This is a genomic window from Lysobacter koreensis, assembly GCF_042677045.1.
Taxonomy (GTDB): domain Bacteria; phylum Pseudomonadota; class Gammaproteobacteria; order Xanthomonadales; family Xanthomonadaceae; genus Lysobacter_K; species Lysobacter_K koreensis.
Genome location: NZ_JBHTIH010000008.1, coordinates 1 through 55,152 on the forward strand (window position 1 = coordinate 1; position 55,152 = coordinate 55,152).

A 55,152-nucleotide genomic window follows, 5' to 3' on the forward strand; every position below is an offset into this window, starting at 1 on the left:
TATAACCATCGGCGCCTACACTCGGCGCTGGGTTACCAGTCGCCCGTCGAATTCGAGCGCCAATGCGCCTAACCAGCGGGTGTCCACTTTATCGAAGGAAGTCCCCGTCCCTTTCCTTTTCTTGTTCCGCCGGCTGGGCTGGCTAAAGCTTTGGCAAGTTGTTCCCATGAGTGCGGCCATGGGTGGCGCCATCTCCGTGGCCCTCGGCTTCGGGCACATCAGCGCCATCAACACGCTTCAACTCGTTGGCTACGGTGCGCTCACGGGCTTAGTGTTCTGGCTTGTCGCGTTCGCCGGCCCGTGGCCTGACAATTCGTTCAAACCGAATCCGTTTCGCGGCTCGGCTTAGTTCAAATTCAGGCGTGAGGCAGCCCACAAACGTGCCCGCATCTCATAGGGATAGCTTCACATGGCGACGGTGATTGCCGCAGCGGCTTACTTCTTTTTGGCCTCCTTTTTGTTTACGGAGATCGTGTCGGTCCCGCAACGCCTGGCAATACCCAGAGTGAACACGGGCGGGATCTTTGGTCGGCGCGCTTCGGTGACGATGGGCGGGCTGTCCGCCCTGCTCTTGTCGGTACTTGGCCTCGCCCTTTGGTTTGCCCTCTGCGTGATACCCGTTACGCTCTTTGCGGCACGTCTAAACGCAGTGGCGCCACCTCTGCTTTGGTTCTTCGTTCCGCTTGTCCTCGGCATGTTGCTGAGAAAACTCACTGGGCGGCGCCGGGCCGCTGCCTAACAGTTCATTCCAGCCGAAGCCGCTTCGCGGTTCGGCCTGATCCAGGCGCTAGGCCGCCAATCACCCTTCGAACGGTGGGCCGGGCCTCTCCACCACATCGCTCGGAGCTGCTGACCTCAGTGACCGGAACCCGCCAGTTCCACGGTCGGAGTCATCTAGTTCCACGATCCGACCCTGCAAGCTCCACGGTTGGAGCTTTTGGCTCCAAGCTCGGACCCTTCGAGCTCCACGGTCGGACCTTTTAGCTCCACGCTTGGACCCTTTGAGCTCCACGGTTGGAGCTTTTGGCTCGACGCTTGGACCCCTTGAGCTCCACGGTCGGAGTTTCTAGCTCCACGCTCGGACCCTAGAGCTCCACGGTTGGAGCTTTTAGCTCCAAGCTTCGCCCCTTCGAGCTCCACGCTTGGACCTCGTTGGGTCGATTGTCCGAGCTTCCGGGCTCCTCGACGGCCGTGCCCGCCCCATGGCGGTTGCTCTTGATCCCTCCTCCCCAACCGCAGCCCATGTGGCCAAACCCGAAGGGCGACCGGCATGGATGCCGGTCGTTTTCCGACTGAGCCATGGATGGCGAATCGGAAAATCCGCGCAGGGCTGCGCGTGCGTCGGGAGTTCTGTCAGGGAAGGGCCTTTCTTTGGTTACTTTCTTTGGCCCTCGCAAAGAAAGTAACTCGCCTTCAGGCGAAAGCTCTTGCAGTTGTTCCTGCTGTCTTTTTGTTTTCGACAGAAGCAAACGCAACTGCCAAGACAGGATCAAGAGCTTTCGCACGCTGCGCGCGCGAGTCACTTTGTCCTTGTCAAAAGTAACCAGAACCGCCTGCGCCGGACGCTCGCCGGAGACGATGAAGCCGCTCCCCATCGCCGCAGTGCGGCGATGACCTGCGCTCCTCGAGCAAAGGGTACGGCGCCCAAACTCGCTGTGCTCAGACAAGGGCGCCTTTTCCCCCTTTGCCCTCCGGTGCGGACTTCGGCACATCCATGTGTCTCACCCGCTTCGCGGGCGCCTGCGGCGGTCCAAATCGTTCCAGACGATTTGTCGGCGAGCTCTACGGCGCCAGTCAAGGCGAAGAGCCTCAGAGCCACGGCAACGGCAACGGCAACGTCACTGGATCCCCGCTTTCTCGGGGATGACGAGCAAGGGCAAAGGCGATGCGAGCAAAGGCAACGACCAACAAGGCAATGGCGACGACCTGAACCCCCTCACGTCCATGTGCCGGGCCGGCGCGCAAACCCCGCCCGTTATACTTGCGCATCGCTTCCCCAAGGCCCCGCCCCGCATGACCTCCCCCGTCTCCGAGCTGATCGAACTGCTCTCGCTCGAACGCCTCGAGGACAACCTGTTCCGCGGCCAGAGCCGCGACATCGGCACCAAGTACGTGTTCGGCGGTCAGGTGCTGGGCCAGGCGCTGTCGGCGGCGCAGGCGACTATGGAAACCCCGCGCAGCGCGCACTCGCTGCATGCGTACTTCCTCAAGGCCGGCGACATCGCCGCGCCGATCGTCTACCAGGTCGACCGCACCCGCGACGGCGGCAGCTTCTCGGTGCGACGCGTGACCGCGATCCAGCACGGCCAGCCGATCTTCTTCCTGGCCGCGTCGTTCCAGAAGGACGAGGCCGGCGGCGAGCACCAACTGTCGATGCCGGAAGTGCCCAAGCCCGAGGACATCGAACCCGGGCACGCGGTGCCGCCGGAGGTGATGGCGACCCTGCCGATCAAGGTCCAGCGCTGGCTGTCGCGGCAGGGGCCGTTCGAATTCCGCCACGTCTACCCGCGCGACGAGCTCAACCCGCCCAAGCGCCCGCCCTACCAGCAGGTCTGGTTCCGCCTGAGCGAGAAGGTCGGCGACGCGCCGGAGCTGCACCGCGCGCTGCTCGCCTACGCGTCGGACTTCCACCTGCTCGGCACCGCGACGTTCCCGCACGGGATCAGCTACTACCAGCCGAACGTGCAGATGGCCTCGCTCGATCACGCGCTGTGGTTCCACCGCCCGTTCCGCGCCGACGACTGGCTGCTGTACTCGATCGACAGCCCCAGCGCGCAGGACGCGCGTGGCCTGGCGCGCGGGCAGATCTTCGACCGCCACGGCCGGCTGGTCGCCAGCACCGCGCAGGAAGGCCTGATTCGCGTGGTGGAAGCCAACGACGCTCCGCCTGCACGCGTGGTCGACGATGACGCCGCGCACGTGCCGGCGAAGGGCTGACCGCATGCGCCAGGTCTTCAGCAGTCCCCGCCTCGAGAACGTCGAAGCCGTCGCGCAGCTGATGCGCGAAGCCGGCATCGAGGTGCGCATCAGCAACGGCCGCTCGTACAAGGGCAACCGCCGCGGCGCCTTCAGCTATACCGACGCCGAGGCGCCGAAGCCGGCGGTGTGGGTGGTGCAGTCCGAGGACCAGGTCAAGGCGCGCGAGATCCTGCGTGCGGCCGGGTTGATCGACTCCACCCGCCCCAGCGACAGCTTCACCACGCCGACGTTCCGCTTCGAGCCGCAGACCCAGGTCAGGACCTCGGCGCAGAAGCGCATGTTCCGCATCAAGATGACGCTGATCGGCGGCATCGTGCTGGTCGCGGGCATGGCGCTGGTGCGCGGCATCAACACCAAGCCGGCGCCGGCGCTGGCGCTGCCGCCGTTCGACGGCACGATCGGCGCGACCTTGCCGCCGATCGCACGCGCGGTGTTCGCGAAGGAAATCGCCGCGATCAAGATGCCGATGCTGTGCCTGGCGGTGGACGGCAAGGACGCGTCGACCGAGCTGATCGGCCAGCTGTCGACGCCGGCCAAGCCCATCGTGCCGGCCTCGCACTGCGTGCGGGTGGCCGACGAGGAGCGCGGCAGCTACCACCAGCACACGGGCCGCGAGGCGGCGTTCGTCGAGGTCCACGCGTTCCGGCCGTCGGCGCCCGACGTCGGGCAGATCGAGTTCAGCGCCTACCACCACCGCATGTGGGCCAGCTACAAGACCCTCGAGGTGCGCCGCATCCAAGACACCTGGCAGGTGGTGCGGGTGATCAAGCACGTGGCGACCTGAGCGCGAGCGACGCTCCAGCAGGCCGCCGGTCACATTTGCCGCGGTTCGCCGTCCCGTAAGGCAATTGCCAACAGACGCCGTGCGGGACCGCCCATGAACGCCGAGACCATCGAAGGCCTGATCCACCACGAGCTGCCGGCCGCGGCCGACGGCGACCGGCATGCGTACTCGCGGATCGTCGCGGCGTGCCAGAACGCGGTGACCGGGCTGGCGCTGGCGATCGTGCGCGACGTGCCGGCCAGCGAGGACATCGCCCAGGAGGCGTTCCTCAATGCCTGGAACAACCTGCGGCGGCTGCAGAACCCGACCAGCTTCCTGCCGTGGCTGCGCGAGATAACCCGCAACCTCGCCCGCGACCACCTGCGCAACGCGCGCCGGTTCGCGCGCGAGGTCGCCGATGCCGACGAGGTGATCGCCGCGGTCGCCGACCCGGGGCCGGGGCCGGCCGAGCACTTGATCGAGCACGAACGCCAGCACGCGGCCGCGGAACTGATCTCGGCGTTGCCCGACGACAGCCGCGAGGTGCTGCTGCTGTACTACCGCGAGGGCCAGAGTTCGCAGCAGGTCGCCGCCCTGCTCGGACTGAGCGACGCGGCCGTGCGCAAGCGGCTGTCGCGGGCGCGCGCGACGGTGCGATCGGAACTGCTCGCGCGCTTCAGCGCGTTCGCCTGCGACAGCGCGCCGTCGGCGGCGTTCACCGCGATGGTGGCGACCGCGCTCGGGGTGGCCAGCCCGACCGCCACGGCGGCGATCGCGGTCAGCGCGCTCGGCGCCGGCGCGGTGGGCTCGGGGGTCGGCAAGCTGGGTGCGGGCGGCGTCGGTGCGGGTGTCTCGGCCGGCGTCGCCGGCGGCGCGGCCGGCGGCGGCTTCAGCTACCTGGTCGATGCGGCGATGCGTTACGACGTGGTGCTGGTCGCGTCGCTCGCCGGCGTGCTCGCTTCGTACCTGGGCGGCCGCTACCTGCTGCGCTTCGCCGGCAACGAACGCGAGCGGGCCGCGATCAACCGCTTCGTCCGCAACATCACCGCGATCACCGCGGTGTTTTGTGTCGGAGCGGCGGCGCTGGTGGTACTCACCCGCGGCTGGATCCCGATCACCGCGTTCGCGATCGCCTCGCTGGCGGTCCTGAACTACCAGTACCTGGTGCCGCTGCCGCGGATCATGGCGCCGTGCTTCGCGCGCGCGGCGCGGCGCAGCGGCGCCTACCAACCGCCACGGATGTATCGCTACTGCTTCGGCTCGTCGGCCGTGTGGATCAGCTCGGTCTTCGCGCTGGCCGGGCTGCTGCATGCGCTGGCCGAGGCGGGACGGTTCTGAGCACGCAAAAAAAGACCCGTGCCGCGGAGACCCGACACGGGTTAGGTGAGTCTTTCTTGTTACTGGTTAGCTGACCGCACCGCGACGTGGAAAGTTCAACGGCGCGGCGAATGCCGCAGGTCGGCACGGGTCAGGAAGCCGTCGCGATCCTCGTCCATGAAGGCGAACGACTTCGCCAGCCGCGGCATCTTCTCGCCGACCTCGAGACGGCTCAGCTTGCCGTCGCGGTTGAGGTCGGCGGCGGTGAAGTGTTCCTCGAAGCGCTTGGCGCGTTCGGCGTCGCGCTGCAGGCGCAGGCGCTCGTGGTGGGCGTGCAGTTCGCTGCGCACCACGTAGCCGTCGCGGTTGCCGTCGATCTGCGCGAATTGCTCGCCGATCCGCGGCGATCCGGCCGCCTCGGCGCGGCTGATGCGGCCGTCGCCGTCGCCGTCGAGTTGGGCGCCGCCCGCCATGCCGCCGTGGTGGCCACGCTTGCCCTTCCATTGCGGCCGCTCGCTGCGGTCGAGCCGGCCGTCGCGGTTCTTGTCGAGCGCGTCGAACTTGCCGGCCAGGCGCGGGTGCGCGGCGGCTTCGGCGCGGTCGATCACGCCGTCGTTGTTGCTGTCGACCTTCATCATCGAGCGCTGCGGGCCGGCGCCGTGGTCGCCGCCGGGCGTGGCCTGCGGTGCGGCGACGGCGATACCGGCGATCGCGCAGGCAATCGTGCTGGCCAGCAGCGTCGCGAGCAGCACGCGGCGGGTCGGGATCCGGCTCGGGTGGGTCGTGTTCATGCGGAACTCCTGCGAAGGGCAACCGGATGGCGCCGATGCAGAGAAAACGCCCGCACCCACGCCCGGTTGACAGCCGCGTCCGCGTTGTTCAGTTGCACAGCCACCCAATTGCCGGCGCTATGCTGCAGCCATGGGCAACGACCACCAGGATCCGGACGACCTGCGCCTGTTCCACACCGGCGAGCACGCCTGCGGCTACTGGCCGGACCGGGTCGCGCGCGACCTAGTGCTCGACCCGCGCGACCCGCGCCTGGCGCGCTGGTATCCGATGGCGCTGGGCTGGGGTTTCCGCCGTTCCGGCGACATCGTCTACCGCCCGCATTGCGCCGGCTGCCGCGCCTGCATCGCGGTGCGGATCCCGGTCGACCGCTTCGTGCCCGACCGCAGCCAGCGCCGCTGCCTGGCGCGCAACGCCGACGTCGAACTGCGCGTGTGCTCGACCCAGCGGACCGACGAGCAACTCGTGCTGTACCGCCGCTACCTGGCCGCGCGCCACGCCGGCGGCGGCATGGACGGGCACGGCGCCAGCGAATTCGACCAGTTCCTGATCGGCAGCTGGAGCGAGGGCCGCTTCCTGGAGTTGCGCCAGACCGCCGCGCACGGCCCGGGCCGGCTGCTGGCGGTCGCGGTCACCGACGTCATCGAAACCGCGTTGTCGGCGGTGTACACGTTCTACGACCCGGATCCGGCGCTCGCCGCGCGCGGGCTGGGCACGCTGGCGATCCTGCAGCAGCTGCAATGGGCGCGGCGCGAACAGCGCAGCCACCTGTACCTCGGCTACTGGATCGCCGGGCATCGCAAGATGGACTACAAGCGCCGCTTCCGGCCGCTGGAAGGATTCGACGGCCGCAGCTGGCACGAACTCGATGCGGAAGACTTCGCATGAGGTTGGGATGGGTGGCGTCGCGCTGCCGCCACGCCCGCAGCGGCCGCCGATGGCGCATCGCACTGCTTGCCGCGACCGCCGCGATCACCGTACTGCTGGCCGGCTGCGTGCGCATCGCCGTGCACGGCGACCCGGAGGCCTGGGCGCGGCAGACGGCCCGCGACATGGAAGGAACGATCGGCATGCTGGTTCCGCTGCGCGTGGCGACCTACAACACCTCGCTGTACGACGACGCCCCCGGCGGGCTGGTGCGCCGGCTCGAAGCCGGCGACGGCAAGGCGCGCAAGATCGCCGCGGTGCTGCAGCGCGTGCGTCCGGATCTGGTGCTGCTCAACGAGTTCGACTACGACCCGCGGCACCGCGCCGCGGACCTGTTCCAGCGCGATTACCTCGAGGTTGCGCAGGCGGGCGGCGGCAAGGCCTTGCGCTATCCGTACCGCTACCTGGCGCCGGTCAACACCGGGGTGCCGAGCGGGCTCGACCTGGACCGCGATGGCAGCACGACCGGGCAAAATCGTGCGCGCGGCAACGACGCCTGGGGCTACGGCCTGCACCCGGGCCAGTACGGGATGCTGGTGCTGTCGCGGTATCCGATCGACGACGCCGCGTCGCGCACGTTCCAGTTGTTCAAGTGGAGCGCGCTGCCGGCGGCACGCCAGCCGCGCGACCCGGCCACCGGCGCGCCCTGGTACATGCCTGCGGTGTGGTCGCAGCTGCGGCTGTCGTCGAAATCGCATTGGGACGTGCCGGTGCGCACGCCGCTGGGCACGCTGCACCTGCTCGCCGCCCACCCGACGCCGCCGGTGTTCGACGGCCCCGAGGACCGCAACGGCGCGCGCAATTTCGATGAGATCAAGCTGTGGGCGCAGTACCTGTCGGCCGGTGACCAGCCGTGGCTGTGCGATGGCCAGGGCCGCTGCGGCGGACTGCCCGGCGATGCGCGGTTCGTGATCGCCGGCGACTACAACGCCGACCCCAGCGACGGCGCCGGCCTGCCCGGCGCGATCGCGCAGTTGCTGTCGCACCCGCGCGTCGATGCGCGCGTGGTGCCGCGCAGCGCCGGCGCGGTCGAGCGCGCCGCGGACCGCGCGTTGCCGCGCACCGGCGATGTCGGCAGCCACACCGGCGATTTCGGCGCGCAGGCCGGCACGTTGCGGCTCGACTACCTGCTGCCGTCGCGCGGCTTGGCGGTGCGCGACGCGGGCGTGTTCTGGCCGATCAGCGGCAGCGCCGACGCGGCATTGGTCGACGCGAGCGACCACCACCTGGTGTGGCTGGACCTGGGCGGCGCGGCGCGGTAGTCCGTGCCTGCAGTGCCGAGCCTGCGCGGCACGGCCGTGTCGTTCGCGCGAGACGCGTGCCGAGCGGGCTCGGCACTACAACCGCGGATCAGGGCTTGGGCGGAGTCGCCGAGGCTTCGGCGGGCACCGCCGCCGGCAGTGCTTCCGCCGGCGAAGTTGGCGCTGCCACCGGCGCCGACGCGACCGTCTCGGCCACGCGGATCCGCGGGCCGAACCCGAACGCGCCATCGGACTGCGCGGACACGATCATCCGCACCATCGAGCTGGGCACCATCAGCTCGCACACGATCGGGCGATCGTCCTGGGTGCGGCCGTCGAGGGTCATCTCGATCAGCGAACCGGCGGTGTCGATCTCGCGGCACATGACGTGCTCGCCGGCCGGCCCGCCCTGCAGGTAGGGCTTGATCGCTTCGCCCAGGGCCTCGAGCGCCTGCGGGAAGAAGAACACCGCGTACCCCTTGCTGTCTTCCATCGTTGCTCCACTATGGCCGTGCGTGGTCAGCGCAATTCGATATGCAGCTCGCTGGCGGCCTTGCGCGCGCGTTCGCGGGCCTGGTCGACCTGCTCGCCGAGGGCGAGCGTCACCGCGACCCGGCGCTGGCCGTCGACCCGCGGCTTGCCAAACAGGCGCAGCTGGGTGTCGGCCTGCGCCAGCGCCGCATCGACGCCATTGAACACCGGCACGCCGACGCCTTCGGCCAATACAGCACACGAGGCGGCCGCCACCTGCTCGCGGATCGCCGGAATGGGGAGGCCGAGGATCGCGCGCGCATGCAACGCAAACTGGCTCAGGTCTTGTGACACCAACGTGACCAGGCCGGTGTCGTGCGGGCGCGGCGAGACTTCGCTGAACCAGACCTCGTCGCCCTTCACGAACAGTTCGACGCCAAACACGCCCCAGCCGCCGAGGTCGTCGGTGATGCTGCGCGCGATGCCCTGCGCCTTCGCCAGCGCGCGGGTCGACATCGGCTGCGGCTGCCAGCTCTCGCGGTAGTCGCCGTCGCGCTGCAGGTGGCCGATCGGCGCGCAGAAAGTGGTGCCGCCGACGTGGCGCACGGTCAGCAGGGTGATTTCGTAATCGAAGTCGACGAAGCCCTCGACGATCGCGCGCCCGGCACCGGCGCGGCCGCCGCTTTGCGCGTAGTGCCAGGCCTTGTCGATGTCGTCTTCGCCGCGCAGCGTGCTCTGGCCCTTGCCCGACGACGACATCACCGGCTTGACCACGCACGGTAGGCCGATCGCGGCGACCGCGTCGCGGTACTCGTCCAGCGTGTCGACGAAGCGGTACGGGGAAGTCGGCAAGCCCAGCGTCTCGGCGGCGAGCCTGCGGATGCCTTCGCGGTCCATCGTCAGGCGCGCGGCGCGCGCGGTCGGGATCACCCGGGTCTGGGTGCCGCGCTCGGCGAACTCCTGCTCCAGCTCGACCAGGGTCTGGGTGTGGATCGCCTCGATCTCCGGCACGATCAGCTGCGGGCGTTCGGCCGCGACCAGCGCGCGCACCGCGTTGCCATCGAGCATGTCGAGCACGTGGCTGCGGTGCGCGACCTGCATCGCGGGCGCATCGGCATAGCGGTCGGCGGCGATCACCTCGACTCCGAAACGCTGCAGCTCGATCGCGACCTCCTTGCCCAGTTCGCCCGAACCGAGCAGCAGGACGCGGAAGGCGTGCGGGGACAACGGCGTGCCGAGGGTGATCATGCGCGGTCCGGACGAAGCGGTTGGGGGGTGGCTAGTCTAGCTTCCACCGTGCGCACCGCAGCGCGTATCGGGGTGCTTGTGCGACGCGCTCCGGGTGTGTTCGTTGGCGCTGGGCTTGGGCGGCACGCGAGGTGCATGCGATCCTTCGGACATGACCCGCGCCAGCCGTCCGACGCCATTGCCGACTGCGCTCGCCGTGCTGGCGACGCTGGCGCTTGCACTGGCGGGCTGCAGCGGCTCGACGGGCGACGAACCGGGCTCGCGCCTGAGCGGCGCGCTGGTCGACCCGCAGCTCAGCGAGATCAGCGGCCTGGCCGCGTCGCGCCGGCACCGCGACGTGTTGTGGCTGCACGACGACGGAGGCAATCCCGAACGGCTGTTCGCGGTCAGCACCGGCGGCGCGCGGCGCGCGACGTTCCGGCTGGCGGGCGTGCCCAAGACCGACTGGGAAGACATCGCCGCGTTCGAACTCGACGGCCGCCGCTACCTGCTGATTGCCGACACCGGCGACAACGGCGGCCTGCGCCGCACCCTGCAGCTGCACGTGGTCGAGGAACCGGCGACGTTGAAGAACGCGCGCCTGAAACCGGCCTGGTCGATCGCGTTTCGCTGGCCCGACGGCGCGCGCGATTGCGAGGCGGTTGCGGTGGATGCGGCGCGCGGCCAGGTGCTGCTGGTCTCGAAGAAACGCCAGCCGCCGGAACTGTTCGCGGTGCCATTGCGGCCGACCGACACCGGCCTGCAGACCGCCACTCTGCTCGGCCGCCTGGCCGGCGTGCCGCGGCCCGATGCCGCGGCCGTGCAGCGCTCGCCGCGGGGCGCGCGCCTAGAGGGCCAGGTCACCGCCGCCGACCTGTCGCCGGACGGCCGCACCCTGGCGGTGATGACCTACCGCTACCTGCTGCTGTACCGGCGCGCGCCGCGCCAGGACTGGGGCCGGGCCGTCGCCCAGCCGGCACGCGTTCAGCCGCTGCCCTGGCTGCCGCAGGCCGAGGCATTGGGCTGGGCCGCGGATGGCCGCAGCCTGTACGCGACCGGCGAGTTCGTCCCGGCGCCGCTGTACCGGATCGCGCCCTAGCCTGGAATCCACCGCCTATCCCGCCGATCCGAGCCTGCCCGGACGGCGCTTCGCCGCGCCTGGAAAGTGCACGCCGCGGGATGCGGGCGCCGTCGCTTCCTACCAAAGGCGCCCGGGCAGGCCCGGACCTGCAAATCGCTTGCTTACTTGATATCTTTTTGATATCAATATTGCACCCTAGCGACCGAGAATCCGCCGTGAAAGAGAACCCCCTGCGCTCCCTGCCCGGTATCCCGATGTTGCTCGCGCTACTGGTGGCACTGCTGGTCGCCGCGTTCGCGATGTTCGCCGCGCTCAAGGGCGGCGAGGCCGGGCTGCTCACCATCGCCCTGCTGCTGGGCGTGGCCGCGTTCTTCTGCCTGTTCGGCCTGTACATGGTCGAACCCAACCAGGCCGCGGTCATCAGCCTGTTCGGCAAGTACGTCGGCACTGTCAAGGACAACGGCCTGCGCTGGAACAACCCCTTCTTCAGCAAGAAGAAGGTCAGCCAGCGCGTGCGCAACTTCGAGAGCGGCAAGCTCAAGGTCAACGAACTCGACGGCAGCCCGATCGAGATCGCCGCGGTGATCGTCTGGCAGGTGGTCGATTCGGCCGAGGCGGTCTACAACGTCGACGACTACGAGAGCTTCGTCCACATCCAGACCGAGTCGGCGCTGCGCGCGATGGCCACCAGCTACCCGTACGACCAGCACGAGGACGGCCAGATCGCGTTGCGCAGCCACCCGGCGGAAATCTCCCAGCACCTCAAGGAGCAGCTCGACGAGCGCCTGTCCGACGCCGGCGTGAGCGTCATCGACGCGCGCATCAGCCACCTCGCATACGCGCCCGAGATCGCTCAGGCGATGTTGCAGCGGCAGCAGGCCAACGCGGTGATCGCCGCGCGCACCCGGATCGTTGCCGGTGCGGTCGGCATGGTCGAGATGGCGCTGGCCGAACTGCAGAAGCACGGCACCGTGCAGCTGGACGAGGAGCGCAAGGCGCAGATGGTCAGCAACCTGCTGATCGTGTTGTGCTCCGACCACCGCGGCGTGCAACCGGTGGTCAACACCGGCACGTTGTACTGAGGAGCATCCCGATGACCGCGATCATGATCATCGTCTTCGTTGTTGGCGTCGGCGCGATGGCGATGCACAAGCGCACCGCGCGCTGATCCGCACGGATGAGCGAGAAGAAGGCCTACCCGCTGCGCATCAACGCCGAGGTCCTCGCGGCGGCGCAGCGCTGGGCCGACGACGAGTTGCGCAGCCTCAACGCGCAGATCGAATACGTGCTGCGCGAGTCGCTGCGCAAGGCCGGGCGGCTGCCCAACCCGCCCCCCAAACCCCCGAAGGAAGACAAGCCATGAGCCAGCGCTGGGCCTACAAGGTGGTCGATATCCCTTACAAACTGTTCGGCGACAAACTCACCGTGCGTGCCCAGGCCGAGCTCGACAAACTCGGCGCGCAGGGCTGGGAGTTGGTGTCGGTGCTGCAGGGCCCGGCCGGCGAGCACCTGCGGCTGTTCCTGAAACGGGAAACCTGAGGCCGCGGCTACTGCCGCGGAGTTTGCGGCGATCGGAGGATGCGCATGAAACCCTTCACCACAATCAGCATTTTCTTCCTGGCCGTGCTGGCCGCGTTGCAGCTGACCCGGGTGCTGCTCGGTTGGGAGGTCGTGGTCAACGGCGTCAGCGTGCCGCTGTGGGCGAGCGCGATCGCCGCCCTGGTCGCCGGCGGATTGGCGGCGATGCTGTGGCGCGAAGCCGCGCGCTGATCCTTGCAAGTCCTATCAACCCATGGACAACTCCGCGATGCCGAAGAACCCAACGCTCCAACTGGGTACAACCATATGGCTGGCGGCAATGACCGGAGCCTTGGCGCTGTCTCTGACGGTTATCCCGCAGCTCCTGGAGAACACGCCACAGCCCATCCCTACCGGCATGGCGATTGCCGCGAGCATCGCGCAGACCGCGATTCTGCTGGCATTGGCCGCCTGGGCCGGCGCCGCGCTCTCTCGACCGCTGGGACTCGGGGCGCCCGTCTTTGAGGCGATGCTATCGGGCACCAGCGCATGGCCCGCTGTGAAAAGGCAAATTGCCCCAGCCGCGATCGGAGGCGGCCTGGTGGGCGCCGCGTTGCTGGTTCTGGTACGGGTTGCGCCTTCCGAGCTTGCTGTTCTCGCCCAGGAAATCGAAATTCCGGTTATCGCGAAGCTGCTCTACGGCGGGGTGACCGAAGAAGTCCTGATGCGTTGGGGATTGATGACGGTGCTGATCTGGCTGCCGTGGCGCTGGATGCAGAAGCGCGCGGGCCTTCCTCGCCGGTCTTACGTGATATCCGCGATCGTAGCGAGCGCGTCGCTGTTCGGCGCCTTGCACTTGCCGGCTGTCGTGGCCATGGGCGCGAGCCTCACCCCCGCGACCGTCACTTTCATCATCGTCGGCAACACGTTACCGGGCATCCTGTTCGGCCTCCTGTACTGGCGTCATGGGCTGGAGGCGGCAATCGTGGCGCACGCCCTTTCCCATGGCGTCTACACCTTGGCCAGCTGACGTCGAGCCGTGGCCCATCCCCGATCCGGGGGAGGCCGGTTGTGCGCGGATCAGCTGATTACGCGTTTGCCGACGGCCCTTCGTTAAAAATGGTGCGCAAAGACAGTCGTGGGGCTTGCAGTAGCCCAGTGCGGCTCTGGATGGCTAGCCCGCGCCGTCGCGGCTAAGCTGCACGCATGCGCGTCCGCTCCCGGATCCTCCTCAATACGCCCGAGATCGAGCTTTGGCCCGGCGGCCTGCTGCGCGCGCGCAGCAACCGCGATGCGCGCGCGTTGGCTCGGGCGCAGCGCGTGATGCGGCGCAAGCGCGATGGCCGCTTTCTCGCCGCGCTGCTGCCCGAAGGCCTGCTGTCGCTGGTACCGCGGCTCGCCCGCGAAGCCGGCATCGACGCCGCGCTGCACGCGCTCGACTTCAGCGACCACGCCCGCGCCGGTCTGGACGCGCACGCCGAGCTGCCGCTGGACCGCCTGCACGAACGCCTGCACCTGCTCGGCCTCGACGATGGCTACGGCGAACGCAGCGGCCTGCCGCTGGTGGCCGAACCGGCGCAGCTGCGCTTGGCCGGTTTCGACCGCTACCGACGCCCGCTGTGGCTGTCCGTGCCCGCCGCGCGCGCGTGGATCCACCTGCGCGATGCGGCGCTGCGCGACGGCATCGTGCTGGAGGCGATCTCCGGCTACCGCAGCCACGATTACCAACTCGGCATCTTCGAACGCAAACTCGCGCGCGGGCTGTCAGTCGACGAAATCCTTACCGTCAACGCCGCGCCAGGATACAGCGAGCACCACAGCGGTCTCGCGCTGGACATCGGCGCACCCGACGAGCCGCCGGCCGAGGAATCGTTCGAGCTCACCAGCGCGTTCGCCTGGCTGCGCGACCACGCCGGCGGCCACGGCTTCGTGATGAGCTACCCGCGCGACAACCCGTACGGGATCGTTTACGAGCCGTGGCATTGGTGTTACATCCGAGAATGACGAGTATTGAGCTTCGCCAGTGTTTTTAGGCGTTTCGCCAAGACTGCATATGGATGCGGAATTGCTACAACAACTATATGCAGTTGTTCGAAACTTCGGAAGAAACTTCGAGAGCACTGCATATCGCGGCAGCGCACTTCTTTGCTGATTTGAATGTAATCCTGATTGACTACTGCTACTTGCAGTTCTGCAAGCTTACGGACCCACCTTTCAGTAACAGCCGCAGCGGCAAGCGTCCGAATCTCTCCGTCAAGCAATTGGACTTTCAACTCGAAGGCGCGCGGTTGCTTACGGATGAAATCGGCGCGCTCTCCACTTCAATCATGAAGTACCGCCCTTGGATCGAAGACGCGCGGCATCGCTTGGTCGGCCACACTGATCTGGAAACTCGACTGGGCGGTCAAGCTATCGGGTGTCACGATGAAGAAGAAATACACAAATTCTTGGCCGCCATTCAGAGTTATTGCGACGCTGTAGGTATTGCAGTCGGGTGCGGTCCATTGGACTTCCAGACTCAAGCGGGATCAGGCGACGTGCAAGATCTGATACGTATACTGCGAAAGAACGGCAACTCGTAGTCTGCAAATCGCGGGGGCCACTCAATCCTGCGAGCGTTTGGTCGGCGCAGTGGCCTTGACGCCCGAATCGGCGATCCGCCACAGGTACAGGCTTGCGTAGGTGCGGTACGGCTCCCAGCGTTCGCCGATCTCGGCCAGTGCCTTCGGGGTTGGCATCTGCTCGAGCTTGTCGACCCGTTGCGCGCCCTTGCGCACGCCCAGGTCATCGATCGGCAGCACGTCGGCGCGGCCGAGGCGGAACATCAGCATCATCTCGACCGTCCAGCGGCCGATGCCGCGCACCGGCACCAGCGCGGCGACGATCGCGTCGTTGTCCATCGTGCCCATGCGCCGCAGGTCGGGGATCTCGCCGCGCGATTCGCGCAGTGCCAGGTCGCGCAGCGCGAGCAGCTTGTTGCCCGATACCCCGCAGGCGCGGATGGTCGCGTCGTCGCAGCGCGCCAGGGTGTGGCAATGGAAGCGGTCGCTGTCGATCGCGTGCTCGACGCGGGCGACGATCGTGGCCGCGGCCTTGCCGCTGAGCTGCTGGTAGAGGATCGCGCGCGCCAGCGCGTCGACCGGGTCGAAGGGCTTGCGCCAGCGCGGATCGGGCTCGATCGGGCTCAGTTTCCGCATCCACGCGCCGAGCTTGCGGTCGCGCCGGGCGAGGTGCGCGAAGGCGGCCTGCGTATCGAACCCGCGGGCGTGGCGTGGCATCGGGCGGCCTCAGCGACGCAGGGCGGCGACCGCCCACAGCACCCAGCCGCCGATCAGCAGCAGGCCCCCGGTCGGGGCCAGCGTGGTCGGCCACTGCGCCAGCACGTTCGACACCAGGCTGCCGGAAAACAGGAGCGCCCCGGCCAGCAACGCCAGCAGCGCGATCCGTTCCATCCGGCCGAACGCGGCGGGAGCCAAGGCCGCCAGCCCTACGCCGTGACCGAACGCGAACACCGCGGCGGTCTGCAAGCGCGATTGCGCCACGCCCTCGAAGCCGTGCGCGGCGTACGCCGACAGCGCCACCGAGGCCGCCGCGAGCAGGCCGCCACCGAATGCGAGCAGGCGCGTGGTACGCGACGACGGGATGGCGGGGCTGGACATCGATGGGTCCTCGCGGTTGCGCGCACGATACCAGCATGCAATCGCACAAAAAAAAAAACGCGCCGCGGAGTTCGCGGCGCGTTTTCGTGCAGATCGATCAGGCGCCCAGTGCGGACGCGCGAATCGTCGTGCTTACTTCACGGTCCAGCTTACTTCACGGTCCAGTAGACGTCGTACTGGCCTTCCTCGGTGAAGCCGGCCGCGATGCCGCCGGTCCACGACTCGTACGGGCGTTCGACCGTCTCGTAGCCACGCGTCAGCACCCAGCCACGCACCGCGTCGCGGATCTTCGGCAGGTTGGCCATGTGACCGGTGAACGAGGCCACCGCGACCTTCGCCGGCTCGTTGAACGCCGCGGTGACCGGGCCTTCGAGCTTGACGTCGAGCTTGGTCGCCGGACCGATCGCGCCAATCTTGCGCACCGGCTGGGCGACGTCGAACGAGTAGGTCTCGGCGCCGAACTCGTTGGTGATGATGCGCACGGGGCCGGCGGCTTCCAGGCCGTTGGCGGCCATCACCTTCTTGATCCATTCCATGTTGCTCTGCATCTGCGCCTGGACCTTGACGTTGTCGCGCTCTACCGCCGCGGTCACGACCAGCAGGTTCTCCGCAGGACGGTCGGCCAGCTTCGGCGCCTTGCTGGGGTCGTCCTTGCTCAGGTCGGCGTAGTCGTAGTTCGGCACCGCGGCCAGCATGTTGCTGAGGCGGGCCAAGCCCATCTTCATGTCTTCGCCGATGTTGCTGCTGACGTACAGGCCGGCGTAGCGGCCGATGATGTTCCAGCCGTAGTCGACGTCGTAGGTCTGGGTGATCTGGACGTTGCGGTTGTTGCGACCGGTCTTCTTGAGCAGGAACGACGTGCGCTTGTTCTTGCCCGGCTCGATCGTCTCCAGGGCGTAGTCGATGCGCTTGCCCGGCTCGCTGGCGGTGATCTCCAGGCTGCCGTTACCCAGGCCTTTCTCCTTCGACGAGTAGTCCAGGCGTGCGCCCACGCCGGAGTCGGGGCCGGAGTACTTCAGCTGCATGGCCGGATCGCGCAGCACCAACGGGTTCCACGCCGGGAAGCGGCGCAGGCTGTTCAAGGTGTCGAACACGATCGTCAGCTTGCGGTTGGTCTCGACCGAGTGCGACAGGTGGCGGCTGTCGGGCAGCAGCACACCGACGATCAGGAACAGCGTGGCGACGATCGCCAGTGAAATCAGAAGCTCGATCAGACGGGTCATTCAGGGTTCTCCAGGGCCGACCCTTGGGGGTCGGGGGGGCGCAGACCGGCAATGCTAGCAAAGGATGGTGGATCTGGCGTAGCCGCGGAGCAGCGGGGTGCCGGATTCGCCACGACGGGCACTGGGCCGCGCCGGGTCGAGCGCCGAGGGCCGGGAATGAAGAACGCGCCGCAGCGCGCCGCAGAACTACCGTCTTGACCCGCCTTGGCTCACCCGGCTCGAAGCACCACGCCTCAGGCATCGGATCGCGTCGGTCAAACCAGTTGCAACTCGAACGCCTTCAGCACCGCCCGGGTGCGGTCGCGCACGCCCAGCTTGGACAGGATGTTGGACACGTGGTTCTTGATCGTGCCCTCGGCCACGCCCAGCGAGTTGGCGATCTCCTTGTTGGAGAAGCCGCCGGCCATCAGCCGCAGAATCTCGGTTTCGCGCTCGGTCAGCGGGTCGGGCCGGTCGAGGCTGACGAAATCGTTGCGCATGTGCTCCAGCCCCGACAGCAGGCGCTGGGTCACCGCCGGCTGCACCAGCGAGCCGCCACCGGCGACGGTCTGGATCGCGCCGACCAGCGCCTCCAGCGACACGTCCTTGAGCATGTAGCCCTTGGCCCCGGCCTTGATCCCGGCCAGCACCAGCTGGTCGTCGTCGAAGGTGGTGAGGATGATCGTGGGTGGCAAGGCGTTGGTGCGGGCCAGGGCCTGCAGTGCTTCCAGCCCGGACATCACCGGCATGCGCATGTCCATCAGCACCACGTCGGGCTGGAGCTGCGGGATGATCTCGACCGCCTGGCGGCCATCGCTGGCTTCACCGATGACCTCGATGCCCTCGGCCAGCGCCAACAGCGAACGCACGCCCTGGCGCACCAGGTTCTGGTCGTCGACCAGCAGCACGCGGATGGGTTCGGAACGGGGGCTGGCGGTCATGCACTAACTCCTTCGCAGGCGGCGATCGCCGCCGAGGCCGGCAAGGTCAGCTGCAGGCTGAAGCCTGCCTCCGGCCGGGTTTCTATTTTCAGGTCGCCGCCGTACTGCGCCAGGCGCTCGCGCATGCCGCGCAGGCCGTTGCCGGCCACCAGCTGGTCAGCGCCGCGGCCGTCGTCGCGGGCGGCCATGACGATGCAGCCCTCGTGGCGGCGGGCGTTGATCCACAGGTTGCGCGCGCCGGCGTGGCGCACCGCATTGGTGATGATTTCCTGGGCGCAGCGCAACAGCACGTGCGCGCTCTCGGGATCGTCCATGGTCAACGGCTCCTCGACGTCCATGTGGATCTGCAGCGCCGGCACATTCTCGGCCAGCGGTCGCAGCGCCACGGCCAGGTCGATCGCCCCACTGTCGCGCAGGTGGCTGACCGCCTCGCGCACGTCGGTCAGCAGCAGCCGCGCCAGGGTATGCGCCTGCTGCACGTGCTCCTTGACCCGGCCGTCCTCGGCCAGGTGCCCGGCGACTTCCAGGTTGAGGCTGAGCGCGGTCAGGTGGTGGCCAAGCAGGTCGTGCAATTCGCGCGAGATGCGGGTGCGCTCGTTGACGCGGACGCTCTCGCCGAGCAGGGCCCGGGTCGCGCGCAGCTCGTTGTTGAGGCGACGCTGCTCGTCGCGCGCCTGCGCCTGCTGCCGCGCCACCAGCGCGGTGACGAACACCAGCCCGGAGAAACCGACGTAGCTCAGCGACTGCACCACCGCCACCAGCAACGGCAGGCCGATGGCCTCGACGAACACCGGGATGATCGCCAGGTTGCTGACCACCAGCCAGACCACGCCGACGCGCACCGGCAACAACCACGGCAGCAGGCCGGCGACCACCATCAGCAGGATGCTGCCGGTGCCGCTGCCGGAGAAGAAGCCCACCGCGATGGCCGACGCGGTCAGCACCAGCAACAGCGCGTGGTCGGCGAATCCGGGGCGACGCTGGCCCAGGCTGCGGCTGATCCACCAGTACACGACGCCGAAGCTGAGGTAGACCGCCACCCAACGTGCGACCAGCAGCGCGAAGGCATGCTGTTCGCCGCCGGGAATCGCGGCGATCGCCTCCGGCTCGATCCACATGATCACCAGCCAGCAGCCCGCCATCGCCCATGTGAACAACCCGGCGTAGCGCAGCAGTTGGGTGTGATTCAGGCGGGCCAGCATCCGTGCATCGTAGCGGTATCAAGCCCGGTACGTGCCATCCGAAAGTCATGCCCGGAATCGAGGCCGGTCGCCGCCGCCGGATCGCCATGCGATAATCGCCGCATCCGGCCGCGGCACGTGTCCGGTCGTCGAACCATGGAGTCTGGAATGTCGATCGTCGTCCGCGACGTGCGCGAGCACGAGCTGGATTCCGTCCTTGCCCTCAACAATGCCGCCGGGCCCGCGATCCTTCCCCTGGATGCGGCGAGATTGCGTTACTTCTTCGACCGCGCCGAGTACTTCCGGGTTGCCGAACGCGATGGCTCGCTGGCCGGCTTCCTGATTGGCATGGGCAGCGCCAGCGACCACGACAGCAGCAACTTCCGCTGGTTCTGTGAGCGTTACCCGAATTTCTTCTACATCGACCGCATCGTCGTCGCCAGCCGCCGCCGCGGCGGCGGCGTCGGCCGCGCGTTCTATGCCGACGCGCAAAGCTACGCCGAACTGCGCTACCCCCAGATGGCCTGCGAGGTGTTCCTCGAAGGCACCAACGACCCGGTGCTGCTGTTCCACGGCAGCTTCGGGTTCCGCGAGGTCGGCCAGCACGTGATGCCCGAGGCGGACATGCGCGCGGCGATGCTGATGAAGCAGCTGTGCAGCCACGCCTGGGTGCACGAGACCTACGGCGACGCCCTGCCGAAGCTGCCATGGGTGTTGCAGCCGCGCGTCGCGTCGGCGCCACTGGCCCAGCGTCCGACCGGGACGTGCTCGTGAGTGCGGCGCTGGATTACGAGCAGGCGGGCGAACTCAAGATCGGCCAGGTCGGCATCGCCAACCTCCGCATCCGCACCCTCGACGTCGCGCGCCTGGTCGACGAGATGCGCGGCCGCGTGCAGCGCGCGCCGAAGCTGTTCAGCCGCGCCGCGGTCGTGCTCGATTTCGGCGGGCTGACGCAGACCCCCGACGCGGCGACTGTGCGCAGCCTGATCGACGGTCTGCGCGACGCCGGCGTGCTGCCGGTGGCGCTCGCCTACGGCACCAGCGAAACCGAACGCCTGGCCGAGGCGATCGGCCTGCCGCTGCTGGCCAAGTTCCGCGCGCAGTACGAACGCGGCGACGATGCCGCGAGCGTGGCAGGGACTGCCGCTCCGGCAACCGCTGTCGCCGCCCAAGCCGCTCCCGCCAGGGCACCGGCCGCCGCCGCGGCACCGCCGAAGACCGCTCCGACGCCCGCGGCCGGCAATCCCGGCATGATGCATGCGGCCCCGGTGCGCTCGGGCCAGCAGATCTACGCCGACAACCGCGACCTCACCGTGCTGACCGCGGTCGGCGCGGGCGCGGAAGTGATCGCCGACGGCTCGATCCACATCTACGGTCCATTGCGCGGTCGCGCACTGGCCGGCGCGCAGGGCAACGAACACGCCCGGATCTTCTGCCGCGAGTTCCATGCCGAACTCGTGGCGATCGCCGGGCACTACAAGGTGCTGGAAGACATACCCAAGAACCTGCGCGGCAAGGCCGTGCAGGTCTGGCTCGAAGACGAGCAGATCAACATCGCGGCATTGGACACTTGATGACCGCGAAACCGGGCATCCTGCCGCGGTTCGCGGTAACCCACACCCGGCCAAGCCGGGCGTGGGTTACGTTGTATCGCTGGCGCGATTCAACGCCGGCACATCCATGTGCCGGTACCGCCCATCAATTTTGGAGGATTTGAACTTGACCGAAATCATCGTAGTCACCTCGGGCAAGGGCGGCGTCGGCAAGACCACGACCAGTGCCAGCCTCGCTTGCGGCCTTGCCCGCCGCGGCCACAAGGTCGCCGTCATCGACTTCGACGTCGGCCTGCGCAACCTCGACCTGATCATGGGTTGCGAGCGCCGCGTGGTGTACGACTTCGTCAACGTCGTCAACGGCGAATCGACGCTCAAGCAGTCGCTGATCAAGGACAAGCGCTTCGACAACCTGTACGTGCTGGCCGCGTCGCAGACCCGTGACAAGGACGCGCTGACCAAGGAAGGCGTGCAGAAGGTGCTCGACGACCTGGTCGCCGATGGCTTCGACTACATCGTGTGCGACTCCCCGGCCGGCATCGAGAAGGGCGCCTACCTGGCGATGTACTTCGCCGACCAGGCCGTGGTGGTGGTCAACCCGGAAGTCTCGTCGGTGCGCGACTCCGACCGCATCCTCGGCCTGCTGGCGTCCAAGACCCGCCGCGCCGAGAACGGCGAGCGCGTCAAGGAGCACCTGCTGCTGACCCGCTACGCGCCCAAGCGCGTCGAAAGCGGCGAGATGCTCAGCGTCGGCGATGTCGAGGAAATCCTCGGCCTCAAGACCGTCGGCGTGATCCCCGAGTCGGGCGACGTGCTGCACGCGTCCAACAAAGGCGAGCCGGTGATCTTGGAAACCGAATCCGATGCCGCCCAGGCGTACGACGACGCGGTGGCGCGCCTGCTGGGCGATCCGCGCCCGATGCGCTTCGTGCAGGTCGAGAAGAAGGGTTTCTTCAGCAAGATGTTCGGAGGTTAAGCCATGGGCCTGTTCGACTTCCTGCTGGTCAAGAAGCAGACCGCCTCCGTCGCCAAGGATCGCCTGCGGATCATCGTCGCCCACGAGCGCGCGAGCCGCGGCGGCCCGGACTACCTGCCGATGCTGCAGCGCGAGCTGCTCGAGGTGATCCGCAAGTACGTCAACGTCGACGTCGACGCGGTCAAGGTCGACCTGCTCGGCGAAGGCGACAACAAGGTGCTCGACATCTCGGTCGCGCTGCCGGAAAACGCCGCGTAGGTCGGGTTTCAACCCGACATCCCGCCGCTGCTGATCGCGAGGAATCGCAATCGCGCGCCGGGGCATCCTGGATGCCACGCATGGCGATGGCGGGTTGCAACCCGCCCTACCAGCCCTTCCTTTGAACCGATGCTCACCCTCGCCGACATCCCTTTCGACGACGTCGCCGCCCTGCTCGCCCGCTACGGCCTGCAGCTGCGGCACGTCGCCGACGGCAAACCGATCCCCGGCAGCTACTGGGGCGAGTGCGAAGCGGGCCTGATCGGCAGCACCGTGCACGCACGCAGCGACACCCCGATCCATTCGCTGCTGCACGAGGCCGCGCACCTGATCGTGCTGCCGCCAGAGCGCCGCGCCGCGGTGCATACCGACGCCACCGATTCGGTCGAGGAAGAGGACGCGGTCTGCGTGCTGCAGGCGTTGCTCGGTGACGAACTGCCCGGGGTCGGCCGCAGCCGCGTGCTCGCCGACATGGACGACTGGGGCTACACGTTCCGGCTCGGATCGGCACGGGCGTACTTCGAGCACGACGCCGACGCCGCGTGGCAGTGGCTGCACGCGCGGGGATTGGCCGATCCGGCCACCCGCAGCCTGCGCGCGCCGGCGCCGACCACCTGCGCCGCCTGAACGGAGCGCGCAAGCGCCCCCACGCCCACAACTTGCGCGGGCCGGTGCGGGCCTCTAGCCTTCGGGAGCTTCGCGCGCTCGCGCGACAGACCGACACGTTCCGGAGAGCCATGACCATGACACCCGTACGCGCGCTGCTTGCGCTCAGCATCACCGCCGCCGTGCTCGGCCTGGCCGGCTGCAAGAAGGAACCCACACCCGCTGGCACCAGCACCACCGCCACCGGCGCGGCCACCGCGCCGGAGGACGAGACCGCCGACCAGTTCATCGCCCGGGTCAACGACGAGTACCGTAAGATGTACCCGGAACTCACCGCCGCGCAGTGGCTGTCCAGCACCTACATCAACGACGACAGCCAGCTGCTGTCGGCCAAGGGCAACGAACGCTACCTCGCCCAGCTCAAGAGCTGGATCGAGCAGTCCAAGCGCTTCGAGGGCCAACAGATGTCGCCGCAGACCGCGCGCGCGATCCGGTTGCTCAAGCTCGCCACCGCGATGCCGCCGCCGAACGACCCAAAGAAGCTCGAAGAACTGACCCAGATCGCCACCAAGATGGAAGGCATGTACGGCGCCGGCGAAGTCTGCAGCGGCGACGGCGAGGCCAAGACCTGCCGCCAGCTCGGTGACCTCGAGGACGTACTGCGCAGCAACCGCGACTACACCGCCCAACTTGAGGCCTGGCAGGGCTGGCACACCATCGCCCAGCCGATGCGCAAGGACTACACGCGCTTCGTCGAGCTGGTCAACGAGGGCGCCAAGGACATGGGCTTTGCCGATGCTGGCGAGATGTGGCGCTCGGGCTACGACATGACGCCGGCCGAGATCGCCGCCGAGACCGATCGCCTGTGGGGCCAGGTCAAGCCGCTGTACGAGCAGTTGCACTGCTACACCGGCACGCGGCTGGACGCCAAGTACGGCGCCGACAAGGGCCACGTCGCCGGCAACATGCTGCCCGCGCACCTGATGGGCAACATGTGGCAGCAGGACTGGGGCAACTTGTGGGACGTGCTCGCGCCGTACCAGAACGCAGGCAGCCTCGACATCTCGGGCACCTTGAACGCGCAGTACCAGAAGATCTACGCCGAGCAGCTGGCCAACCGCGCCGGCGCGGCGACGTCGGGGGAACTGGCGCAGATCGAGCAGGACGCGCAGACGGCCAGCGCCAAGGCGATGACCGAGCGCGCGCAGGACTTCTACACCTCGCTCGGCATGGCCAAGCTGCCCGAGAGCTACTGGGCCAAGACCCAGTTCATCAAGCCGCGCGACCGCGACGTGGTCTGCCACGCCAGCGCCTGGGACATGAACATGGCCGGCGACGTGCGCACCAAGATGTGCATCAAGCCGAACGAGGAAGACTTCACCACCATCTACCACGAGCTCGGCCACGTCTATTACTACCTGGCCTACAACGGCCAGCCGCCGATCTTCCAGCAGGGCGCGCACGACGGCTTCCACGAGGCGATCGGCGACACCATCGTGCTGTCGATGACGCCCAAGTACCTGCAGTCGATTGGTTTGGTCGGCGAGCAGCAGGTCAGCAACGAGGCGCTGATCAACGCGCAGATGCGCATGGCGCTGGCGAAGGTGTCGTTCCTGCCGTTCGGCCTGATGATCGACCGCTGGCGCTGGGGCGTGTTCGACGGCTCGATCAAGCCGGGCGACTACAACAAGGCGTGGTGGGAGCTGAAGGCCAAGTACCAGGGCGTGGCGCCGGTCAGCGCGCGCGGCGAGGAGTTCTTCGACGCCGGCGCCAAGTACCACGTGCCGGGCAACACCCCGTACACGCGCTACTTCCTGTCGCACGTGTTGCAGTTCCAGTTTTACAAGTCGCTGTGCGACGCGGCCGGCTACAAGGGCCCGCTGTACGAGTGCAGCTTCTACGGCAACAAGGCGGCCGGCGCGAAGTTCCAGGCGATGCTGAGCAAGGGCGCCAGCCAGCCGTGGCAGCAGACGATGAAGGAACTCACCGGCGGCGAGAAGATGGACGCCGCCGCGGTGCTCGAGTACTTCGCGCCGCTGCAGACCTGGCTCAAGCAGCAGAACGAAGGCAAGACCTGCGGCTGGAACGCGAGCACCGCCGCCGCGCCCGCGGCACCGGCGCCGAGCAAGGCTCCGGCGGCGACCACCCCGGCCAAGCCTGAGGCGGCGCCGGCAAAGGGCTGATCCTCGCGCTGTCGTGATTGAAAAAGGCCGGCCGATGCCGGCCTTTTTCTTGGAGCGGAAACGCCGCAGGCGGCCGGCTCCTGTAGTGCCGAGCCTGCTCGGCACCGTCATCCGGGCGAAGAGCGCGCCGAGCAGGCTCGGCACTACAAACAGCGGCGTTTCACGGCGTGTCGGATTCGGCCCGGGCGGCGGGGGCGCGCAGGAATTCGCGCAAACACAGGGCAGCGTTTGGCGCGATACTCCTCTGATGAACGCATTCACCGCTGCCCCCACACCGCCGGCCGACCTCGCCGCGCAACCGCTCGACCATGCCACGGCCCTGCCCGCGCGCTTCTACGCCGATCCGGCGATGGTCGCGCTCGACCGCCGCGCGATCTTCGACCGCGGCTGGCAGTTGCTCGCGCACGTGTGCCAGCTCAAGGATCCCGGCGACCACGTCATCGCCGATTTCGCCGGGCTGCCGGTGATCGCGGTGCGCGGCGCCGAGGGCACCATCCGCGTGTTCCACAACGTCTGCCGCCACCGCGCCGGGCCGATCGCGAGCTGCGACGGGCTGGCCGCGAAATCGCTGCGCTGCCGCTACCACGGCTGGACCTACGGCCTCGACGGCGTGCTGAAGTCCGCGCCGGAGATGGGCACGGCACCGGACTTCCATGTTGGCGACGTGCAGCTGCCGCAGCTGGCGGTGCGGGTATGGCAGGGCATGGTGTTCGCGGCAGTCGACGAGGCGCAGGCGCCCGGCTCCAATGCACCATGTTTCGACGCGTTCGTGGCCGGCATCGATGCGCGCGTCGGCGCCGACCGCGACCTGGAAAACTACGGCCACCACCACCGGGTCGGCTACGACGTCGCCTGCAATTGGAAGGTCTACGTCGACAACTACCTCGAGGGCTACCACGTACCGCACATCCACCCCGGGCTCAACAAGCTGCTCGACTACCGCAGCTACGTGACCGACACGGCGCAGTGGTACTCGTACCAGTTCAGCCCGCTGGAGAGCGGCGACGGCCTCTACGGCGACGGCGACGCGCTGTACTACTGGCTGTGGCCGAACACCATGCTCAACATCCTGCCCGGCCGCCTGCAGACCAACCGCGTGGTGCCGATCGGCGTGGACCGGTGCCGGGTCGAGTTCGACTTTTACTACACGCTCGACGAATCCGAGGAAGCCGCGGCGCGGCGACTGGCCGACCTGCGTTTCAGCGACGAGGTGCAGTTCGAGGACCTGACCATTTGCCAGGACGTGCAACGCGGCTTGTCGTCGGGCTCGTACGTGCCCGGCCGGCTCAATCCGCTGCGCGAGAACGCGGTGCACCATTTCCATGAACTGCTGCGCGGTGCCTATCGCGATGCGCTGGCGTGAGTAGCGCCGGCCGCCCGCTGGGCTTCTGGTCCGCCACCGCGCTGGTGGTCGGCAGCATGATCGGCTCCGGCGTGTTCCTGCTGCCGGCCGCGCTCGCCCCGTACGGCGCGGCGAGCCTGCTCGGCTGGTCGGTCACGCTGTGCGGCGCGGTGCTGCTGGCGCTGACGTTCGCCCGGCTGGCGATGCGCTGGCCGCAGAGCGGCGGGCCCTATGTCTATGCACGCAACGCGTTCGGCGAGCTGCCGGGCTTCGTGGTCGCGTGGAGTTACTGGGTGTCGGTGTGGTGCGCCAACGCCGCGATCGCGGTCGCGTTCGCCGGCAGCATCGGCGCGATCTTCCCGGCCGCCACCGCCACGCCCGCACGCGCTGCCGGGTGCGCATTGGCGGCGCTGTGGGCCTGCAGCGCGGTCAACCTGGCCGGGGTGCGCGAGGCCGGCCGCATGCAGCTGTTCACCACGGTGCTGAAGCTGGTACCGCTGGTGCTGTTCGGCGCGATCGCGCTGTGGTTCGTCGACGCGCAGCACCTCACGCCTTTCAACCCCACCGACACCTCCCTGCCGCAGGTCGCGCAGGCGACGGTCGCGTTGACGCTGTGGGCCCTGCTCGGGCTGGAAGCGGCGACCGTGCCGGCCGGCTCGATCGAAAACGCCGAACGCACCGTGCCGCGCGCGACCGTGCTCGGCACCCTGATCGCGGGGCTGGCGACGATCCTCGCCTGCACCGTGGTGATCGGCCTGCTGCCGGCCGAGGTGTTGAAGGACTCGCAGGCACCGATGGCCGATGCCGCCGCGGCGTTGTGGGGGCCGGCCGCCGGGATAGGACTGGCAGCGGTGATGGCGGTGTCGTGCTTCGGCGCGCTCAACGGCTGGGTGCTGGTGTCGGCGCAACTGCCGCTGGCCGCGGCGCGCGACGGCGTGTTCCCGGCGTTCTTCGCCAAGCTCGATGGCCGCGGCACGCCGGTGGCCGGGGTGCTGGTCAGCAGCGCGCTGGCGAGCGTGCTGGTGGTGTCCAACTACAGCCGCTCGCTGGTGCAGGTCTTCACGTTCTCGATCCTGCTGTCAACCGCGGCGACCTTGCTGCCTTACGTGGTCAGCAGCGCGGCATGGCTGTGGCGCGGAGTCGGCGGCAGCCGCTGGATCGCCGCGGCGGCGCTGCTGTACAGCGTCTACGCGCTGTCCGGCATCGGCCGCGAAGCGCTGCTCTGGGGCGGCGTGCTGATCGTTGCCGGCCTGCCGATCCATTTCGTATTGCGGCGTCGCCGCACTTCGTAGATGGGTTGAGCCGGAGGCGATACCCCTCACGTCCTTCGGGGGCACACGATGATGGGTATCGCTGCGCTCAACCCATCCTAGGTTTCTCGGCAGCCGCAATCACGATCGATGCGGTTCGCTTTGCTCACCGCATCCTACGGCGCTACAGCGACTCGCCCGGCACCGTATTGCCGTCGCCGCCCGACACCGCGATGGGCTGCGACGCGCCCGTCTCCCAACGCCAGAACCCCCAGCCGATCGTCAGGAACGCGGTCGCGAACCCCACCAGCCACAGCGCATTGCCGCTGATCAGCGGCGACAGCACGCCGGCGATCAACGCGTTCAGCACCAGGCTGGTGAACGCCTGCAGCGACGACGCCGAACCGCGCTGGCGCGGGTACATGTCGAGGATCGCCAGGGTCACGATCGGAAACACCAGCGCGATGCCGAACGAATTGATCATCATCGGCACCACCGCCCACGGCACCTGCGGCGTGTCGGTCCACAGGTTGTAGCCCAGGCTCAGCGCCATCGCGACCGCCGAACACGCGAAGCCGATGTTGACCTGGCGCTCGCCGCCCATCCGGCCCGCGGTGCGCCCGGACACGAACGCGCCCAGCACCATGCCGCTGATCATCGGCACGAAGAACCAGCCGAACTGGCGTTCGTTGAGCTTGAGGATGTCGAGCACGAACGCCGGCGCCGAGGCGATGTAAAGCCACAGCGCGGCGAAGTTGAACGAACTGGCCGCGGCCAGCCGCTGGAAACGCGGATTGAGGAAGATCGACACGTAGTCGCGCAGCAGCCGCTTCGGCGTCAGCGGCAGGCGCGCGGCCGGCAGGTGCGTTTCCGGCAGCCACCACCACACCGCGACCAGCAGCACCGCCGAGAACGCGACCAGGAACCAGAAGATCGCCGGCCAGTGGCTCCAGCCCAGGATCCAGCCGCCGATCACCGGCGCGATCGCCGGCGCGATACCGAAGATCATCGACACCTGGCTCATCAGCCGTTGCGCGTCGTCGCCGTGCAGCACGTCGCGGATCACCGCGCGGCCGACGATCAGGCCCACGCCCGAACTCAGGCCCTGCAGCGCGCGGAACGCGAGCAGCGTGGTCAGGTCGGTCGACAGCGCGCAGCCCACCGACGCCAGGGTGAACACGAACAGGCCGCCGAGAATCACCCGGCGCCGGCCGATCGCGTCCGACAGCGGCCCGTGCACCACGCTCATCAGCGCGTACGCGATGAGGTACACGCTGATCGTCTGCTGCATCGCCAGCTTGTCGGCACCGAACGCCGCGCCCATCTTCTGGAATGCCGGAAAGATCGTGTCGATCGAGAACGGCCCGAACATCGCCAGGCCACCGAGCAGCAGCGCGAGCCGGCGCAGGGAGAGGGTCGGGGCGTTGGGAGGGGTGGCTGCGCTCATGCTGTCCCTGACGTTCTGTTGCGGCTGTTGCCCTTGCTCCGCAGGAGATTGAAAGGTGCATGACAAGGCATGGTGGGACATTCCCGACGGGAGACCGTAGCAGAGTAACAACGCGCACCGGGACTGGCGCCTGCGATGCGCTAGCCCAGCCAGCCGAACGGGAGAAAGGCCGAGGCACCGTCGGCCGCAACCCGGCGCAACCGTCACGCGCCTTTCGCTGCCGCCTTCTCGATCTTCCGGCGCACGCGGCGCGCGCCTGCCTCGGCGAGCCGACACAGGGCCGAACTGTCGCGCTTGCCGAACAGGGCGTCGTCGCCGCAGTGGTCGCGCAGCAACGAGTAGTCCTGCGCCTCCCCCAGCAGCACCGCGAGCTGCTTGTCGGTGCGCTGGCGCGGCGCCGGCTCACCGATGACCGTTAGCGCGCGTTGCTGCTGCGAGAGCCGCCGCGCACGCCGGCGCCAGCGATGCCAGTCGTTGTCGCGGCCGGTGCTGCGGGCGCGCGCGGCCGCCTTCTCCACCGCCTGCGCGCTGGAGGCGATCGCGCGTCTGGCCTGCGCCATCGCGACCCGGGCCCACGGCAGGTCGGCCATTAGAGTGCGCAGGAACTGCAGCAGTGCGCGCTTCTCGCCGAATCCGGGATCGCGCGCGAGCGCCGACCCGATCGCCGCCACCCTCCCGCGCGCGGCCGCACGGCGGGCGCGCCGAAGCAGCTTGCGCTCGTCCTCCTTCGCGCTGGCCCCGATCAGCCGATCCAGGGTCTCCACCAGCGCCTGCGCATCGCGCGCCGCCGACAGTTGTCGGATCACCGCCCGCAGTTCGCGTTCCAGCACCCCGGACCCGGGCCGCAACGCGGCCCCGCCCAGGTCGAGTGTCGCGCGCACCCGGCGCATGGACTTGCGCGCCTGGTGCACCCCCGTATGCACCCGCGCCCCGGTCCAGCCCAGGCACTCGATCGCACGGCCCAGCTCCGCCTCGGCGTAAGCCCGCAGCGCTGCGCCTGCCGCGACATCGGTTTCGGCAACGGCAGTGGCCATGGCGTCCGGGCTGAATGGGGGTGCCAAGGATGCGGGTTTCGCCGCCTCGCCGTAGCGCCGTTTCGACCGTCGCCGATGAACGGTCGAACGCGCAACCGAAGACGCCCCGGCGCAGGCCCAGCGGCTATAATCGGCCGCGAAAAGCACGTGGTGGGAGAAGCGGGCCAGCCTGGTACAGGCGGGACCGCTGCCGAAGACGCAACGCCCGTAATCGCTCAGGCCCCCATACCACCGCGCGCAGACACTCTGGAGAGACCGGTCGGCCTTATGGGCTTGGGCCGGCGCCGAAGGGGCACGAACCGCACCGCCAGCATCCATCGCCGGCCGCGCTTCCAAACTCTCAGGCAAAAGGACAGAGGGGCGCCCGCGTGCGGCATCGCACGTCACCTCCGCGGACACCCCTGCCATGAGCCAGTCGCCCCTGTCTTCTCCGTCGTCGCTGCGCGACCTCGAGCACCACGACGCCTTCCTCGAGCGCCACATCGGCCCCAACGACGCCGAGATCGCGCACATGCTCAGCGCCGTCGGCTACGACAGCCTCGACGAGATGACCGACGCGATCGTGCCGGGCAAGATCAAGTCGCCGACCGCGCTCGCGCTGCCCGCGCCGGTCAGCGAGGTCGAGGCGCTCGCCAAGATCCGCGTCATCGCCGACAAGAACCAGGTGTTCCGCAGCTTCATCGGCCAGGGCTATTCCGGTACCCACACGCCGAACGTCATCCTGCGCAACATCCTCGAGAACCCCGCCTGGTACACGGCGTACACGCCGTACCAGGCCGAGATCTCGCAGGGCCGGATGGAAGCGCTGATCAACTTCCAGACCATGTGCGCCGACCTCACCGGCATGGAGATCGCCAACGCCTCGCTGCTCGACGAAGCCACCGCCGCGGCCGAGGCGATGACCCTGGCCAAGCGCTCGGCCAAGTCGAAGTCGAACGTGTTCTACGTCTCCAGCGGCGTGCACCCGCAGACCCTGGAAGTGCTGCGCACGCGCGCCGAGCCGCTCGATATCGAACTCGTCATCGGCGACGACGCCGCGGCGATCGACACCGACGCGTTCGGCGTGCTGCTGCAGTACCCCGACACCTTCGGCCGGGTCGGCGATTACCAGGCGCTCAGCGACGCGGTGCACGCGCGCGGTGGCCTGGTCGCGGTCGCCACCGACCTGCTTGCGCTGACCCTGCTCAAGGCGCCGGGCGAATGGGGTGCCGACATCGTGGTCGGCAACTCGCAGCGCTTCGGCGTGCCGTTCGGTTTCGGCGGCCCGCACGCGGCATTCATGGCCTGCCGCGACGCCTACAAGCGCTCGATGCCCGGCCGCCTGATCGGCGTGTCGGTGGACGCCGAAGGCAAGCCCGCCTACCGCCTGACCCTGCAGACCCGCGAGCAGCACATCCGCCGCGAGAAGGCGACCAGCAACATCTGCACCGCGCAGGTGCTGCTGGCGGTGATGGCCAGCATGTACGCGGTCTACCACGGCCCCGACGGCCTCACCCGCATCGCGCGCCGCACGCACCGGCTGGCCGCGATCCTGGCCGGCGCGCTGCGCGACGCCGGCGTCGCCGTCGGCAGCGATTTCTTCGACACCCTGCACGTGACCGGCGTGGATGCCACCGCCCTGCACACCAAGGCGGGCAACTCCCGGATCAACCTGCGTGCCATCGACGGCAGCAGCGTCGGCATCAGCTGCGACGAGACCACCACGCGCGAGGACGTGATCCACCTGGCCGGCCTGTTCGGTGCCGAGATCGCCGACATCGACGCGCTCGACGCCGCCACCGCCGACGCCCTGCCCGCCGCCCTGCGTCGCCAGTCGAAGTTCCTGCAGCACCCGGTGTTCAATACCCACCACAGCGAGCACGAGATCCTGCGCTACATGCGCGCGCTCGCCGACAAGGACCTGGCGATGGATCGCACCATGATCCCGCTGGGCAGCTGCACCATGAAGCTCAACGCCACCGCCGAGATGATCCCGGTGACCTGGCCGGAGTTCGGCAACATCCACCCGCTCGCGCCGGCCGCGCAGGCGACCGGCTACAAGCAGCTGATCGACGAACTCGAGGCGATGCTGGTCGAGTGCACCGGCTACGACGCGGTCAGCCTGCAGCCCAACTCCGGCGCGCAGGGCGAGTACGCAGGCCTGCTCGCGATCCGCGCCTACCACCGCTCGCGCGGCGACGAGCAGCGCGACATCTGCCTGATCCCCGAATCCGCGCACGGCACCAACCCGGCCTCGGCGCAGATGTGCGGCATGCAGGTCGTGGTGACCAAGTGCGACGCCAACGGCAACGTCGACGTCGACGACATCCGCCGCGCCGCGGAGAAATACTCCGCGCGCCTAGCCGCGCTGATGATCACCTACCCGTCCACGCACGGCGTGTTCGAGGAGGACATCGTCGAGATCTGCGAGATCGTCCACCAGCACGGCGGCCAGGTGTACACCGACGGCGCCAACATGAACGCCCTTGTCGGCGTCGCCAAGCCCGGCAAATGGGGCTCGGACGTGTCGCACCTCAACCTGCACAAGACCTTCTGCATCCCGCACGGCGGCGGCGGGCCAGGGGTTGGCCCGTGCGCGGTGAAGTCGCACCTCGCGCCGTTCCTGCCACGGGCACTGGGCAGCGACGGCCTGCGCACGCAGGGCGTGGGCAACGGCGATGTCGGCATGGTCAGCGCGGCGAGCTTCGGCAGTGCCAGCATCCTGCCGATCAGCTGGATGTACATCACCCTGATGGGCACGAATGGTTTGCGCAAGGCCACGCAGGTCGCCCTGCTCAACGCCAACTACATCGCCAAGCGCCTGGCACCGCACTACGAGACGCTGTACACCGGCCGCAATGGCCTGGTCGCGCACGAGTGCATCCTCGACCTGCGCCCGCTCAAGGACGCCACCGGCATCGGCGCCGAGGACGTGGCCAAGCGCCTGATCGATTTCGGCTTCCACGCCCCGACCCTGAGCTTCCCGGTCGCCGGCACGCTGATGGTCGAACCGACCGAGAGCGAGTCGCAGCACGAGCTCGACCGCTTCATCGACGCGATGATCCAGATCCGCGACGAGATCCGCGCCGTGGCCGACGGCAAGCTCGACCGCGAGGACAACCCGCTCAAGCACGCGCCGCACACCGCGGCGATGGTCAGCGCCAGCGAGTGGACCCACGCCTACCCGCGCGAGCTGGCCGCGTTCCCGCTCGCGAGCCTGCGCCAGCAGAAGTACTGGCCGCCGGTCGCGCGCGTCGACAACGTGCACGGCGACAAGAACGTGTTCTGCAGCTGCATCCCGATCAACGACTTCACGGGCGAGATCGAGGCGTTCAGCGAACCGAACGTGGCCTAGGCCGCGCCGTTCGCGTCGCAACACCCAAGGCCCCGCACACGCGGGGCCTTTTTCTTGGCGCCAAAAGCCGGTCGCCGACGGCCGTGACTTCCGGGCCATTGCCATCTACTAATGCAGTAGTACTATCCACTTCGTACCCAGGAGACAACATGTCGGCACCCCATCCCACCGAAGGCGAACTGGCGATCCTGCGCGTGCTGTGGTCGCGCCAGGAGCCGATGACCGTGCGCGAGGTCCACGGCGTGCTCTCGCGCGACAAGGACACCGCGTACACAACGGTGCTGAAGATGCTGACGATCATGGCCGACAAGGGCCTGGTCCGCCGCGACGAGTCCGAACGCAGCCATACCTATGCGACGGTGCATGCCGAGCCGGTGGTGCAAGCCTCGCTGCTGCAGGACCTGATGCGGCGGGCGTTCTCCGGGTCGGCGCTGACCCTGGTGCAGCGCGCGCTGGATGCCGATAGCGCGAGCGCCGAAGAGCTCGATGCGATGTCCAAGCTGATCGCCCAAGCCAAGGCGAAGCGGAAGCGCGGCTGATGGAAGCCTTGGCCATCCTCCAGTTCGGCTTCGCGCCCGCGCTGGCCTCGGCGCTGCTGCATGCGCTGTGGCAGGACGCGCTGCTGGCGGTCGCGGCCTGGTGCGCGCTCGCGGCCATGGCGCGGGCGAGCGCGGCGCTGCGACACACGGTGGCGATGGGCTTCCTGGTGGCGATGGTGCTGGTGCCGGCGGTAGCGTTCCTGCGTTTCTGGCAGCAGCCAGGCACGCAGGTGAACGCCGGGCTGGTGCCGGCGATGACGGCGCCGCGGATCGACGCGATCCCCGGCGTGTTCGTGCAGGAGTCGGGGCCGGTCGCCGGCGTGCTGACCCTGCTCTGGCTGCTGGGCGTGCTGCTGATGCTGCTGCGCCACTGCGGTGGCCTGCAGTTCGTCGGTGCGCTGGCGCGACGGCCGTACACCGCGCTGCCGCAGGAATGGCAGCAGCGCGTCGACGCGCTGCAACGCGCGCTGGGGATCTCGCGCGCGGTCACGGTGCGGTTGGCGCAGGACGTGGTGGCGCCGTTCACCGCCCGCCTGCTGCGGCCGGTGATCTGGCTGCCCCTTTCGCTGCTGGCGCGGCTGCCGGCGGAACAACTCGAAGCGCTGCTCGCGCACGAGCTCGCGCACATCCGCCGCCTCGATTGGCTCTGGAACGGCGTGCAGTGCGTGATCGAAGCGTTGCTGTTCTTCCACCCCGGCGTGTGGTGGCTGGGCCGGCGCATCCGCCGGGAGCGCGAGCACGCCTGTGACGATCTTGCGGTGGCGGTCTGCGGGGACGCCATCGCCCTGGCCGAGGCGCTGGTCGCGCTGGAACGTCAGCGGCCGTCCTTCCCGCGCCTTGTTCTTGCAGCCCAGGGAGGCTCTCTCATGCAACGCATTACTCGGTTGTTGTCCGGCTCGCGCTCTTCCGGCCCGCCGTCGCGAGGCCGCGTGGCCGCGCGGATTGGTTTGGTCGTCCTGCTCGCCAGCGGCGTGCTGCTGGTGTCGCAGGTCGGCATCGGCGGTTCGCGCCCCGGCATCCGCATCACCTCCAGCACCGACGGCGTGCTCGGCCCCGGCGACGTGCGGGAGATCACCGCCAAGGGGCTCGACAAGGAGCGCAGCTACCGCGCGAGCGTCGATGCGCAGGGCCGACTGTCCGAGGTCTATCGCGAGAACGGCCAAGTGCGTCCGATCGATGGCCGCGTCCGCGCCTGGGTCAGCGAAGTCACGCGCCTGAGCGTTGCGCCGCCGCCGTTGCCACCGATGCCGCCGATGCCGCCCACCGCGGCGCTGCCGCCCTTGCCCCCCGCGCCGCCACCGCCGCCGGAAGTCGCCGAGAGCGCCGTGTTCCAGTCGCTGCTGCGCGTGGTCGCGGCCGATCCCGGCGTGGTCGCCAAACTCGGCAGCCCGGTCGTGTTGGCCGGGAACGACGTGAGTGGCCGCATCGATTTCGACGATGCCGGTGGCGACGTGGATGTGAGCTTTGCGCTGCGCGGGCCGAAGGGCCGTGCGGACGTGCAGGTCGAGGCGCAATTCGACGATGGCCAGTGGTCGCTGGACCCGGTGGTGTTCGCAAGCGCCGTCCACTGACTTTTGTTTGCCCCGAAGTACTAATCAACTAGTAGACACCCCCGCGGCCTTGCCGCTTTACCAGGAAGGTTTTTATGACCACTCGCCACACGCTTGCCGCGGCCCTGCTGCTGTCCCTCGCCGCCCTCGCCCCCCTTCTCGCCGCGGCCGAGGACGGGCCGCCGCCGCAGCCGATCGACGCGAAGGCGCGCAAAGCGGTGATCGCCGCGCTCGGCACCAAGCTGCAGGCCAACTACGTGTTCCCCGACGTCGCCACCGCGCTGTCGGCGCAGCTCGCGGCCAAGGAAGCCAGCGGCGGCTACGCGCAAGCCAGGGACAGCGTCGCGTTCGGCGAGGCGCTGACCCAAGACCTGCGCGAGCTGGGCAAGGACGGGCATTTCAAGGTCGAGTTCGCGCCGGGCTTCGACCCCGGCCCCGGCAGCACCGTTGCGCCCAAGGTGCCCAGCGCCGAGGAAGTCGCCGCCGGGCGCGCCGAAATGGCGAAGCACAGCTACGGCATCGAGCGCGTGGCGCGGCTGCCCGGCAATGTCGGCTACCTCGAGATCCGCGGCTTCGGCCCGACCGAACTGGTCGCCGAGGCGTACACCGCGGCGATGACCCTGCTCGCCGGCAGCGACGCGCTGGTCGTCGACCTGCGTCGCAACGGCGGCGGCGAGCCGTCGAGCGTGGCGCACCTGATGAGCCACTTCTTCGCCGCCGGCGACGTGCGCCACCTCAACGACATCTACACCCGGCCAACCGATTCGACTCAGCAGTACTGGACCAATCCGTCGGTGCCGGTGCGCTACACCGGGCCGGTCTACGTGCTGACGTCCAAGCGCACGTTCTCCGGCGGCGAGGAAGCGGCGTACGACTTCCAGACCCAGAAGCGCGCCACCCTGGTCGGCGAGACCACCGGCGGCGGCGCCAACCCCGGCGACATGATCGCGATCGCCGAAGGCTTCGCCGCCTTCATCCCGACCGGGCGCGCGATCAACCCGATCACCCGGACCAACTGGGAACACGTCGGGGTCAAGCCGGACGTCGCGGTGCCGGCGACTGACGCGATGAAGACCGCCTACAGCGCGATCCTCACCGCCCTGGTCGCGAAGGCCACCGACCTGGACGAACGCGCCGCCCTCGCGGACACGCTGGCCCGCGCCGGGAAGGGCGAGATCGAGCTGCCGGGATACATCCCGCGCCGTTGAAGCAGCCGCCGTGCACGCAGGCGCCGTGCAGGCAATCGGCCGAGCCGGCCCAGGCGCCGCTCGCCGTAGCGTGCACTGCGGCAGCACCCAAAAGCCCCGCATCGCGGGGCTTTTTTTGCTCTCGTAGGATGGGTGGAGAGAAGCGATACCCATCACGCCGTATGGGCTCGCGATGAGTCGGGTGGGCTCGCGATGATGGGTATCGCCCGCGTCTCCACCCATCCTACGGTCCCCACGCAGTCGGCCGCCCGCCGACGCGCCAACACTCACCGCTCACCGTGCCAACGTCACCCACGTCGGCGCGTGATCGCTGGCTTTCTCCAGGCCGCGCACCCAGCGGTCGACGCCGGCGTCGCGCAGCCGCGCCGCCAGCGGCGGGTTCAACAGCAGGTGGTCGATCCGCAGCCCGGCATTGCGCGGCCAGTGCTGGCGGAAGTAATCCCAGAACGTGTAGATCCGCTCGCCCGGATGGCGCGCGCGCAGCGCGTCGGTCCAGCCCTGCCCCAGCAGCTCCTCGTAGCACGCGCGGCTCTGCGGTTGCAGCAGCGCGTCCTTGCGCCACGACTTCGGGTCGTAGATGTCCAGGTCGGTCGGCACCACGTTGTAGTCGCCGGCCAGCACCACCGGGTGGCCGCAATCCACCAGCGCGCGCGCATGCGCGATCAGCCGCGCGAACCAGCGCAGCTTGTAGTCGAACTTCGGCCCCGGCTGCGGGTTGCCGTTGGGCAGGTACAGGCAGCCGACCATGATTCCGTGCGCCGCCGCCTCGAGGTAGCGGCTGTGGTCGTCGCGCGGGTCGCCGGGCAGCACGCGCCGGCTTTCGATCGGGTCGTCGCCCCTGGCCAGGATCGCGACCCCGTTCCACGACGGCTGGCCGTGCCACAGCGCGCCGTAGCCCGCCGCGCGGATCGCGTCGATCGGGAACGCCGCGTCGGTCGCCTTCAGCTCCTGCAGGCAGGCGATGTCGGGCGCCTCGGTCTGCAGCCACTGCAACAGCTGCGGCAGGCGCGGCCGGATGCCGTTGACGTTGTAGCTGGCGACCTTCAGCAGTTTCCGCGCCATGGCCTTCTCCTTTGCGCAGGTGTCGCCGGTGCTGCTGGCGTGACCCGCCGCTCACGGATGCCAGCCTAGGCTGGACTGCCGTCAGCGAGGCGTGCACGTCTTGAACACCTCCATCGTTCCCGCATACCCCACCGCGCACACCACCGCGCACGCCGCGACCCGGCGCAGGCCGCGCTGATGTCGCCCGACCTGATCGGCTGGGGCGCATCGGCGGTCCTGATCGCGACCCTGGTGCGGCAGATCCATACCCAGTCGAAGGACGAGAACGCCAAGGGCGTCTCGCGCTGGCTGTTCGCCGGGCAGATCCTCGCCTCGCTGGGCTTTATCGCCTACAGCTGGATGCTGCATAACTGGGTGTTCATCGTCACCAACACGATCATCCTGCTGACCGCGATCACCGGCCAGGTCATGGTGGCCCGCAAGCGGCGCTAGCTTCGGCTTCGGCTTCCGATGTCGCCGCGCGCCGAAACTCACCGCGCGGTGTCGGCCAGCCGTCACCGCGGCGCCTTCACCCCCCGGCTGACCCATTCACGTTTCCTCCCTGCCGGCGCGGTAGTTTGTCGACACGCACGGCGGTAGACCGGATTCGTCCGCTACTCGCCGGGGGAGCGGCGGCTTGGCCCGCGCTGGACTCCCTTCCCGTCCACGCCGGCCCGGCGCTTTCCGAGCGAATGGCACGCCTCTTGCAGCGAGCCGCCCATGCAGATCTCCGAGACCTCCCGCGACGTGTCCAGCAGCCCGCTGCTCGCCCCGGTGCGCCGTTTCCTGACCCGCCGTTCGGTGCTCGGCCTGAGCAGTAACGAGCGGCGCATGCTGGTCGAGGCGCAGGTCGTCGCCACCCGCCCGATCATCAGCGGCGTGCTGATCAGTGGCGCGGTGATCCTGGCGATGACCGGCCTGTTCGAAGCGTTCGGCGTCGCGCCGGGCATCGGCTACCCGTGGTGGGTGATCGAACTGGTTGCCTTGGCGATTGCCGGCTGTGGCCTGGCCGTCTGGCACATCGCCGACTGGAAGCCGCGCCTGGCCTTGACGCTGTTCGCCACGCTGCTGCTGGGCGTGTTCCTGTCGGTGCCGGTGCCCGGCATCGGTGGCCAACTGGCGATCCGCACCGGCCTGTTCCAGCTGCTGCCGATCGCGTTGCTGGTGTTGCTGGTGCGGCCATGGTCGATCGTCAGCATGGTCGCGTTGATGCTCGGGCTGGCCTACGTGCGCATCGCGCTGCACGGACCGCCGCCGGCGGGCGCGGCGCTGTACTGGCTGTACACCTTCACCACCGTCGGCTTCGGCCTGCTGATGGGCGGCTACCGCATCGACTATGCGGTGTCGTCGCTGCAGCTGCGCCGGCGGCTGTGGCAGCAGGCGCACACCGACGCCCTCACCGGCCTGCTCAACCGCGCCGGCTGGAACCGCGAAGCGGGCAAGGCCTACGCCGACGCGGTCGCGCGCGGGCAGTCGGTGAGCTTCGTGTTCTTCGACATCGACTTCTTCAAGTCGGTCAACGACCTGCACGGCCACGATGCCGGCGACCGCGTGCTGCAGACGCTCGGCCGCATCCTCGCCCAACGCATCGGCGGCGGCAGCTACTGCGCGCGCCTGGGCGGCGAGGAGTTCGTGGTGATGGTCGTCGACCAGCAGCCGGAGCAGGTGGAGTCGTTCGTGATGCGCGTGCGCGCCGAGTTCGAGAAGGCCAGCGAGTTCGCCACCCGGGTNGCGCGGACATGGCCCTGTACGAGGCCAAGGCCACGGGCCGAGACCGCTTCGTCGTCAGCCGCGCCTGGATGCGGCCGCAGGGCGCGACGCCCGAGCCGGCCGACGTTCGACCTTCGTAGGATGGGTTGAGCGACGCGATACCCATCGCGTTGCGTGGATTCGCGATGATGGGTATCGCCTGCGGCTCAACCCATCCTACGTTTCGCTACGTTCCGTCCACACAGCGCGACGCCCGCACAAGGCGGGCGCCGCAGGTGACACAGTGAGCGTTGCGTCAGGACTCAGCGATCATCGTCGCGGTTGCGCGAGCCGCTGCTCTTCTGTGACTGGTCATGTTGACCCGACATGCCGGACTTCGACGTCCGGTCGTCCGTGCCCGAGCTGTGCTTGCGATCGCGACTCTGGTCGTCGGGTTTGTTGCTGCCACGGTTCTGGTTGGCATCCTGGTTCGGGTTTTGCATGCCGGGCTTGCGGTCGGTCGGCATTAGCTTGCTCTCCTTGGTGATGACCGTGATTGGTCACACGAGAGGATATGCCGCACCACGTTAGCCGAATGAAACCCGGATGTGAGCGCGAAGCTAACGTCATTCAGCGCGCTGAATGCCCGACGCCCTCACAGCCGCTTCGTAGGATGGGTTGAGCGAAGCGATACCCATCGCCTCGCGTGGTGTCGCGATGCTGATGTGTCGCGATGATGGGTATCGCCTCCGGCTCAACCCATCCTACGTTCGTCACACAGCGCGACGCCCGCGCAAGGCGGGCGTCGCAGTCAGGTCGATAAACGCGGATCAGCGCTCAGCGGTCAGCGATCGCGGTCGCGCGTGCCACTGCCCCTTTTCTGCTGGTCGTCGTCCACGCGGTTGCCGTGTCCGGTCAGGTCGGTGTCGCGCACGGGGTCCGGGGTGCCGGTGGTGTGCTTGCGCTCGCGGTTTTGTTCCAAGTCGTGCTGGGTGGTCGACTGGTTCTGCTTGCCACTCTGGTTGTTGCCAGTGGTGATGCGCGGGTCGTTCGGCATGGCGGATTTCCTCCGAGTGTCGCGACCGGGATGGGTCGACGAAAACGTTACGGCGCAGCGCGTTAGCGATCCGGCCACGCGGCGTGAGCGCCCGGCTAACGGCGTTCATCGCCATCAGCGCGCGCTCGCACCGCGCGGCCGATGCGCACGGTGCTATTCCTCCGGCGGCGGCTGCAGCTTCACCGCCACTTCCTCCAGCTCCGCGATCGCCGCTTCCAGCGCCTCGTGGAACTCGCCCTGGCGCACCATCAGGTTCTCGATCGTCTCGGCCTCGCCAAGCTTGGCCAGCTCGCCATCGAACTTCAGCCACTGGGTGGTCAGCAGCTCGACATTGTTCTTGGAGTAATGCCGCATCTCCTTGAGCTGGGTGACCGTGTCGTTGACATGGTCGAGCGGCGTCTTCGCGGTTTCATCGGACATAACGACCTCCTTGGGGGGAAAGGTGACTGCCGGCCAAGGCTAGCGACGGCGGCGAGATGCCGATGTAACGACGCGCGAAGCGCCGGGCGCGGGCGCAACCAGCCCCGGCCGGGGCCGCGATAATGCGGTGGCATGACTTCCCGCACCGCCCCCGATCCCGGCCACCAGCGCAGCGCCAGCCGCGGCCAGTGCTACCTGTACGTGCTGCCCTGTGCATACGAGGACATCCTCAAGCTGGGACTCTCGCGCGACCCGCTGTCGCGGATGCAGGCGCTGCACCGGCGCTACTTCGACTTCTTCGACCTCGACCGCGCGATCCTGGTCGAGACCGACAAGGTGCGCGAAGCCAGGGACCTGGAACTGGCACTGGGACGGGCGATCAAAGACCACAGCGCGCCTGCGCCCCTGATCGTGCGTCGCGAAGCCGCCGGTCACACCGAGTGGTATCGCGGCGCCCACGAAGCGCTGGCGCGCCAGGCCCAGGCGCTGTCCGAACAGGGCTACGTCGTGCACCGCGGCCTGCACGCCTGGGTCCGCCGCGGCCTGCTCGCTCGCAGCGAGCAGTTGCACACCTGGTCCCAGGCGGTGCTGGCCCTGATCGAATGCACTGACGACACCGCACTGCCCAGCGCGGTGCGCGACACCCTGGATGCGTATGTGGCGTTCGGGATCGAACTGGAGCCACGGCTGCCCGACGCGCTATGGCGCCGCTACCGTCCGGACCTCGCCAGGTAACACCGTGCCGGAGCCCCTCCGCCGTACGGCGCGCCCATCCCCGGCGCCCCTCCCGCGCGCATGCGCGTCGCCTGGCTGAAGCATTCAGCGTTTCGGGCTGCAGGGGCGTGCCGCGCCGCGCGGATTTCACGCGGCCGTAAAGTGGCCCGGACCAAGGTAAGCGCCCTCCCCCACCACCATTGAGTGCTGCCATGAAAAAGAGCGACTTCGACCGCGCGCAACTGGAAGAACTGCTTTACCAGGCGCTGGAAACCGAGATGGGCGGTGTAAAGGTCTACGAGACGGCGCTGCGCTGCGCGGTCAACGACGACCTGCGCAAGGAATGGACCGAGTACCTCGAGCAGACCCGCACCCACGTCGAAGTGGTGCGCAACGCGTTCAAGACCCTGGGCCTGGATCCCGCGACCATGACACCCGGCCGCAAGGTCGTCGGTCACATCGGCGCCTCGCTGGTCGCGGCCATGGAGATGGCACTGAAGGCTGGCGACAAGGCCGCCGCCCAACTGGTCGCGTGCGAGTGTGTGGTGCTGGCCGAGACCAAGGACCACGCCAACTGGGAACTGATCGGCCACGTCGCCAAGCACGGCAAGGGCGAGGAAGCCAAGGTGCTGCAGGCCGCGTTCGATGCGGTGGAAGAGGACGAGGACCATCACCTCTACCACACCAACGGCTGGTGCCGGGAGCTGTGGATCCAGTCGCTGGGATTCCCGGCCGTGCTGCCGCCGCCGGAAGAAGTCAAGCAGGTTGAGACCGCCATCGGCGCGTCGCGCGCGGAACAGGCGCGCGACCAGATGCTCAAGCAATAACGTCGGCCCGTCCCCAACGCGCCTTGAGTTCATAGCCGGTGGCGCCCTGCGCGCCGCGGCTTCCCCCGTTTACGCTGGAGAAAACCGATGAAAGCACTTGTCTACAACGGCCCCTGCGATGTCAGCGTGGTCGACAAGCCCAACCCCCGGATCGAGAAGCCGACCGACGCGCTGGTGCGCATCACCACCACCAATATCTGCGGCTCCGACCTGCACATGTACGAAGGCCGCACCGACATGCAGGCCGGCCGCATCCTGGGCCATGAAAACCTCGGCGAGGTGATCGAGGTCGGCAACGCCGTCGACCGCGTCAAGGTCGGAGACCGCGTGTGCCTGCCGTTCAACATCGGCTGCGGCTTCTGCGCCAACTGCGAACGCGGCCTCACCGGCTATTGCCTGACCTGCAACCCGGGCAACGCCGGCGCGGCCTATGGTTTCGCCGGCATGGGCCCGTACGAGGGCGGCCAGGCCGAGTACCTGCGCGTGCCGTATGCCGACTTCAATGCCCTGGTGCTGCCGCCCGGCTCGGAGGAGAAGGAGAACGACTACGTGATGCTGTCGGACATCTTCCCCACCGGCTACCACGCCACCGAACTGGCCGGCGTGCTGCCCGGCGAGACCGTGGTGATCTACGGCGCCGGACCCGTCGGCCTGATGGCCGCCTACTCGGCGATGATCAAGGGCGCGAGCAAGGTCATGGTGGTCGACAGCCACAAGGACCGGCTGGCACTGGCCGAGAAGATCGGCGCGATCGGGATCCACGACCTCGAAGGCAGCGGCGTGGCGCAGGTGCTGGAACTGACCAAGGGCAACGGCGCCGACCGCGGCTGCGAGTGCGTCGGCTACCAGTGCTGCAACAACGCCGAGCACGAGGTGCCGAATCTGACCATGAACAACCTGGTCAAGACGGTGAAGGCGACCGGCGGCATCGGCGTGGTCGGCGTGTTCATCCCGAAGGACCCTGGCGCGCAGGACGAGTTGGCCAAGAAGGGCCACCTGGCCTTCAACTTCGGCGAGTTCTGGTTCAAGGGCCAGTCAATCCGCACCGGCCAGGCCAACGTCAAGGCCTACAACCGCCAGCTGTGCAACCTGATCGAAGCGGGCAAGGCCAACCCGTCGTTCCTGATCTCGCACGAGTTGCCGCTGTCGCAGGCGCCCGAGGGCTACAAGAACTTCGACGCGCGCAAGGACGGCTGGACCAAGGTGGTGCTCAAGCCGGGTGCGTGATCTGCATGAGCCACTACAACCTTCGCGCCGACTATCCATTGGTCGTCGCCGTTTCATGGCTGGAGAGATCACGCTGGCGTTATTTCGCCGGGCGCATGTTCGCCCGACAAGCGCATCGAGTTCCAGACAAGAGCGCGCTCGCACCCAGTGAAATGACCCTCCAAAAAAGCGGTGCGGCAAGTCGACGCGCACTCATCCGGATTTCGACAAGGAAACCATCATGAACCGTCCTTCCGTTGGCCTCGGCCTGCTTCTGGTTTCAATCGCATTGCTCCTGCCCGCTTGCACCGCCAATACCAATGGAGAAGCCACCATGCCGGAAACTCCACAGCAGCAGTCACCACCGCCCGCGGCGCCAGACGCGACAGTCGCAACCCCGCCCAAGCCCGACATGGAGATGCAGGCGGTTCTCGACCAGCTCGCCAAACTCGGCGGCAAGCCGATCGAAACCCTGACACCGGAAGAGGCGCGGAAACAACCCACGCCCGCGGACGCCGTCAAGGCGTTGTTGCAGTCGCAAGGCAAGCCGACCGCACCGGAGCCCGTCGCCAAAGTCAGCAACCGCACCTTTCCCGGCGCTGGCGGCGCGGTGCCAATCCGCATTTACATGCCCGCACCGATGGCGGACCAAGGCGCGCCGCCACGCGCGGATGCAGACAAGCAGACGTGGCCGGTAGTGCTCTACATTCATGGCGGCGGTTGGGTGATTGCCGATCTGGATACCTATGACGCCTCGGCGCGAGCGCTGGCCAACCGAGCGCAGGCGATCGTGGTATCCACGCACTACCGGCAAGGTCCCGAGCACATGTTTCCGGCCGCGCACGAGGACACCTTGGCCGCTTACCAGTGGGTGCTGAAGAATGCCGCAAGCCTGGGCGGCGACCCCCGCAAGATCGCGCTGGTGGGCGAAAGCGCCGGCGGAAACATGGCAGCCAACATCGCCATCGCCGCACGAGACCGCAAATGGCAAGCGCCGCTGCACCAGGTACTGGTCTACCCCGTTGCCGACAACGACCTGAACTCGCCCTCGTACCAGGAAAACGCCAACGCCAAACCGTTGAACAAGGCGATGATCGAATGGTTCGTCAAGCACTACGTCGGCGCGCCGGAAAAGACCGCTGACCCGCGGATCGCGCTGGTCAAGACCCCCGACCTGAAGGGCGTCGCACCGGCCACGATCGTGCTCGCCCAGATCGATCCGTTGCGCTCGGATGGCGAGAAGTACGCTGCGCGTCTGCGCGAGTCGGGCGTGCCGGTGGAACTGAAAACCTACGACGGCGTTGCCCACGAATTCTTCGGAATGGGCGCTGCGGTGGACAAGGCGAAGCAGGCACAGGCGTTTGTCGGCGAACGCTTGCGTGCGGCCTGGGCCACGCCCAGTCCCGAAACCGACTGAACGAAGAAGCTGGGTAGTTCGTAGGATGGGTTGAGCCGAAGGCGATACCCATCAATGCGCGGTACCGACTGCCACGATGGGTATCGCTGCGCTCAACCCATCCTACGGACTAGGTTTCGAGCGGGTGGCTGGGGAGCGGTTCGCCATCGGCGCATGCAGAAAATGCCGCCACCGATCGTCGATGCACCGCACTCTAGCCGGGGGAAAGCGGGCGCCGCTCTGCCTGCGGTAGCGTCACCACGAACCGGCTCCCTTGCCCGCTCCCGGCGCTGCTGGCAACCACCTGGCCTCCGTGCGCTTCGACCAACTCGCGTACCACCGTAAGGCCGATACCCAGGCCCGTGCCGTTGAAACCCACCGCCGCGGCGTGCTGCATGAACGGCTCGAACACGCTCGGCAAGGCCTCGGCGGTGATGCCGATACCGCTGTCGGTCACGGCCAGCACGAGGGTTTTGTCGGCGGCCGTCACTATCAAGGCGATGTCGCCGCCATCGGGCGTGTACTTGGACGCGTTGTCGAGCAGGTTGCTGACGATCTGCGCGAGGCGGAGCGGGTCGCCGTGGATCACAAGATCGCTAGCGGGCACCTGCACGCGCAGGTGCTGCCCCCGCGCGTCGATCGCCGACCGGCAGGCATCCACCGCCTCGTCGATGACGCCGGCCAGGTCGACGGAACGGCGTTCGATCCGCAGCTTGCCGGTGCTCGCGCGCGAGACATCCAGCAGGTCGTTGAGCAGCCGCGAGATGTGCAGCACCTGGCGCTCGATGATCGCTTGCAGCCGCGGCAGTTCGTCGGTGCGCACGCGGCCCAGCAGCCCGGCCGCGGTGCGAATCGGTGTCAGCGGATTCCGCAATTCGTGCGCCAGCACGGCCAGAAAATCCGCCTGCTGCCGGTTGGCCTGCTCGGCCGTGGACTGCAGGCCCTGCGCATCGAGCGCCGAACGCACCAGTTGCTCGTTCGCCTCGCGTATCTGCGCGTGCCGGAGCTTCTGTTCGGCCGGCGGCGGATAGGCGCGCAGTGGGTCCGCGAGTCCAGGCTGCGGCGATTGCGGGCTGCACTCGCGCGACGGATCGCCGCCGCTGAATACAAAGAAGCCCAGTCCGTGCCGCTTGGCCCGGTACATGGCCGCGTCCGCGCACTCGATCAGGGTCTCGACCTCCTCGCCGTCATCGGGGTAGACGCTGATGCCGATGCTGGCCGAGAGCCGCAGCGGGTGCTCACCCACGTGGTAAGGCGCCGCCAGCGCCGCCATCACCTTTTCGGCGACCACGACCGCGTCGGCGGCCTGGCCCACCTCGGCCAGCAGGATCAGGAACTCGTCGCCGCCGTGGCGGCTGACGGTGTCCTCGTCGCGGACGGCGGACACCAGGCACTGCGCGGTGCGCCTGAGCACGTCATCGCCGACCGCGTGGCCGAGCGTGTCGTTGATCTGCTTGAAGTTGTCGAGGTCCACGAACAGCAGCGCGAACCGGGTGCCATGCCGCTTGGCCGTGGCGACGGTCTGCGCGACCCGGTCGAGCAGCAGGAGGCGGTTCGGGAGCTGCGTGAGGGCGTCCAGTTCGACCAGGCGCGACACGTCCTCCAGCGCCTGGGTGGCGGTTTCGGCGTCGGTCCGCGCTTGCAAGGTCGCCGACAGCAACTGTTCGTTGACCTCGACCAGTTGCGCTGCCAGGCCGTCGCCCAAACGGTGCTCCGACTCGACCAACTGCTGCTGCAACTGGGTGAGCTCCACGCGCGCGCGTTCTACCCGGTCCTGCAACCAGGCCAACTCGTGCGCCGCGGCCACCGCCGCATCCCCGGTGCGATCGGGCAGGGAGTTCACGGCCGCTGCCCCGGGCCCATCACCTCAATCATCATCGCCACCCGCGATCGGGTCGGCGGGATCGACAAGGTGTCGTCTGCGCGGCCGGCCGCCGAGCAGGCCTTCCAGGTCGGTGAGCGTTCCGCCCATGCGGATGCCAGCGGCGTCGATGCTGTATTCGCGCAACTCGTTGGAGTGATGGCTCGCGCGCACCTTGACTACTGCCAGCATGCGCAGCAGGTGGCTGTCGACCTCCATGTAGCGCTGCACGATGATCGCGTCGGTCAGGAACGCGGTGCCGTACGGGCTGAAGCGCAGATCGGTGTAGCGGTCTTCCAGTTCGGAGGTCGCCAGCACGGTGACGCCCTCGCACGCCAAGGTGGTGATCAGGCGCGCGAGGTTCTCGCGGAAGTCCTCGCGGAACGTCGGCGCCAGGTACAGCTCGAATCCGGACAGCGAGTCGATGACCACGCGGGTGGCCTTGAGCCGGCGGATCTCGTTGAGCAATTGGTGGGTGATCTCGTCGATCGACAGGTCCGGCGCCCGGCTTTCCACCAGGCCGACGCTGCCGTTCGCGATCAAGTCGGCGACCACCCGATGGCGCGAGCGCCTGGGGTGCTGGTCAAAGGCGGCGATGACGCCGGTCTCGCCGCAGCGCGCACCCTCGGCCAGGAAGGACGCGGACAGCATGCTCTTGCCCGATCCCGAAGGCCCGGCGACCAGCAGCGAGTAGCCGCGCGGCACGCCGCCGCCGAGCATCTCGTCCAGGCCGGACACGCCCAGACGGGCACGGGACGCGGGCGCTTCGGTGTTGGCCACGTCCGTCGGCACCGGAACGCGCGCGGGCGCAAACACCTGGATGCCCGCCGAGCTGATCCGAAAAGTGTGAAGCCCCGGCAACGTCGCCTGGCCGCGCATCTTCATGACTTCCAGCTTGCGGACCATGGAGTTGCGCTGCACGCTTTGGCGCAGGCAGACCATTCCGTCGGCCACCGTAAACACCGGATTGGCGTCGGTGGCGGAGTACTCGCCGATCAGGAAGGTTGTGGCCTGCCAGCTGGTCATCAGCACGCCCAGCTGTTGCACGAACTGTTGCAGGTCGTTGTGCGTGCGGTGGTCTGTTGTGCCTGCCTGCGCCATCGACCGGAACGAGTCGACGAAGACGAACGCCGGCGCGTGGGTTTTCACCTCCGCGACGATGCGGTCCAGCAACCGCTGGGGGTCACCGGCGAGCGCGCTGTCGGACAGGTTGCGAAAACGGATCGCGTGGTCGATCGCTTCGTTGTCGAAGAAATCGAACTGCTGCTGGTAGCGCAGCATCTTCAGCGGCGGCTCGCCCAGCACGGTCAAGTAAAGGGCAGAGCGCTGCGGCGTTGCCAACGCGAACATCATCTGGTGCGCGAGCGTCGTCTTGCCACACCCCGGCGCGCCGGCGATCAGGTTGAACGAGAACTCCGGCAAGCCGCCGCCGAGCACCTCGTCCAAGCCCGGTACGCCGGTGGCGAGGCGGTGAATGGCTACTTTGTCGGTCATGACGGAATCTCCTGCGCGGCCGCATCGCCGGGTAAGTCGTGCCACACCGGATGCAGCAGTCGCTCGGTGAGCGAGGAGCCTATGAGGGTCACCAGCAAGTTATCGAACGCCTGGAGAAACGCACCACCGGCAGTGGCGGCCTCAGCGCTGCTGCGCTGTGCGAGTGCCTGCTCCAGCGCGACCAGGTCCATGGCGTCCTGAACGCCTTGGTGCACGCCGCTCAACCACGGGTACCCGGGAATGGTGAGATGAAGGCTGCGCTGGTAGAGCAGCGACACGCCGTGCTGGCCGAGGATCGGAGAGAGAGCGTCATCAATCGCCTTCCACGCCGAAACCACCGACTCCGCGACCGGCTGCGCATCCCCTTGCTCGGCATGACGCGCCAAGGCATCTGCCCATCGAAGGTTCCCTTGGCTCTGCACGGCTGCTGACTAACCCGAGCGATCTAATCCCGATAGTTGGTCTTGGCCGGTTACGGCCTTGTGAGCAGTGAGAGCCCGATGCGACGGCAAATCGTCGCCGCAACGCACTCTGCTGAGCCCAGCACGTCCGCTTAGTGCCGTTTGCGTGAATGCGGCGAGTCGTACCGCGTGGTGGATGGCGGCGCACGCGCGGTCCTTTCCTTTTGAAAAAGGGGCACCAAAGGGGATTTGCTTTTGCCTCTGGCCACTGGCCGACAGCCGAAAAGCAAATCCTCCCCTGCCCTCCTTTTTCAAAGGAGGGAGCAAGGCATTCAGCCCATCCACGGCACGCGCGGTTTTCCCCCTTTGAAAAAGGGGGACCAAGGGGGATTTGCTTCTGCGCCTGGCCACTGGAAAACAGCCCAAGCGCAAATCCTCCCCAACCCTCCTTTTTCAAAGGAGGGAGCAACGCATTCGACCCATCAACGGGCTAGATTTCGCGCGGGTGGTGGGCGAGCAATTCGCCATCGGCGCACGCGATCCATGCCGCCGCGCAATCATCGACGCGCTGGCCGCCGGTGAACGCGGAAAACGCGGGCAGGATGGTCTGCCCAGCGGCGAGCAGGAACGCCGGATACCGACCGCGCAGGCCCGGCAGCCGCACCACCGGGTGCACGTGACCGCACATCACGTGCAACCCATGCGCATCGGCCACGTCGAGCGGCTGGTGGCGAAAGCGGAACGGGCCGTCGGGCACGTCCTCCGGCAACAGGCGCACCCCCAGTTCGGCGGCGACCAGCGCGCGGTCGTGGTTGCCCGCCACCACGCCCACCTCCAGCCCGGGATGCGTCGCGAGCAAGCCGCGCCACGCGTGCTCGACGTCCGCGTGCCGCGCGCCATGCAGGAAGTCGCCGAGCACCCACAGCTCGCGCGCGCTGGTCTCGCGCAGCAACCCATCCAGTCGCGCCAGGTCATGGCCGGTGCCGCCACTGGGCACGGCGATGCCGGCCGAGCGCAGGATCGCGCCCTTGCCCAGGTGCAGATCGGCGATCAGCAACCGCCGGCGCGCCGGCCAGTACAGCGCGCGGTCCGCCAGCACCTGGACGGGCTCGCCCGCCAGTCGCAGCTCAAGCACGCGGGGCATGCCGCCGCTCCAGTTGCGCGGCCGCGCGCGCCACGCGCGTGCGCCAGTCCTCGGTGCTGAGCTGGCCGCGGATCGAATCGGCCCACAGCGGAAACGCGAGAGGCGTCAGGCTGCTTGGCCGGTGCAGGTCGAGCGTGCGTTCGCGGCAGCGCTGCAGCACCGCGTGCAGGTGGCGCACCTCGAGTTGCACTTCGAGCACCTGCCGCTCCGCTTGCGCCAGCAGCACGTGCCCCGGGTCGTGCTGGCGCAGCACATCGAACAGCAGCCCGCTCGACGCCTGCAACTGCCGCAGCGAACGCGCGGCGCGACCCGGCAACGAAGGCGGCAGCAGGCCGGCGACGCGCGCGACCTCGCGGAACTGGCGGCGCGCCAGTTCCGCCAGGTTGACGCCGTGGCGCAGGTCGTCCATCAGCCCCTCGGGGGACAGCAGCCGCGCCAGCAGTTCGGGATCGGGCCACGCTTCGGCCTGCGCGGTCAGCACCAGCCCGTAGTCGCTCACCGCCCAGCCGAACGTGTTCGGCGCCTCGCGCGCCCAACGCAATGCCAGCAGCGCCGCCAGCCCTTCGTGGACCGCGCGCCCGGCGAACGGGAACAGGAACAGGTGCCAGCCCTGGCGGCTCTTCACCGCTTCCGCCAGCAGGGTGGCGGGGCTGGGCAGCGCCGACAGGCGCGACTGCAGTTGCAGCAGCGGCGCCAGCGCGCGCATCTCCGGGCTGGCGGGTGGGCCGGCGAGGATGGCCTCGACCTGCGCGCCCAGCTCGCTCGACATCGGCAGGCTGCCGCCCTGCCAGCGCGGCACCCGGCCGTCCGCGCGCTTGGCGATCCGCACGTACGCGGTCATGTCGCGCAGCTGGACCAGCTCGAGCGTGCGGCCGGCAAACTGGAACCGGTCGCGCGGCCGCAGCCGGCCCACGAACGCCTCTTCCACCGATCCCAGGAAGCCGCCCTTCATGTAGCGCACCTGGACGCTGCCGTCGCTGGTGATGGTGCCGATCGACAGCCGATGCCGGAACGCGATGCGGCGGTCGTGCACGCGGTAGATGCCGTCCTCGTCGCGGAGCACGCGGCGGAAGTCGGGGTAATGCTCCAGCGCGCTGCCGCCGCGCACGATGAAGTCGAGCACCGCCTGCCAGGCCACGTCGGGCAGGTCCGCGTATGCATGCGTGCCGCGCACCTCGCGCAGCAACGCGTCGGGTTCGAAGCCACCGCCCAGGGCCAGCGTGACGCAGTGCTGCGCGAGCACGTCCAGCGGCATCAGCGGCGGCGGCCGCGACTCGACATGACCGTGCGCGAGCGCCACCCGCGCCGCCGCGTATTCGGCCAGCTCCAGCGCGTGGGTCGGCACGCCGACCACCTGCCCGGCCTCGCCCGGCCGGTGCCGCGCGCGCCCGCCGCGCTGCATCAGCCGCGCCATGCCCTTGGGGCTGCCGACCTGCAGCACCTGGTCGACGGCCGGAAAGTCCACGCCCAGGTCGAGGCTGGAAGTGGCGACCACGCAGCGCACGCTGCCGTCGCGCAGGCCGGCTTCGGCGGCGCCGCGCAGCGACGCGTCCAGCGAGCCGTGGTGTAGCGCAAGCGTCGCCGGATCGTCCAGCCATACCGCCTGCAGCGCGCGATACCACAGCTCCGCCTGCGCGCGGGTGTTGGTGAACAGCAGGCTTGATCGCGCGCGCTGCAGCACCTCCGCCACCCGCCCCAGCTGCGACAACCCCAAGTGCCCCGCCCATGGAAAGCGCTCGCCCGCCTGCGGCAACAGCGTCTCCACCGTCATCCGCCGCGGCCGCGGCGCGGACACGATCGCCGCGTTGGGCGCGTGCGGCAGCAGCACCGCACGCGCCTGCTCCAGGTTGCCCAGTGTCGCCGACAACCCCCAGATCGGGGCCTCGGGCGCGATCGCGCGCAGCCGTGCCAGGCACAGCTGCAACAGCACGCCGCGCTTGTTGCCGAGCAACTCGTGCCACTCGTCGACCACCACGCCACGCACGCCGGCCAGCAGCTCGCCCGCATCGGGGTAGGACAGCATCAGCGCGAACGATTCGGGCGTTGTCACCAGCACGTCGCTCAAGCCCTTGCGCGCGAGCCGGCGATCGCGCGCGCTGGCGTCGCCGGTGCGCATCGCCACCGTCCACGGCACGCCCAGCCCGTCGATCGGCACCTGCATCGCGCGCACGGTGTCGGTGGCCAGCGCGCGCAGCGGCGTGATCCACAGCAGGCGCAGCCGCGGCGGGGCGGGCACGCCGCGTCGCGCGCGCACCGCGGCGTCGCCCAGCTTCAGCGCCTGCAACAGCGGACCGCCGAGTGCGGCCAGGGTCTTGCCGCTGCCGGTGGGCGTGACCAGCAGGCCGGACTCGCCGGCCAGGTAGCGGCGCCACGCCTCGCGCTGGAACGGCGCCGGGCGCCAATCGCGCGCGGCGAACCAGTCCATCAATGGCGCGGTCGGATTCCGCCGTCGCGCGGGGCCAGAAGAATCCGGGCTCACTGCGCGAGCGCCCTGAGCGACTCGATCCGGTCGGCCTCGGCCGCGGGCTTGTCGGTGCGCCAGCGCAGGATCCGCGGGAACCGCACCGCCACCCCGGACTTGTGCCGGGTCGAACGGTTCACCCCTTCGAAGCCCAGTTCGAACACGTGCTCGGGCGTGACCGAGCGCACCGGCCCGAAGCGCTGCAGCGTGTTCGCGCGGATCCAGCGGTCCAGGCGCAGGATCTCGGTGTCGTCCAGCCCCGAGTACGCCTTGGCGACCGGCACCAGCGCATCGCCTTCCCACAACGCGAACGTGTAGTCGGTGTACAGCGTGCTGCGCCGGCCGGAGCCGGATTGCGCGTAGACCAGCACCGCGTCGACGGTCAGCGGATCGACCTTCCACTTCCACCAGTCGCCACGCTTGCGCCCGTGCCGGTACGGCGACTCGCGGCGCTTGAGCATCAGCCCTTCCACGCCCCGGTCGCGCGCCTGCTCGCGCAACTGCGCGGCCTGCTCCCAGCCCGATGCCGCGACCTCGGGCGATAGCCGGAGCAGCGGGTGCGCGGCGCTGTCGAGCAACTCGGCCAGCAGCGCACGCCGCTGCGCCAGCGGCCGTTCGCGCAGGTCCGCGCCGTCCAGTTCCAGCAGGTCGTAGGCGAGCACCCGCGCCGGCGCATTGGCCAGCGCCTTCGGGCCGGGCTTCAGGCGCTGGATCCGCGTCTGCAAGGCCGAGAACGGCAGCGGCGCGGCGTCCTCGCCCTGCCACGCCAGCAGCTCGCCATCGATCACCGCATCGCGCGCCAGCAGCGCCGCGGCCGCCTCGATCTCGGGAAAGCGCCCGTCCATGCGTTCCTCGCCGCGCGACCACAGCGCGATGTCCGCGCCGCGGCGGATCAGCTGCAGGCGGATGCCGTCCCACTTCCACTCCAGCAGCCACTCGCCGATCTCGCCCAGCGCTACGGCCTCGCCCTCCAGCGGCGATGCCAGGAAGAACGGGTACGGCAGCGCCGCGTCACCGGCCTGGGCGTCCGGCGACAGCAGGCCGGCCAGGAATTCCGGTGACGGCGTCCACCGGCCCAGCATCCGTTGCGCGATGCGCGCGATGTCCAGCCCCGACAGCTCCGCCAGCGCGTTCTGCACCAGCCCGGTCGACACGCCCACGCGCAGCGCGCCGGTCAGCAGCTTGTTGAACACCAGCCGCTCGCGGAAGCGCAGGCTGCGCCACGCCGCGACCACCACCGCGCGCCGCGCGTCGGGCTCGGCGCCGGCCACCGGCAGCAACCGGCCCTCGATCCAGTCGGCCAACGAGGTGTCGTGCGCGGGCTGCAGCGGGTCGTCCAGCAGCAACGCGAGCGTTTCCGCCAGGTCGCCGACCGCGTGGTGGCTGCTCGCGACCAGCCAGTCCGGGGTAGCGCTTTCCTCGCCGATCCACGCGCGCAGCTCGCCGCTGCTGGCGATGCGCGCGCGGGCGCCGCCGACCTTGCCGCCAGCGAGCAACCACAGCGCCCACGCCGCATCGCGCGGCGGCGCATCGCGGAAGTAATCGACCAGCGCCGCACGCTTGTCGCCGGTGCCGGTGCTGCGGTCGAGCCGTTCGTAGAGCGCGGCGAAACGCTGCATCAGTCGTCCTCGCCGTAGGCGGTCTGGAACACACCCGCATCCACCCCCGACTCGCGCAGCACGCGCACCAGCGCCTCGGTGTCGCCGTGGGTCGCGATCACCCGCGCAGCGCCGGTCTCGCGCGTGGTGCGCAGCAGCGCCGGCCAGTCGGCGTGGTCGGAGACCACGAAGCCGCGGTCCAGGTTGCGGCGCCGGCGGTTGCCGCGCAGGCTCATCCAGCCCGAGGCGAACCCCTGCTGCGCGCGTCGGAAGCGGCGCACCCACGGGCTGCCCGCCGCCGACGGCGGCGCGATCACCAGCTCGCCGGCAAAGTCCGCGCCGCGCGGCTCGTCGGCCACCCGGTTGGTGGCCAGCATCGGCACGCCGGCCGCGCGGTAGACCTGCACGCCGGCATCGATCGCGCCGTGCACCCACGCCGGGCGGTCGGTGTGCGCGTCCAACTCGGCGAGCACGCGCTGCGCCTTGCCCAGCGCGTAGCAGTACAGGATCGCCGCTTCGCCATTGGCCGCGCATTCCTCGCGCCAGGCCACGATCTCGCGCGCCACGTCGGCGGTCGCCGGCCAGCGGTAGATCGGCAGCCCGAATGTCGCCTCGGTGATGAACACATCGCACGGCACCACCTCGAACGGCAGGCAGGTCGGATCGAAGTCGCGCTTGAAGTCGCCCGACAGCACCCAGGTCTCGCCGCCGGCCTCGATCCGCACCTGGGTCGAGCCCAGCACGTGCCCGGCCGGATGGAACGACACCGTCGCCCCGCCGATCCGGAACCGCTCCCCGTGCGCGTGCACCCGGTAGTCCTGCTCGCGCAGCCGCCATTGCAGGATCGGCAGGCCCGCGTCCACCACGTAGTAACAGCCCATGCCCACGCGCGCGTGGTCGCCATGGCCGTGCGTGATCACCGCCCGCGGCACCGGCCGCCACGGGTCGATATGGAAGTCCCCGACCGGGCAGTACAGGCCTTCGGGCGTCGTCACCACCAGGTCATGCGTCGTACCCAGAAACCACCCCGTGCGCGTGGAAGGCGAGAGGCGACGACAGTGCACGGGCGCGCGTTAAGCCGGGGCGACCGCGCCCCGCGACGACCGCGCGCGTGCCGAGGACACCGGCCCTCGAACACCTGAGCGGGCCTTCCTGCCGCAACCAACGCACGGCGCGATCGTCAGCGCTGCGCGCAACCCCTCCTACGGCCCCGTTTGATCGACCGCACAGCACGGCGCCCGCACGAGGCGGGCGCCGAAGGGTGTCG

General features: G+C 68.8%; 54 protein-coding genes, 1 pseudogene and 2 riboswitches. Of the genes and pseudogenes, 34 read left to right on the forward strand and 21 right to left on the reverse strand.

The features are described 5' to 3' along the window. The 5 genes from ACFQZQ_RS13730 to ACFQZQ_RS13750 all read left to right on the forward strand — a co-directional run. Positions 1–349, forward strand: a 349-nt coding sequence (locus ACFQZQ_RS13730; protein ID WP_386813493.1) for a hypothetical protein, incomplete at its 5' end; no start/stop codon positions are given. A gap of 60 nt (positions 350–409) precedes the next feature. After that, complete coding sequence (locus ACFQZQ_RS13735) at positions 410–739, forward strand: hypothetical protein (protein ID WP_386813494.1); 330 nt, start codon at positions 410–412, stop codon at positions 737–739. Positions 740–2,013: 1,274 nt separating this feature from the next. Continuing rightward, positions 2,014–2,937 (forward strand): acyl-CoA thioesterase II, encoded by a 924-nt coding sequence (gene tesB, locus ACFQZQ_RS13740; protein WP_386813495.1) that lies wholly within the window; start codon positions 2,014–2,016, stop codon positions 2,935–2,937. Between the two features lie 4 nt (positions 2,938–2,941). Continuing rightward, complete coding sequence (locus ACFQZQ_RS13745; protein ID WP_386813496.1) at positions 2,942–3,763, forward strand: hypothetical protein; 822 nt, start codon at positions 2,942–2,944, stop codon at positions 3,761–3,763. A 93-nt stretch (positions 3,764–3,856) separates the two neighbouring features. Further along, complete coding sequence (locus ACFQZQ_RS13750) at positions 3,857–5,080, forward strand: RNA polymerase sigma factor (protein ID WP_386813497.1); 1,224 nt, start codon at positions 3,857–3,859, stop codon at positions 5,078–5,080. Positions 5,081–5,175: 95 nt separating this feature from the next. Here the strand turns inward: ACFQZQ_RS13750 and ACFQZQ_RS13755 are convergent, their stop codons facing one another. Next, positions 5,176–5,850, reverse strand: coding sequence for a hypothetical protein (locus ACFQZQ_RS13755; RefSeq protein ID WP_386813498.1), 675 nt, complete (start codon positions 5,848–5,850; stop codon positions 5,176–5,178). Positions 5,851–5,980: 130 nt separating this feature from the next. On the opposite strand from ACFQZQ_RS13755, the gene ACFQZQ_RS13760 reads away from it, so the two are divergent. Further along, a complete protein-coding gene (locus ACFQZQ_RS13760; RefSeq protein ID WP_386813499.1) occupies positions 5,981–6,736 on the forward strand; it encodes an arginyltransferase in 756 nt (251 codons plus the stop codon). A gap of 164 nt (positions 6,737–6,900) precedes the next feature. Next, positions 6,901–8,037 carry an endonuclease/exonuclease/phosphatase family protein gene (locus tag ACFQZQ_RS13765; RefSeq protein WP_386813674.1) on the forward strand — a complete coding sequence of 379 codons (1,137 nt, stop codon included), beginning with the start codon at positions 6,901–6,903 and terminating at the stop codon, positions 8,035–8,037. A gap of 88 nt (positions 8,038–8,125) precedes the next feature. Here ACFQZQ_RS13765 and ACFQZQ_RS13770 read toward each other — a convergent pair whose 3' ends face one another. Together ACFQZQ_RS13770 and purT are read right to left on the reverse strand one after the other, a co-directional pair. Beyond that, positions 8,126–8,509 (reverse strand): hypothetical protein, encoded by a 384-nt coding sequence (locus ACFQZQ_RS13770; RefSeq protein WP_386813500.1) that lies wholly within the window; start codon positions 8,507–8,509, stop codon positions 8,126–8,128. 26 nt (positions 8,510–8,535) lie between these two features. Beyond that, positions 8,536–9,735 carry a formate-dependent phosphoribosylglycinamide formyltransferase gene (purT, locus tag ACFQZQ_RS13775; RefSeq protein ID WP_386813501.1) on the reverse strand — a complete coding sequence of 400 codons (1,200 nt, stop codon included), beginning with the start codon at positions 9,733–9,735 and terminating at the stop codon, positions 8,536–8,538. A gap of 151 nt (positions 9,736–9,886) precedes the next feature. On the opposite strand from purT, the gene ACFQZQ_RS13780 reads away from it, so the two are divergent. From ACFQZQ_RS13780 to ACFQZQ_RS13815, 8 genes and pseudogenes are all read left to right on the forward strand, one after another. After that, complete coding sequence (locus tag ACFQZQ_RS13780; protein ID WP_386813502.1) at positions 9,887–10,813, forward strand: hypothetical protein; 927 nt, start codon at positions 9,887–9,889, stop codon at positions 10,811–10,813. Positions 10,814–11,010: 197 nt separating this feature from the next. After that, positions 11,011–11,877, forward strand: coding sequence for an SPFH domain-containing protein (locus ACFQZQ_RS13785; RefSeq protein WP_386813503.1), 867 nt, complete (start codon positions 11,011–11,013; stop codon positions 11,875–11,877). A 95-nt stretch (positions 11,878–11,972) separates the two neighbouring features. Continuing rightward, positions 11,973–12,158, forward strand: coding sequence for an Arc family DNA binding domain-containing protein (locus tag ACFQZQ_RS13790; protein ID WP_386813504.1), 186 nt, complete (start codon positions 11,973–11,975; stop codon positions 12,156–12,158). Beyond that, positions 12,155–12,334 carry a DUF4177 domain-containing protein gene (locus ACFQZQ_RS13795; RefSeq protein WP_386813505.1) on the forward strand — a complete coding sequence of 60 codons (180 nt, stop codon included), beginning with the start codon at positions 12,155–12,157 and terminating at the stop codon, positions 12,332–12,334. The genes ACFQZQ_RS13790 and ACFQZQ_RS13795 overlap by 4 nt, the downstream gene beginning before the upstream one ends. Positions 12,335–12,379: 45 nt before the next feature. Continuing rightward, positions 12,380–12,565 (forward strand): hypothetical protein, encoded by a 186-nt coding sequence (locus tag ACFQZQ_RS13800; RefSeq protein ID WP_386813506.1) that lies wholly within the window; start codon positions 12,380–12,382, stop codon positions 12,563–12,565. Between the two features lie 22 nt (positions 12,566–12,587). Continuing rightward, positions 12,588–13,343 carry a CPBP family intramembrane glutamic endopeptidase gene (locus ACFQZQ_RS13805; RefSeq protein WP_386813507.1) on the forward strand — a complete coding sequence of 252 codons (756 nt, stop codon included), beginning with the start codon at positions 12,588–12,590 and terminating at the stop codon, positions 13,341–13,343. A 176-nt stretch (positions 13,344–13,519) separates the two neighbouring features. Next, positions 13,520–14,317, forward strand: coding sequence for a M15 family metallopeptidase (locus ACFQZQ_RS13810; RefSeq protein WP_386813508.1), 798 nt, complete (start codon positions 13,520–13,522; stop codon positions 14,315–14,317). A gap of 44 nt (positions 14,318–14,361) precedes the next feature. Then, a pseudogene (locus ACFQZQ_RS13815) lies at positions 14,362–14,895 on the forward strand (AbiU2 domain-containing protein); the annotation flags it as partial. A gap of 21 nt (positions 14,896–14,916) precedes the next feature. Here ACFQZQ_RS13815 and ACFQZQ_RS13820 read toward each other — a convergent pair. From ACFQZQ_RS13820 to ACFQZQ_RS13840, 5 genes are all read right to left on the reverse strand, one after another. Further along, positions 14,917–15,591 carry a DNA-3-methyladenine glycosylase family protein gene (locus ACFQZQ_RS13820; protein WP_386813509.1) on the reverse strand — a complete coding sequence of 225 codons (675 nt, stop codon included), beginning with the start codon at positions 15,589–15,591 and terminating at the stop codon, positions 14,917–14,919. A gap of 9 nt (positions 15,592–15,600) precedes the next feature. Continuing rightward, positions 15,601–15,972, reverse strand: coding sequence for a DUF423 domain-containing protein (locus tag ACFQZQ_RS13825; RefSeq protein ID WP_386813510.1), 372 nt, complete (start codon positions 15,970–15,972; stop codon positions 15,601–15,603). Positions 15,973–16,121: 149 nt separating this feature from the next. Beyond that, a complete protein-coding gene (locus tag ACFQZQ_RS13830) occupies positions 16,122–17,195 on the reverse strand; it encodes an SRPBCC family protein (RefSeq protein WP_386813511.1) in 1,074 nt (357 codons plus the stop codon). A gap of 254 nt (positions 17,196–17,449) precedes the next feature. Continuing rightward, positions 17,450–18,115 carry a response regulator gene (locus tag ACFQZQ_RS13835; protein ID WP_386813512.1) on the reverse strand — a complete coding sequence of 222 codons (666 nt, stop codon included), beginning with the start codon at positions 18,113–18,115 and terminating at the stop codon, positions 17,450–17,452. After that, positions 18,112–19,317, reverse strand: a complete 1,206-nt coding sequence (locus ACFQZQ_RS13840) for a sensor histidine kinase (RefSeq protein WP_386813513.1) — start codon at positions 19,315–19,317, stop codon at positions 18,112–18,114. The genes ACFQZQ_RS13835 and ACFQZQ_RS13840 overlap by 4 nt, the downstream gene beginning before the upstream one ends. A 147-nt stretch (positions 19,318–19,464) precedes the next feature. On the opposite strand from ACFQZQ_RS13840, the gene ACFQZQ_RS13845 reads away from it, so the two are divergent. The 8 genes from ACFQZQ_RS13845 to ACFQZQ_RS13880 all read left to right on the forward strand — a co-directional run bounded on the left by ACFQZQ_RS13845 (position 19,465) and on the right by ACFQZQ_RS13880 (position 27,506). Further along, complete coding sequence (locus ACFQZQ_RS13845; RefSeq protein WP_386813514.1) at positions 19,465–20,070, forward strand: GNAT family N-acetyltransferase; 606 nt, start codon at positions 19,465–19,467, stop codon at positions 20,068–20,070. After that, positions 20,067–20,870 (forward strand): septum site-determining protein MinC, encoded by an 804-nt coding sequence (gene minC / locus ACFQZQ_RS13850; RefSeq protein WP_386813675.1) that lies wholly within the window; start codon positions 20,067–20,069, stop codon positions 20,868–20,870. The genes ACFQZQ_RS13845 and minC overlap by 4 nt, the downstream gene beginning before the upstream one ends. A gap of 145 nt (positions 20,871–21,015) precedes the next feature. Next, the gene (gene minD / locus ACFQZQ_RS13855) at positions 21,016–21,825 is read left to right on the forward strand and encodes a septum site-determining protein MinD (protein WP_386813515.1); all 810 of its coding nucleotides are present in this window, start codon (positions 21,016–21,018) and stop codon (positions 21,823–21,825) included. A 3-nt stretch (positions 21,826–21,828) separates the two neighbouring features. Beyond that, positions 21,829–22,083: a cell division topological specificity factor MinE gene (gene minE, locus ACFQZQ_RS13860; protein ID WP_386813516.1), complete on the forward strand. Its 255-nt coding sequence runs from the start codon at positions 21,829–21,831 to the stop codon at positions 22,081–22,083. Positions 22,084–22,212: 129 nt separating this feature from the next. Further along, on the forward strand, positions 22,213–22,710 hold the full coding sequence (locus ACFQZQ_RS13865) for a hypothetical protein (protein WP_386813517.1): 498 nt from the start codon (positions 22,213–22,215) through the stop codon (positions 22,708–22,710). Between the two features lie 116 nt (positions 22,711–22,826). Beyond that, positions 22,827–24,872, forward strand: coding sequence for a M2 family metallopeptidase (locus ACFQZQ_RS13870; RefSeq protein ID WP_386813518.1), 2,046 nt, complete (start codon positions 22,827–22,829; stop codon positions 24,870–24,872). Between the two features lie 247 nt (positions 24,873–25,119). Then, the gene (locus ACFQZQ_RS13875; RefSeq protein ID WP_386813519.1) at positions 25,120–26,235 is read left to right on the forward strand and encodes an aromatic ring-hydroxylating oxygenase subunit alpha; all 1,116 of its coding nucleotides are present in this window, start codon (positions 25,120–25,122) and stop codon (positions 26,233–26,235) included. Then, positions 26,232–27,506, forward strand: a complete 1,275-nt coding sequence (locus ACFQZQ_RS13880) for an APC family permease (RefSeq protein WP_386813520.1) — start codon at positions 26,232–26,234, stop codon at positions 27,504–27,506. Before ACFQZQ_RS13875 ends, ACFQZQ_RS13880 begins: the two co-directional genes overlap by 4 nt. A gap of 142 nt (positions 27,507–27,648) precedes the next feature. Here the strand turns inward: ACFQZQ_RS13880 and ACFQZQ_RS13885 are convergent, their stop codons facing one another. Then, positions 27,649–28,911, reverse strand: coding sequence for a multidrug effflux MFS transporter (locus ACFQZQ_RS13885; RefSeq protein WP_386813521.1), 1,263 nt, complete (start codon positions 28,909–28,911; stop codon positions 27,649–27,651). A gap of 203 nt (positions 28,912–29,114) precedes the next feature. Then, positions 29,115–30,092 carry a CHAD domain-containing protein gene (locus tag ACFQZQ_RS13890; protein WP_386813522.1) on the reverse strand — a complete coding sequence of 326 codons (978 nt, stop codon included), beginning with the start codon at positions 30,090–30,092 and terminating at the stop codon, positions 29,115–29,117. Then, a riboswitch (glycine riboswitch) is annotated at positions 30,087–30,186 on the forward strand. (Overlaps the previous gene by 6 nt.) Before the next feature lies 1 nt (position 30,187). Next, positions 30,188–30,305, forward strand: a riboswitch (glycine riboswitch). Positions 30,306–30,351: 46 nt separating this feature from the next. On the opposite strand from ACFQZQ_RS13890, the gene gcvP reads away from it, so the two are divergent. From gcvP to ACFQZQ_RS13910, 4 genes are all read left to right on the forward strand, one after another. Next, complete coding sequence (gcvP, locus tag ACFQZQ_RS13895; protein WP_386813523.1) at positions 30,352–33,279, forward strand: aminomethyl-transferring glycine dehydrogenase; 2,928 nt, start codon at positions 30,352–30,354, stop codon at positions 33,277–33,279. 149 nt (positions 33,280–33,428) lie between these two features. Next, the gene (locus tag ACFQZQ_RS13900) at positions 33,429–33,818 is read left to right on the forward strand and encodes a BlaI/MecI/CopY family transcriptional regulator (RefSeq protein WP_386813524.1); all 390 of its coding nucleotides are present in this window, start codon (positions 33,429–33,431) and stop codon (positions 33,816–33,818) included. Next, complete coding sequence (locus tag ACFQZQ_RS13905) at positions 33,818–35,389, forward strand: cytochrome c oxidase assembly factor Coa1 family protein (protein ID WP_386813525.1); 1,572 nt, start codon at positions 33,818–33,820, stop codon at positions 35,387–35,389. The genes ACFQZQ_RS13900 and ACFQZQ_RS13905 overlap by 1 nt, the downstream gene beginning before the upstream one ends. A 74-nt stretch (positions 35,390–35,463) precedes the next feature. Then, positions 35,464–36,576, forward strand: a complete 1,113-nt coding sequence (locus ACFQZQ_RS13910) for a S41 family peptidase (protein WP_386813526.1) — start codon at positions 35,464–35,466, stop codon at positions 36,574–36,576. A 273-nt stretch (positions 36,577–36,849) separates the two neighbouring features. Here ACFQZQ_RS13910 and xth read toward each other — a convergent pair whose 3' ends face one another. Beyond that, positions 36,850–37,638 carry an exodeoxyribonuclease III gene (gene xth / locus ACFQZQ_RS13915; RefSeq protein ID WP_386813527.1) on the reverse strand — a complete coding sequence of 263 codons (789 nt, stop codon included), beginning with the start codon at positions 37,636–37,638 and terminating at the stop codon, positions 36,850–36,852. Positions 37,639–37,815: 177 nt separating this feature from the next. Between xth and ACFQZQ_RS13920 the strand changes: the two genes are divergently transcribed. Together ACFQZQ_RS13920 and ACFQZQ_RS14875 are read left to right on the forward strand one after the other, a co-directional pair. Further along, entirely contained in the window at positions 37,816–38,070 is a 255-nt protein-coding gene (locus ACFQZQ_RS13920; RefSeq protein WP_386813528.1) for a hypothetical protein, read from the forward strand. 861 nt (positions 38,071–38,931) lie between these two features. Beyond that, the gene (locus ACFQZQ_RS14875; protein WP_449284331.1) at positions 38,932–39,477 is read left to right on the forward strand and encodes a GGDEF domain-containing protein; all 546 of its coding nucleotides are present in this window, start codon (positions 38,932–38,934) and stop codon (positions 39,475–39,477) included. A 152-nt stretch (positions 39,478–39,629) separates the two neighbouring features. On the opposite strand, the gene ACFQZQ_RS13930 is transcribed toward ACFQZQ_RS14875, so the two are convergent. The 3 genes from ACFQZQ_RS13930 to ACFQZQ_RS13940 all read right to left on the reverse strand — a co-directional run bounded on the left by ACFQZQ_RS13930 (position 39,630) and on the right by ACFQZQ_RS13940 (position 40,783). Then, a complete protein-coding gene (locus tag ACFQZQ_RS13930) occupies positions 39,630–39,833 on the reverse strand; it encodes a hypothetical protein (RefSeq protein ID WP_386813530.1) in 204 nt (67 codons plus the stop codon). Positions 39,834–40,150: 317 nt separating this feature from the next. Next, on the reverse strand, positions 40,151–40,363 hold the full coding sequence (locus ACFQZQ_RS13935; RefSeq protein ID WP_386813531.1) for a hypothetical protein: 213 nt from the start codon (positions 40,361–40,363) through the stop codon (positions 40,151–40,153). A 153-nt stretch (positions 40,364–40,516) separates the two neighbouring features. Beyond that, the gene (locus ACFQZQ_RS13940; protein WP_386813532.1) at positions 40,517–40,783 is read right to left on the reverse strand and encodes a hypothetical protein; all 267 of its coding nucleotides are present in this window, start codon (positions 40,781–40,783) and stop codon (positions 40,517–40,519) included. Between the two features lie 132 nt (positions 40,784–40,915). Between ACFQZQ_RS13940 and ACFQZQ_RS13945 the strand changes: the two genes are divergently transcribed. The 5 genes from ACFQZQ_RS13945 to ACFQZQ_RS13965 all read left to right on the forward strand — a co-directional run bounded on the left by ACFQZQ_RS13945 (position 40,916) and on the right by ACFQZQ_RS13965 (position 44,947). Beyond that, positions 40,916–41,518 (forward strand): GIY-YIG nuclease family protein, encoded by a 603-nt coding sequence (locus ACFQZQ_RS13945; protein ID WP_386813533.1) that lies wholly within the window; start codon positions 40,916–40,918, stop codon positions 41,516–41,518. Positions 41,519–41,709: 191 nt separating this feature from the next. Then, positions 41,710–42,324, forward strand: coding sequence for a hypothetical protein (locus ACFQZQ_RS13950; protein WP_386813534.1), 615 nt, complete (start codon positions 41,710–41,712; stop codon positions 42,322–42,324). 87 nt (positions 42,325–42,411) lie between these two features. Next, positions 42,412–43,551 carry a glutathione-independent formaldehyde dehydrogenase gene (locus tag ACFQZQ_RS13955; RefSeq protein WP_386813535.1) on the forward strand — a complete coding sequence of 380 codons (1,140 nt, stop codon included), beginning with the start codon at positions 42,412–42,414 and terminating at the stop codon, positions 43,549–43,551. Between the two features lie 5 nt (positions 43,552–43,556). Further along, on the forward strand, positions 43,557–43,775 hold the full coding sequence (locus ACFQZQ_RS13960) for a hypothetical protein (protein ID WP_386813536.1): 219 nt from the start codon (positions 43,557–43,559) through the stop codon (positions 43,773–43,775). Then, a complete protein-coding gene (locus ACFQZQ_RS13965) occupies positions 43,772–44,947 on the forward strand; it encodes an alpha/beta hydrolase (protein WP_386813537.1) in 1,176 nt (391 codons plus the stop codon). The genes ACFQZQ_RS13960 and ACFQZQ_RS13965 overlap by 4 nt, the downstream gene beginning before the upstream one ends. Before the next feature lie 193 nt (positions 44,948–45,140). Here the strand turns inward: ACFQZQ_RS13965 and ACFQZQ_RS13970 are convergent, their stop codons facing one another. From ACFQZQ_RS13970 to ACFQZQ_RS14000, 7 genes are all read right to left on the reverse strand, one after another. Then, on the reverse strand, positions 45,141–46,769 hold the full coding sequence (locus ACFQZQ_RS13970) for a diguanylate cyclase domain-containing protein (protein WP_386813538.1): 1,629 nt from the start codon (positions 46,767–46,769) through the stop codon (positions 45,141–45,143). Between the two features lie 24 nt (positions 46,770–46,793). Further along, complete coding sequence (locus ACFQZQ_RS13975) at positions 46,794–48,281, reverse strand: RAD55 family ATPase (RefSeq protein WP_386813539.1); 1,488 nt, start codon at positions 48,279–48,281, stop codon at positions 46,794–46,796. Beyond that, positions 48,278–48,667 (reverse strand): hypothetical protein, encoded by a 390-nt coding sequence (locus ACFQZQ_RS13980; protein ID WP_386813540.1) that lies wholly within the window; start codon positions 48,665–48,667, stop codon positions 48,278–48,280. The genes ACFQZQ_RS13975 and ACFQZQ_RS13980 overlap by 4 nt, the downstream gene beginning before the upstream one ends. Positions 48,668–49,172: 505 nt before the next feature. Further along, positions 49,173–49,826: a ligase-associated DNA damage response endonuclease PdeM gene (gene pdeM / locus ACFQZQ_RS13985; protein WP_386813541.1), complete on the reverse strand. Its 654-nt coding sequence runs from the start codon at positions 49,824–49,826 to the stop codon at positions 49,173–49,175. After that, positions 49,810–52,251: a ligase-associated DNA damage response DEXH box helicase gene (locus ACFQZQ_RS13990; protein ID WP_386813542.1), complete on the reverse strand. Its 2,442-nt coding sequence runs from the start codon at positions 52,249–52,251 to the stop codon at positions 49,810–49,812. Before ACFQZQ_RS13990 ends, pdeM begins: the two co-directional genes overlap by 17 nt. 50 nt (positions 52,252–52,301) lie before the next feature. Next, positions 52,302–53,906, reverse strand: coding sequence for an ATP-dependent DNA ligase (locus ACFQZQ_RS13995; RefSeq protein WP_386813543.1), 1,605 nt, complete (start codon positions 53,904–53,906; stop codon positions 52,302–52,304). Further along, positions 53,906–54,904: a ligase-associated DNA damage response exonuclease gene (locus ACFQZQ_RS14000; protein ID WP_386813676.1), complete on the reverse strand. Its 999-nt coding sequence runs from the start codon at positions 54,902–54,904 to the stop codon at positions 53,906–53,908. The genes ACFQZQ_RS13995 and ACFQZQ_RS14000 overlap by 1 nt, the downstream gene beginning before the upstream one ends. Between the last annotated feature and the right edge of the window lie 248 nt (positions 54,905–55,152).

What these genes read in the sequence shown, in the direction of transcription:
- ACFQZQ_RS13735 (WP_386813494.1), top strand. Translation starts at nt 410, where the DNA reads ATGGCGACGGTGATTGCCGCAGCGGCTTACTTCTTTTTGGCCTCCTTT.
- tesB (WP_386813495.1), top strand. Translation starts at nt 2,014, where the DNA reads ATGACCTCCCCCGTCTCCGAGCTGATCGAACTGCTCTCGCTCGAACGC.
- ACFQZQ_RS13745 (WP_386813496.1), top strand. Translation starts at nt 2,942, where the DNA reads ATGCGCCAGGTCTTCAGCAGTCCCCGCCTCGAGAACGTCGAAGCCGTC.
- ACFQZQ_RS13750 (WP_386813497.1), top strand. Translation starts at nt 3,857, where the DNA reads ATGAACGCCGAGACCATCGAAGGCCTGATCCACCACGAGCTGCCGGCC.
- ACFQZQ_RS13755 (WP_386813498.1), bottom strand. Translation starts at nt 5,850, where the DNA reads ATGAACACGACCCACCCGAGCCGGATCCCGACCCGCCGCGTGCTGCTC.
- ACFQZQ_RS13760 (WP_386813499.1), top strand. Translation starts at nt 5,981, where the DNA reads ATGGGCAACGACCACCAGGATCCGGACGACCTGCGCCTGTTCCACACC.
- ACFQZQ_RS13765 (WP_386813674.1), top strand. Translation starts at nt 6,901, where the DNA reads ATGGAAGGAACGATCGGCATGCTGGTTCCGCTGCGCGTGGCGACCTAC.
- ACFQZQ_RS13770 (WP_386813500.1), bottom strand. Translation starts at nt 8,509, where the DNA reads ATGGAAGACAGCAAGGGGTACGCGGTGTTCTTCTTCCCGCAGGCGCTC.
- purT (WP_386813501.1), bottom strand. Translation starts at nt 9,735, where the DNA reads ATGATCACCCTCGGCACGCCGTTGTCCCCGCACGCCTTCCGCGTCCTG.
- ACFQZQ_RS13780 (WP_386813502.1), top strand. Translation starts at nt 9,887, where the DNA reads ATGACCCGCGCCAGCCGTCCGACGCCATTGCCGACTGCGCTCGCCGTG.
- ACFQZQ_RS13790 (WP_386813504.1), top strand. Translation starts at nt 11,973, where the DNA reads ATGAGCGAGAAGAAGGCCTACCCGCTGCGCATCAACGCCGAGGTCCTC.
- ACFQZQ_RS13795 (WP_386813505.1), top strand. Translation starts at nt 12,155, where the DNA reads ATGAGCCAGCGCTGGGCCTACAAGGTGGTCGATATCCCTTACAAACTG.
- ACFQZQ_RS13800 (WP_386813506.1), top strand. Translation starts at nt 12,380, where the DNA reads ATGAAACCCTTCACCACAATCAGCATTTTCTTCCTGGCCGTGCTGGCC.
- ACFQZQ_RS13805 (WP_386813507.1), top strand. Translation starts at nt 12,588, where the DNA reads ATGGACAACTCCGCGATGCCGAAGAACCCAACGCTCCAACTGGGTACA.
- ACFQZQ_RS13810 (WP_386813508.1), top strand. Translation starts at nt 13,520, where the DNA reads ATGCGCGTCCGCTCCCGGATCCTCCTCAATACGCCCGAGATCGAGCTT.
- ACFQZQ_RS13820 (WP_386813509.1), bottom strand. Translation starts at nt 15,591, where the DNA reads ATGCCACGCCACGCCCGCGGGTTCGATACGCAGGCCGCCTTCGCGCAC.
- ACFQZQ_RS13825 (WP_386813510.1), bottom strand. Translation starts at nt 15,972, where the DNA reads ATGTCCAGCCCCGCCATCCCGTCGTCGCGTACCACGCGCCTGCTCGCA.
- ACFQZQ_RS13830 (WP_386813511.1), bottom strand. Translation starts at nt 17,195, where the DNA reads ATGACCCGTCTGATCGAGCTTCTGATTTCACTGGCGATCGTCGCCACG.
- ACFQZQ_RS13835 (WP_386813512.1), bottom strand. Translation starts at nt 18,115, where the DNA reads ATGACCGCCAGCCCCCGTTCCGAACCCATCCGCGTGCTGCTGGTCGAC.
- ACFQZQ_RS13840 (WP_386813513.1), bottom strand. Translation starts at nt 19,317, where the DNA reads ATGCTGGCCCGCCTGAATCACACCCAACTGCTGCGCTACGCCGGGTTG.
- ACFQZQ_RS13845 (WP_386813514.1), top strand. Translation starts at nt 19,465, where the DNA reads ATGTCGATCGTCGTCCGCGACGTGCGCGAGCACGAGCTGGATTCCGTC.
- minE (WP_386813516.1), top strand. Translation starts at nt 21,829, where the DNA reads ATGGGCCTGTTCGACTTCCTGCTGGTCAAGAAGCAGACCGCCTCCGTC.
- ACFQZQ_RS13865 (WP_386813517.1), top strand. Translation starts at nt 22,213, where the DNA reads ATGCTCACCCTCGCCGACATCCCTTTCGACGACGTCGCCGCCCTGCTC.
- ACFQZQ_RS13870 (WP_386813518.1), top strand. Translation starts at nt 22,827, where the DNA reads ATGACACCCGTACGCGCGCTGCTTGCGCTCAGCATCACCGCCGCCGTG.
- ACFQZQ_RS13875 (WP_386813519.1), top strand. Translation starts at nt 25,120, where the DNA reads ATGAACGCATTCACCGCTGCCCCCACACCGCCGGCCGACCTCGCCGCG.
- ACFQZQ_RS13885 (WP_386813521.1), bottom strand. Translation starts at nt 28,911, where the DNA reads ATGAGCGCAGCCACCCCTCCCAACGCCCCGACCCTCTCCCTGCGCCGG.
- gcvP (WP_386813523.1), top strand. Translation starts at nt 30,352, where the DNA reads ATGAGCCAGTCGCCCCTGTCTTCTCCGTCGTCGCTGCGCGACCTCGAG.
- ACFQZQ_RS13900 (WP_386813524.1), top strand. Translation starts at nt 33,429, where the DNA reads ATGTCGGCACCCCATCCCACCGAAGGCGAACTGGCGATCCTGCGCGTG.
- ACFQZQ_RS13905 (WP_386813525.1), top strand. Translation starts at nt 33,818, where the DNA reads ATGGAAGCCTTGGCCATCCTCCAGTTCGGCTTCGCGCCCGCGCTGGCC.
- ACFQZQ_RS13910 (WP_386813526.1), top strand. Translation starts at nt 35,464, where the DNA reads ATGACCACTCGCCACACGCTTGCCGCGGCCCTGCTGCTGTCCCTCGCC.
- xth (WP_386813527.1), bottom strand. Translation starts at nt 37,638, where the DNA reads ATGGCGCGGAAACTGCTGAAGGTCGCCAGCTACAACGTCAACGGCATC.
- ACFQZQ_RS13920 (WP_386813528.1), top strand. Translation starts at nt 37,816, where the DNA reads ATGTCGCCCGACCTGATCGGCTGGGGCGCATCGGCGGTCCTGATCGCG.
- ACFQZQ_RS13930 (WP_386813530.1), bottom strand. Translation starts at nt 39,833, where the DNA reads ATGCCGACCGACCGCAAGCCCGGCATGCAAAACCCGAACCAGGATGCC.
- ACFQZQ_RS13935 (WP_386813531.1), bottom strand. Translation starts at nt 40,363, where the DNA reads ATGCCGAACGACCCGCGCATCACCACTGGCAACAACCAGAGTGGCAAG.
- ACFQZQ_RS13940 (WP_386813532.1), bottom strand. Translation starts at nt 40,783, where the DNA reads ATGTCCGATGAAACCGCGAAGACGCCGCTCGACCATGTCAACGACACG.
- ACFQZQ_RS13945 (WP_386813533.1), top strand. Translation starts at nt 40,916, where the DNA reads ATGACTTCCCGCACCGCCCCCGATCCCGGCCACCAGCGCAGCGCCAGC.
- ACFQZQ_RS13950 (WP_386813534.1), top strand. Translation starts at nt 41,710, where the DNA reads ATGAAAAAGAGCGACTTCGACCGCGCGCAACTGGAAGAACTGCTTTAC.
- ACFQZQ_RS13955 (WP_386813535.1), top strand. Translation starts at nt 42,412, where the DNA reads ATGAAAGCACTTGTCTACAACGGCCCCTGCGATGTCAGCGTGGTCGAC.
- ACFQZQ_RS13960 (WP_386813536.1), top strand. Translation starts at nt 43,557, where the DNA reads ATGAGCCACTACAACCTTCGCGCCGACTATCCATTGGTCGTCGCCGTT.
- ACFQZQ_RS13965 (WP_386813537.1), top strand. Translation starts at nt 43,772, where the DNA reads ATGAACCGTCCTTCCGTTGGCCTCGGCCTGCTTCTGGTTTCAATCGCA.
- ACFQZQ_RS13975 (WP_386813539.1), bottom strand. Translation starts at nt 48,281, where the DNA reads ATGACCGACAAAGTAGCCATTCACCGCCTCGCCACCGGCGTACCGGGC.
- pdeM (WP_386813541.1), bottom strand. Translation starts at nt 49,826, where the DNA reads ATGCCCCGCGTGCTTGAGCTGCGACTGGCGGGCGAGCCCGTCCAGGTG.
- ACFQZQ_RS13990 (WP_386813542.1), bottom strand. Translation starts at nt 52,251, where the DNA reads ATGGACTGGTTCGCCGCGCGCGATTGGCGCCCGGCGCCGTTCCAGCGC.
- ACFQZQ_RS13995 (WP_386813543.1), bottom strand. Translation starts at nt 53,906, where the DNA reads ATGCAGCGTTTCGCCGCGCTCTACGAACGGCTCGACCGCAGCACCGGC.